Below are 43776 nucleotides of genomic sequence, written 5' to 3'. Positions count from 1 at the left end.
GCTGGCGCAGCGGCTTTTCGCCGCTGCGGTCAGCGCCGCCGACCCGGCGCTGGCGGTGCGCCGGCATTTCCAGCGCCATCCCGACACCGGCGGCACCATCCTGGTCGCCGTCGGCAAGGCCGCGCCCGCATGTTCCATGGTGACGCCAGGAAACCCCTCGACCAGCTCCTGCCGATGATCGAGGGAGGGCAAACAGGGCACCGGCCAACCAATGCGTGTCCGCGAGTCTTGCTCGTTTCGAGGGCCATCTTGCTGTATCACGAAAGGCAGGCGTCCGCAGGGACCGGACAGAACGGGAGGTTGCATTGGAAGCCCAGGCGACGGCGCCCGCCGCCGACAGATCCGACCCGCTGATGCGCCAGGCAAGCGTGCTGGTCGTCGACGACGAACCGGGCATGCGCAATTTCCTGGTCAAGACGCTGCAACCCCATTGCCGCGCGGTGCTGGAGGCGGCGGATGTCGAGACCGCCGGCGCCATGCTGCAACAGCAGCGCTTCGACATCGTGCTGCTGGACAACCGCATGCCCGGCCCGCGCGGCATCGACTGGCTGATGCAGCAGCGCAAGCAGGGCTGGCGGTTCGAGGCCATCATGATCACCGCCTTTCCCGACCTGGATACCGCCGTCGAGGCGATGCGGGCGGGGGCGGCGGATTTCCTGTTCAAGCCATGCCGCGCCAATCAGGTGCTGAACGCGGTGCGGCGCAGCATGGAGCTGGCCTCGCTGCGGCGCGAGAACCTGCTGCTGCGCCATGAGCTGGACCGGGCGCGGCTGAGCCAGCGCAGCCAGCTTCTGGGCAGCTCGCCCGCCATCGAGGAGGTGCGCGACAGGCTGCGCCGCGTGGCGGGCCTGCCGACGCCGGTGCTGATCTCGGGCGGCTCGGGCACCGGCAAGGAAGAGGCGGCGCGCTTCCTGCATGCGCTCTCGGGCCGCGCCGACCGGCCCTTCGTCGCGATCAATTGCGCGACCATCCCCGCCGACATGCTGGAAGCGGAGCTGTTCGGCCATGCGCCCCGTGGCGCGGACCAAGGGCGGGCGGGCCTGTTCGTGTCAGCCGAGGGCGGGACCGTCTTTTTCGACGAGATCGCCGAACTGCCCAGGCCGGCGCAGGCGGCGCTGCTGCGGGTGCTCGACAAGCAGACCATCCGCCTGGTCGGCTCGGAGCGCGAGATCGCGCTGGACCTGCGCTTCGTCTTCGCCACCGGCAAGACGCTCGCGGCCGAGGTCGAGGCCGGCCGGTTCCGCGAGGACCTGTTCTTCCGGGTGAACGTCCTGCAGATCGAGATGCCGCCGTTGAGGCTGCGCGGCACGGATACCATCGACCTGGCCGCCTTCTTCATGGCCGGGCTGGCCGCGGAACTGGGGCTGGAGCCCTTGCCGATCGATTCCCAGGTGCGCGCGGCGCTGCTGCGCCACCCCTGGCCGGGCAATATCCGCGAGCTGCGCAACTTCATCGAACGGTCGCTGATCTTCGGCCGCTTTCCGCTGGAGACGCTGGGGCCGGCCACGCCCCGGGACGTCGAGCCGCTGGATGCGGTGCAGCGCCGGCACATCCTGCAGGCGCTGGAGCTGGCCGGCGGCAACCGCTCGCGCGCCGCGGACTGGCTGGGCGTGTCCCGCAAGACCATCGAGCGGAAATGCGCGCGCTGGGGGTTGTGAACGGCGCCCGCGGCGCGATCACGCCGCAGGCAGCCAGATGCGGAATCGGCTGCCGGTCGCGTCGCTCTCGACCGTGATGCTGCCGCCCTGGCGCTCGACCAGCCGGCGGCAGATCGACAGGCCCAGCCCGGTGCCGCCCTTGCGGCCGCGGCTGGTGACGAAGGGCTCGAAGATCTGCCCCAGGATCTCGGGCGGGATGCCGGTGCCGGTGTCGGAAAGCTCCAGTGTCACGCCCGGCGCGCCGTCGAAAGCCGCGTCGCGGCTGGCGATGCGGATCTCGCCGCCCTCGGGCATGGCGTGGATGGCGTTGGCGATCAGGTTCACCAGCACCTGCTGCAACGCGACCCGGCCGATCCGCACCCTCTGCGTCGAGCGCAGGTCGTGGCGCATGGCGACGGTGCCGCGCGCCAGCATGTGCCGGACCAGCGGCTCGCATTCCGCGACCGCCTGCACCGGATCGGTTGCGGGCTCGCCCTCGCCCGGCTCGTCCATGCGGGCGAAATCCAGAAGCCGCGTCACGATCTGCGAGATGCGGTGGATCTGTTCGTCGATCAGCCGCAGCTCGGTATCGGCCGGCCGGGCCGTCGGGCCCAGGATCTCGCGCAGCACGTCCAGGTTGCCCTGGATCACCGCCAGCGGGTTGTTGATCTCATGCGCGATCCCGGCCGAGATCTCGCCCAGGGCGGCCAGCTTTTCCGATTGCACCAGCTGATGCGTGGCGGCCTCGAGTTCGCGCACCGCCTGGCGCAGGGCGGCGGTGCGCTCCTCGACCCGCAGGTTCAGTGCGTCGTTCCAGGCGCAAAGCTGCCGGTCGCGATCCTGCAGCTGCGCCAGCAGCCTGTCCAGCAGCATGGCAAGGCCGGCGATCTCGTCCGCGCCCCGAGTGACGCCGGTGCGGGCGGACAGGTCGCCGCCGCGCAGCCGGGCGAAGGTCTCGGCGATCTTCTCGAGCGGGCGGAAGATGCTGCCCGCCCAGCGCAGGAACACCGGCACCGTGACCAGCGCCACCAGCAGGAAGGCGGCCAGGACCAGCAGCACCGTGCGGCGCTTGGCCTCGGCGAAGGGGCGCTCGAGGATGCCGACATAGATCATGCCGATGCGCTGGCGCGCGCTGTCCTCGACCGGGGCATAGGCCGAGATATAGCGGTCCTGCAGCACCTGCGCCCGGGCCAGCCAGACCTGGCCCTGGCCGAGCACCCGGTCGCGCACGATGGCCGAGGCCCGGGTCCCCAGCGCCCGCGCCCCGCCCGCCACCGTGACATTGGTCGAAATGCGCATGTCGCCCAGAAACAGCGAGACCGTGGCATGGGCGCCCGGCGGCAGGGTGTCGGGGCGATAGATCAGCTCGTTGATGCGGTCGATGACGGACAGGTTGCGGTTCAGCAGGATGCCGCCGACCATGATCGCCGGCGCGCCGGTACCGGGCTGGCTGGCCGCGACGACCGATTGGACGACCATGCCGCGGGTCTCGGTCTGCTGCGGCTTCTGGCCGGTGGCGTCGACCATGACGATCTCGGCCCGCGCGGCAAGCCCGGGAGAGATGGCGCGAAGCTCGGCCTGGTCCAGGACCTCGATGAGGTTGCGCGCGCCCCGCGCCGGGGCCGCGCCCGGCCCATGCAGCGGGTGCGCCCCCCGCGGGCTGGCCGCGACCATGCCGCCGGCCGGGCTGGCCAGGTAGAGATAGTCGAGCCCCAGCCGCACCCGGTAGACGTCCAGCAAGCCCGGCAGGTCGGCGCTATGGGCGAATTCCTCGGAACGCGCCAGCATCTCGATGCGCTCGCCGGCGGTTTCCAGGATGTTCTGCAGATATTGCTGGGCGATGGTCAGGTCGCTGTTGACCTTGGCGGTCAGCAGCCGGTCGAACTTGAGCGACCATTGATGCATGGTGATGCCCAGGAACACCGGCAGGATCACCAGCACCGGCAAGAGCGCGATGGCGAGCAGGCGGTAGCGCACCGAATGACGCCAGCGGCGGGTCGCCTCAGCCATTCCAGTCCGCCAGGCGCCGGTCGATGGTCTTGCGCGAGATGCCCAGCCGCGCCGCCGCCGCCTCGCGGTCGCCGTCCAGCGCCGCCAGCGTGCCCATGATCGCCCGCCGCTCGATCTCGGCCAGGGTCTGGCCATCGCGGCGGCCCAACGGGGCGGCCAGCGGCGGGAAGCGGCCCAGGATCAGCGCGCGCTCGACGGCATTGCGCAGCTCGCGCACATTGCCGGGCCAGTCGTAGGTGGCGAGGTTCGCCCGCACCTCGGCGGTGATCGGCACGGGCCGCATGCCAAGCTGCCGGGACAGGATGGCCATGAACAGATGCACCAGGTCGAACAGGTCCGGCCCGCGCTCGACCAGCGTCGGCATGGCGATATGCAGCACGTTGATGCGATAGAGCAGATCGGCCCGCAGCCGCCCCTCGGCCACCGCCTTGTCGAGATCGGTATTGGCGGCAAAGATCAGCCGCACATCCACCGGGGTCTCGCGCTCGGACCCCAGCGGGCGGATGCGGCGATCCTCGATGGCGCGCAAAAGCTTGGCCTGGAGCCCGACGGAAAGCTCGGCGATCTCGTCCAGGAACAGCGTGCCGCCGCGCGCGGACATGAACAGCCCCTCGCGGTTCTGCTGGGCGCCGGGAAAGGCGCCGCGGATATGGCCGAAAAGCTCGGTCTCCAGCATGTCCTGCGGGATGGCGGCGCAATTGACCGGCACGAAGGCATGGTCGGCGCGGTCCGACAGCGCATGGATCATCCGCGCCGCCACCTCCTTGCCGGTGCCCGAGGCCCCGGTGATCAGCACCGACGAGGGCGTGGCGGCGACCCGGGCGATCACCTGCCGCACGGCCTCGATGGCCGGAGAACTGCCGATCAGCTCGCTGCGCAGCCGGTCCTGGTCGAGGCTGTTGCGCAGCTCCTGGCGCAGCACCAGGTTTTCCCGCCGCAGCCTCTCGCCTTCAAGGCAGCGGGTGATGCTGTTCAGCAGCTGGTTGGTGCGAAAGGGTTTCAGCAGGAAATCCGAGGCACCGGCCTGCAGCGCCTGGATGGCGGTTTCCATGTCGGCAAAGGCGGTCATCAGGATCGCGGGCGGAAAGAAGCCCAGCCGCCGCTGCTCGGACAGCCAGTCGACGCCGCGCTGGCCCTCCATCAGGTTGTCCAGGATGACCAGGTCGAAGTCGGTCTCGGCGATCAGGGCGCTGGCCTCGGCGGTATTGGCGGCCAGGCGTATGGCGCGGCATTTCGGGGCCAGGATCCGCTCGAGGAAATTCCGCATGCCCGGCTCGTCCTCGACGACCAGGATCGCGGCCTGGGCAATCGCCGCGCCGAACGCGCCTTGCGTGTCGGGCCTTGGGTCGGTTTCTGCCTGCATCACACCCCTTCCCCCCAGGAAAACACAGTCGCATTCCCCCGCCCGGCTTGGCAAGCGTCCGGCTCTTGCCGGATGGACCCGGGCGGGGCGCAGGTCAACGGACAAGCTGTCCGGGTGCCGCGGACAGGTTGTCCGTCGATGCGTCCCGGCGCCACATGCGGGACAGATTGTCCGGGCATGGCGGACATATTGTCAATTGATATCAATAGACTGATCTGGCCTCATCGCTTTTCACGCGCATCCGCGACCGCGAGCCGCACGCCGGAAGAGGAGCCGGCGGCATCGCGCGCCCCAGGTCGCATGCCCAGGGAGGAAAACAACACATGACGGATCTTCAGGAAGGCTGGACAGAGAGCGGCGCTTCCGCCGGCCTGCTGTCCCGAGACCGCACGATCGCCAAGCCCGGCTTCAACCGCTGGCTGGTGCCGCCCGCCGCGCTGGCGATCCACCTGTGCATCGGCATGGCCTATGGCTTCTCGGTGTTCTGGCTGCCGCTGTCGCGCGCCATCGGCGTCAGCGACCCGGTGAGCTGCGAGGGCATGAGCCTGGTCTCGGCGCTGTTCACCACCAGCTGCGACTGGCGCATCGCCGATCTGGGCTGGATCTATACGCTGTTCTTCGTGCTGCTGGGATCTTCGGCCGCGATCTGGGGCGGCTGGCTGGAAACCGCGGGGCCGCGCAAGGCCGGCGTGGTCGCGGCCTGCTGCTGGTGCGGCGGCATGGTCGTCTCGGGCATCGGGGTGATGACGCACCAGCTTTGGCTGATGTGGCTCGGTTCGGGCTTCATCGGCGGCATCGGGCTGGGCCTGGGCTATATCTCGCCGGTCTCGACGCTGATCAAGTGGTTCCCCGACCGGCGCGGGCTGGCGACCGGCATGGCGATCATGGGCTTCGGCGGCGGCGCGATGATCGGCGCGCCGCTGGCCGACCGGCTGATGAACCATTTCCAGTCGGCGCAGGAGGTCGGCGTCTGGCAGACCTTCTTCGTCATGGCGGCGATCTATCTGGTCTTCATGCTTGCCGGCGCCTTCGCCTATCGCGTGCCGCCGGCCGGCTGGAAGCCCGAGGGCTGGCAGCCCAAGACCTCGACGAAACAGGCCGCGATGATCACCCAGCACCACGTCCACCTGCGCGACGCCCACAAGACCCGGCAGTTCTGGCTGATCTGGCTGGTGCTGTGCCTGAACGTCTCGGCCGGGATCGGCGTCATCGGCATGGCCTCGCCCATGCTGCAGGAGATCTTCGCCGGCCATCTGATCGGCCGGCCCGACCTGGACTTCACCCGGCTCGACACCGGGCAGAAGGCCGCCATCGCCGCCATCGCCGCCGGCTTCGCGGGGCTTCTGTCGCTGTTCAACATCGGCGGGCGGCTGGGCTGGGCCTCGGCCTCGGACCGGTTCGGGCGCAAGAACACCTATTTCATCTTCTTCATCCTGGGGATCGCGCTTTACACCCTGGCGCCCAGCGTGGCGCATTCCGGCAACCAGGTGCTGTTCGTGGCGATGATCTGCGTCATCATCTCGATGTATGGCGGCGGCTTCTCGACGGTGCCGGCCTATCTGGCGGATGTGTTCGGCACGCAATTCGTCGGCGCCATCCACGGCCGGCTGCTGACCGCCTGGGCCACCGCCGGCATCGTCGGGCCGGTGGTGGTGAACTATCTGCGCGAGGCGCAGATCGCCGCCGGCGTGCCGCGGGCGCAGGTCTATGACTACACGATGTATATCCTGGCCGGCTTCCTGGCGCTGGGGCTGGTCTGCAACCTGCTGGTGCGGCCCCTGGACGAGAAATGGTTCATGGCGCCCGAGGAACTGGCGGCCCTGCAGGCGCGCGAGCACAAGACGGCCGAGGTGCGGAGCGGCTCCTTCGGCATCGACCGCGGCCGCTTCGACCTGCCGGCGCTGCTGGCCTGGGCTGCGGTCGGGCTGCCGCTGGCCTGGGGCGTCTGGATGACGGCGCAGAAGACCGCGGCGCTGTTTCACTGACGGCCGGGTGGTGCGGCCGGCGGCAGCGCCGGAAGGCCGAGCCGCACCGAAGAACTGCCGAAGCAGCGCCTTCGAACATGAAGAAGCTTGTGCCGCCTTGGTGATTGATCACGGGGGGCTCGAACGCCGAGTTTGACCTGCACGCGGCGCGCCACATCCATGGTCGCCGCCCGGCTGGGCCTTTTCCCGCCCGCCGGTTTGGGCTTTCCTTTCCCTCAAGCCAGCAGGAGATTCGTGATGCCGCCCATCGCCAGCCAGCCCGCGGACGCTTCCTTGACGGCGAATGCGATTTTCCTGACGCTGTCGCTGGACCAGGGCGAGGCGGCGCTGCAGGCCTTTCGCGGCCTCTGCGCCGACCTGGCGGGGCTGGTGCGCGCGGTGGGCTTTCGCAACCCTGCCGCCGGGCTCAACTGCGTGATGGGGATCGGCCATGCGCTGTGGCAGCGCCTCGGGATGGGCGCGACGCCGCAGGGCCTGCACCCGTTCCGCGCCCTCGCGGGCGTGCATCGCGCGCCGGCCACGCCCGGCGACATCCTGCTGCACATCCGCGCCGCGCGGCCGGATTTCTGCTTCGAGCTCGCGCGCCAGCTCATGCTGCGCCTCGGCCCCGTCACCACGCTCGAGGACGAGACCCAGGGCTTCAAGTTCTTCGACAACCGCGACCTGCTGGGCTTCGTCGACGGCACCGAGAACCCCGAGGGCGCCCAGCGGACCGAAGCCGTTCTGGTCGGCGACGAAGACCCCGCCTTCGCCGGCTCAAGCTATGTCATCGTGCAGAAATACCTGCACGACCTCGCGAAATGGGAGGCGATGGGCGTGGCCGCGCAAGAGCGTGTCATCGGCCGCCACAAGCTTTCGGACATCGAATTCCCCGATGCCGAAAAGGCCAGCTCGGCCCATAACGTGCTGACCAACATCAACGACGCGCAGGGCAACCAGCTGCAGATCCTGCGCGACAACATGCCCTTCGGCAGCCCCGGCCGGGCCGAGGCCGGCACCTATTTCATCGGCTACGCCCGCGAGCCGGGCCGCATCGAGACCATGCTGGAGAACATGTTCATCGGCCTGCCGCCGGGGAACTACGACCGCATCCTCGATGTCTCGACGGCGGTGACGGGCGGGCTGTTCTTCGTGCCGACCGTCGATGTGCTGGAGCGCATCGGCGCCGGCCGGCCCGTGGCGCAGGCCGCCGCGCCGGCCCCGGCAGCCGCGGCGGCGCCCGACGGCTCGCTGGGCCTCGGATCCTTGAAACGCGAGACTGGACAGGGGAACTGACATGGACAATCTCTATCGCGAACTGGCCCCGATCAGCAGCGCCGCCTGGGCGCAGATCGAGGAAGAGGCCGCGCGCACGCTGAAACGCTACCTGGGCGCGCGCCGCGTCGTCGACCTGCACGGGCCCGAGGGCTTCGCGCTGTCCGCCGTCGGCACCGGCCACCTGAAGCCCGCGCCGGCGCTGGCCGAGGGCGTCGCCTGTCACCGGCGCGAGGTGAACCCGCTGGTCGAGCTGCGCGTGCCCTTCACCCTGACCCGCGCCGCCGTGGACGACGTGGCGCGCGGCGCCAACGACAGCGACTGGCAGCCGCTGAAGGATGCCGCCCGCCAGCTTGCCCTGGCCGAGGACCGGCTGGTGTTCCATGGCTATCCCGAGGCCGGCATCAAGGGCATCCTGCCCGAGACCAGCAACCCGGCCGTGCCCCTGCCCGAGGATGTCGCCGACTACCCCGAGGCGGTGGCGCGCGCGGTCAGCGCCCTGCGGCTGGCCGGGGTGAACGGGCCCTATGCGCTGGTCCTGGGCACCGCCGGCTTCACGGCGGCAAGCGGCGGGGCCGAGGACGGCTATCCGGTGCTCAAGCACCTCGAAAAGCTGGTCGATGCGCCGGTGACCTGGAGCCAGGCCTTGCAGGGCGGCGCGGTGGTGACGACGCGCGGCGGCGATTTCGACCTGTGGCTGGGCCAGGACATCGCCATCGGCTATCTGTCGCATGACGCGCAGACGGTGACGCTGTATCTTCAGGAAAGCCTGACCTTCCAGATGCAGACCGCCGAGGCGGTCGTGGTGCTGGAGGCCTGAGGCGGCGATGATCCGGCGCTCGCAGCCCAGCCTGCGCGACATCCTGTTCACGGTGCATGGCTCGATCATCCCCTCGATCCTGGGCCGGCTGGCGGCGATCGGGGCGGTGTCGCTGGTGGCGGTGCTGGCGGCCGGGCTGCACCCGGGCATCTTCGCCACGATCAGCGCCTTTCCCTTTACCCTGATCGGCATCGCGCTGTCGGTGTTCATGAGCTTTCGCAACGGCACCTGCTACGCCCGCTGGTGGGAGGGGCGGCAGCTCTGGGGCCAGGTGCTGACCGGCTGCCGCGGCCTGGCGCGGGCCAGCGCCGGCCTGCCGCCCGGCTTGCGCGAGCCGCTGTTGCGCGGGCTTTGCGGCTTTGCCGCCGGGCTGGCGGCGCGGCTGCGCGGCCGGGACGAGCGGGCCGCCATCGCCCGCTGGCAGCCCGACCTGGCGCTGGCCGGCCGGGTCAACCCGACCGACGCGGTGCTGCGCGAGGCCGGGGCGCGGCTGGCGGCGGCGCTGGGACCGGGCGGGCTGGACCCGATCCGCTGGTCGGTGCTCGAGGGTCATCTGCATGCGCTTTCGGCGGCCCAGGCCGGCTGCGAGCGCATCGCCACGACGCCGGTGCCCTTCGCCTATTCGCTGCTGCTGCACCGCACGGCGCTGGTGTTCTGCCTGCTCCTGCCCTTCGCGCTGGCGGGGTCGCTGGGCATCTGGACGCTGCTGCCGGTGCTGCTGGTGGCCTATACCTTCTTCGGCCTCGACGCGCTCGGCCACCAGCTCGAGGATCCGTTCGGCCAGACCCCCTATGCCCTGCCCCTCGACACGCTCGCCCAGACCGTCGAGCGCGAAATGATGGAGGCGATCGGCGCCAGCCCCCTGCCCGAGCCGCTGGCGCCGGACCGGCACCAGCTCATGTAGGGCCGCGCGGCTATTTCACCCGCGTCCAGTGCTGGGTCTTGCAGAACACCGCGATGCAGCCCGACACGTCCAGCGCCTTGCCCTGCAGCTGCATCTTCGACTTGTAGGTCTTGTCGGCGCCCGGATCCCAGATCGTGCCGCCCGAGAACTTGCCGCCGCCGTCGTCGCGCATGCCGGCGACGATGTTCTTGCCGGTATGGGGCGAGGCGATTTCCTTGCCGGCCTTGTCGAAGCTTTTCACCAGCTTGCCGCAATATTTGCCGCCGCAGTCATAGAACTGCACCATGCCGATATTGCCCTGGTCGTTCGCCTGGGTCTGGAAGATGCCGTCGATGCCCTCGGCCTGGGCCGCGCCTGCGGCCAGGGCCAGCGCGGCGGCGATTGCCAGTGTCCTCATGATAATTCCCCCTCCCCGGGGCATGGTTGCGGGGGCCAGCATGACCGGCGCCGCCCGGCCCGATCAAGAATGACGTGAGGTCGGCGATGATCTTCCGCCGAATCCGGCCGGGCCCTTTCGGTTTGCCGCGTCCTGTGGCAAAGGGGCCGCGACCCAACAGGAGAGATGCGATGATCCTCTATCCCGCCATCGACCTCAAGGACGGCAATTGCGTGCGCCTGCTGCGCGGCGACATGGAGGCGGCCACGGTCTTCGGCGCCGATCCGGCGGCGCAGGCCCGGGCCTTCCAGGATGCCGGCGCGGAATGGCTGCATCTGGTGGACCTGAACGGCGCCTTCGCCGGCAAGCCGGTGAACGCGGCGGCGGTCGAGGCGATCCTCTCGGCCATCTCGGTCCCGGCGCAGCTGGGCGGCGGCATCCGCGACATGGCGACCATCGAGGCCTGGATCGAGCGCGGGCTGTCGCGCGTCATCCTGGGCACCGTCGCGGTCGAGAACCCGGCCCTGGTGCGCGAGGCGGCCATGGCCTTTCCGGGCAAGATCGCCGTCGGCATCGACGCCCGCAAGGGCCGCGTCGCGACGCGCGGCTGGGCCGAGGAGACCGACGTGATGGCGACCGATCTTGCCCAGCGGTTCGAGGACGCCGGCGTCGCCGCGATCATCTATACCGACATCGACCGCGACGGCGCCATGCAAGGCCCGAACATCGCCGCGACCGAGGCCCTGGCGCGGGCGGTGAACATCCCGGTCATCGCCTCGGGCGGGGTCAGCTCGATGGCCGATCTGGATGCGCTGCGCGCGACCGGCGTGATTGCGGGTGCGATCTCGGGCCGGGCGCTCTACGATGGCGCCATCGATCTGGCCGAGGCGCTGCGGGCGCTAGCGTAAGGGGGCGGCATGCTGAAGACCCGGGTGATCCCTTGCCTGGACGTGGCCGATGGCCGCGTGGTCAAGGGGGTGAATTTTGTCGATCTGGTCGATGCCGGCGATCCGGTCGAGGCGGCGCGCGCCTATGACGCCGCCGGCGCGGACGAGATCTGTTTTCTCGACATCCACGCCACGCATGAAAACCGCGGCACCATGTTCGACCTGGTGACCCGCACGGCGGAAGCCTGTTTCGTGCCGCTGACCGTGGGCGGCGGCGTGCGCAGCCACCAGGACGTGCGCGCCCTGCTGCTGGCCGGCGCCGACAAGGTCAGCTTCAACTCGGCCGCCGTGGCGAACCCCGACGTGATCGCCGAGGCCGCCGACCGTTTCGGCAGCCAGTGCATCGTCTGCGCCATCGACGCCAAGACCGTGGCGCCCGGCCGGTGGGAGATCTTCACCCACGGCGGCAGGAAGCCCACCGGCATCGACGCGGTGGAATTCGCCATGACCGTCGCCGCCAAGGGCGCGGGCGAGATCCTGCTGACCAGCATGGACCGCGACGGCACGAAATCCGGCTTCAACATCCCGCTGACCCGGGCGGTCGCCGATGCGGTGAACGTGCCGGTCATCGCCTCGGGCGGCGTCGGCGCGCTGGAGCACCTGGCCGAGGGCGTGCTGGAAGGCCATGCCAGCGCCGTGCTGGCGGCCTCGATCTTCCATTTCGGCACCTTCTCGGTGCGCGAGGCCAAGGAACACCTGGCCGCGGCCGGCATCCCCGTGAGGTTGACATGAGCGGCGGATTGCAGCGCCTGGCCGAGACCATCGAGGAGCGCAAGTTCGCCGATCCCGACACCAGCTGGACGGCGAAACTGCTGGCCAAAGGCCCCGAGAAATGCGCCGAGAAATTCGGCGAGGAGGCGGTCGAGGCGATCATCGAGGCGGTCAAGGGCGACCGCGACAAGCTGATCTCGGAGGCCGCCGACACGCTTTATCATCTGCTGGTGATGCTGGCCGCACGCAATGTCACGCTGGCCGAGGTCGAAAATGAACTGGATCGCCGCGAGGGGCGTTCGGGGATCGAGGAAAAAGCGTCAAGAAAGTGACACGCAAATGCTGGACTTGCTGGCCGAGGAATTCCTGCGACCGTCAAGCCTGCCATTTCCGGTCATGGTGCTGCGTCTTCTGATGGCGCTTGGCCTTGGCGGCTGCATCGGCTGGGAACGCGAGGCCCATGCCCGCGCCGCCGGGCTGCGCACCCATATGCTGATCGCGCTGGCCGCCGCCTGCTTCACGCTGGTCGCGGTCGAACTGGCCGAGTTCGGTGCCGCGCATTCCGACCAGCAGCGCACCGACCCGCTGCGGCTGATCGAGGCGGTGACGGCGGGCGTGGCCTTCTTGGCCGCCGGGTCCATCGTCATCAACCGCGGCTCGGTCAAGGGCATCACCACCGGCGCCTCGATGTGGCTCTGCGGCGCCATCGGGCTCAGCTGCGGCATGGGCGACCTGCGGCTGGCGATGCTGGTGACCGGGCTGGCGCTGGTCGTGCTCTACCTGATCCGGCAAATGGTGCCGAGCCCGCCCAAGGACAAGGACGGGGACGAGCCGCGCTAGTCGAACTGCGGCTGGCCGACCGGCGCCGGCTGGGGCGAAACCTGCGGCGCAATCTGCGGCTGGCCCAGCCCGGCCGGCGCGCCCGGGCCCGGGGATTCGCCCAAGCCGGCCGGGGCGCCCAAGCCGCCGGGCTGGCCCAGGTCGCCGAGGCCCCCGGCCGGAAGCTCGATCCTGATGCTGTCCAGGTCCACCGCCGGCCCCTTGTCCAGCATCCCCGTCACCAGCCCGGGCCAGAAGATCACGATCACCACCAGCATCAGCTGCATGACCAGCCACGGGATCGCCCCCATGTAGATGTCGGTGGTCCTGACGTCGCGGCTGGCGATCGAGCGCAGGTAGAACAGCGCGAAGCCGAAGGGCGGGTGCATGAACGAGGTCTGCATGTTGATGCAGAGCAGCACCCCGAACCACACCAGGTCGATGCCGAGCGTTTGCGCCACCGGCACCAGCATCGGCACGACGATGAAGGCGATCTCGAAGAAGTCGAGGAAGAAGGCCAGGAAGAAGATGAAGACGTTGACGAAGATCAGGAAGCCGATCGGCCCGCCCGGCAGGCCCGAGAGCATGTGCTCGATCCACAACCCCCCGTCCATGCCCTGGAACACCAGGCTGAACACGGTCGAGCCGATCAGGATGAACACCACCATCACCGTCAGGTCGGCGGTGGCATAGACCGCCTCGCGCAGGATGGTCAGGCTCATCCGGCCATGCAGCAGCGCCAGCACGAAGGCGCCGACGACGCCGAGCGCGCCCGCCTCGGTCGGCGTGGCCAGGCCGACGAAGATCGTGCCCAGCACCAGGAAGATCAAGAGGATCGAGGGCACGATGCCCATCAGCACCTTCAGCACCAGCTTCAGGTCCAGCTCGCCCCGCACCTCCTTGGGCAGCGGCGGCATGTCCTGCGGCTTCAGGATCGACAGGACCAGGATGAACAGCAGAAAGATCAGCACCTGCGCGGCCGAGGGCCCCATGGCGCCCAGATACATGTCGCCGACCGAGCGGCCGAGCTGGTCGGCCAGCACCACCAGCACCAGCGAGGGCGGAATGAGCTGGGTGATGGTGCCCGAGGCGGCGATGACCCCGGTCGCCAGCCTCGGGTTGTAGCCATAGCGCAGCATCACCGGCAGCGAGATCACCCCCATGGTGATGACCGAGGCCGCGACCGTGCCGGTGATGGCGCCCAGGACCGCGCCCACCACGATCACCGCATAGGCAAGGCCGCCCGGCACGCCGCCGAACAGCTTGCCGGTGCCCTCCAGCAGGTCCTCGGCCAGGCCCGACCGCTCCAGCACCGCGCCCATGAAGGTGAAGAACGGGATCGCCAGCAGCAGGTCGTTCGAGATGATGCCGAAGAAGCGATGCGGCAGCGCCGACAGGAACGAGGGGTGGAAATGCTCGGTCGCGATGCCGATGGCGCCGAACAGCAGCCCGACCGCGCCCAGCGTGAAGGCCACCGGAAAGCCGTAGAGCATGAAGCAGATCATGCACAGGAACATCGCCGGCGGCAGGAAGCCATAATCGAACATGCTCGCAGGCTCCTATTGCAGCGGCTTGGTGTATTTGGTTTCCAGCGTGATCAGCCCGCGCAAGGCGGCGATGCGCTTGACCAGTTCGGACAGGGCCTGCAGGAACAGCAGCCCGAAGCCGACCGGCAAGAGCAGCTTGGCCGGCCAGCGCACCAGCCCGCCGGCATTCGAAGAGCCCTCGTTGATGCGCCAGGATTCGACGAAGACCGGCCAGGTCAGCCAGGCCGCGACGAAGGCAAAGGGCAGCAGCAGGAACAGGATGCCGAACAGGTCGATCCACAGCCGCGTCCGGTCCGAGACCGCGCCATAGATCAGGTCGACCCGGACGTGTTCGTTGCGGTAAAGCGCCGCCGCCGCGCCCAGCAGGACCAGCCCGCCGAACATGTACCACTGCACCTCGAGCCAGGCATTGGACGAGGTGTTGAAGATCTTGCGGATGATGGCATTGCCGGCGCTGACCAGGACGGCGGTCAGGACCAGCCAGGCCACGGCACGACCGATCAGCAGATTGGCGCGGTCGATGCCGCGCGACAGGCCCAGAAGGGCACCCATGGCTGAACTCCTCTCCCTGTCGTTGCGCGGTCCCTTTGCGGGCCGCGCGCCGGTTCGCGCCGGTCGTTCTTTTCGTTTTCTATGCCGGATGGAAAAACCCGGTCAAGCACGGCTCGGTTTACGTGGCGGCAAGCACCAGGAGCACCGCGATCTCGCCGGCCTGCTGCATGGCGCCCAGCACGTCGCCGGTCTGCCCGCCAAGCCGACGCCGCGCGCTGCGGGCGACCCATCCCTGCGCCAGCGCGCAAGCCAGCAGCGCCGCGAGCCACCCCGCCGAAAGCCCCGCCGGCCACAAGAGCACCGCCGCGCCGATCAGCGCCGCCACCCCCGCCTGCCCGGCCGAGATCCGGCCCGCGAGCCGCCCCAAGCCATCGCTGCGCGCGGGCGGCAGCGCCGTAAGCCCCGCCGCCATGCCGGCGCGCGACAGCGCCGCCGCCGCGACCAGCGCAGCAAGGCCCAGCCCCGGCGCCATGGCGGCCAGCGCCGCGGCGCGCAGGCCGAAGCCGAGGATCAGCGCCACCACGCCATAGCTGCCGATGCGGGAATCGCGCATGATCTCCAGCGCGCGGGTGCGATCCGCGCTGCCGCAGCCATCGGCGAAATCGGCCAGCCCGTCCTCGTGCAGCGCCCCGGTCAGCGCCGCCGTGGCGGCCAGCGCCAGCAGCGCCCCGGCCAGCGGCGGCAGGCCCAGTTCTCCGGCCAGCCAGAAAACCCCGCCCGCCGGCAGCGCCACGGCGATTCCGGCCAGTGGAAAGGCCCAGGCGGCCTGCGACAGCGGCACCGGCCGGGCCGGCAGCAGCTTGCCCAGCGGCAGCCGGGTCAGCCAGACCAGCGCGGTCGCGGCCTGCCCCGCCCGGTCAGCCAATCCCCGCCTCGGCAAATGTCGCCATGCCGTTGTGGCATTCCAGCGCCGCGCGCAGGATCAAGAGCGCCACCGCCGCGCCCGAGCCCTCGCCCAGCCGCATGTCGAGCCCCACCACCGGGGTCTTGCCCATGACGGCGATCAGCCGGCGATGGCCCGGCTCGGCGCTTTCATGGCCGATCAGGCAATGGTCCAGCGCGTTGCGGTCGTTGACCAGCAGCACCCCCGCTGCCGCCGAGCAGATGAAACCGTCCAGGATCACCGGGATGCCCAGCTCGCGCGCCCGGATGACGGCGCCGCAGATCGCCGCCTGCTCGCGCCCGCCATAGCTGCCCAGGATCGAGGCCGCCGTCGCCGCGCCCTTGTGACGCTTCAGCCCGGCCTCCACGGCGCGGATCTTGTTGACCATGACCGCGTCGTCGGCGCCGGTGCCGGGGCCGACCCAATCCTCGGCCGTGCCGCCGAAGGTCGCGGCGGCCAGCGCGGCGGCGACGGTGGAATTGCCGATGCCCATCTCGCCCAGCAGGATCACGTCGGCCTCGGGGTCCACCGCATCCTTGCCGGTCTGGATCGAGGCCACCAGATCCGCCACCTCCAGCGCCATGCCGCGGGTGAAATCGGCGGTCGGGCGGTCGAGGTCCAGCGCCAGCACCTGCAGATCGGCGCCCGCCAACCGGCACAGTTGGTTGATCGCCGCGCCGCCGTTGCGGAAATTCTCGACCATCTGGGCGGTGACCTCGGCCGGGAACGGGTTCACGCCCTGCGCCACGATGCCGTGGTTGCCGGCAAAGACCAGCGCCTGCGCGCGGTCGATGCGCGGCCGGTCGCGGCCCTGCCAGCCGGCCATGAACACCGCCAGCTCTTCCAGCCGGCCCAGCGAGCCCGGCGGCTTGGTCAGCTGGTCCTGGCGGTCGCGCGCGGCTGCCGCGGCTGAATCATCATAGTTTTTCAAGGCATTCCTCGTGAAGGTTTCAGCTGCAGGGGCAAGCCGCTGACCGCCATCCAGACCTGGTCGGCCACGGCCGCCACGGCCTGGTTCATCCAGCCATGCTGGTCGCGAAAGCGCCGGGCCAGCGCATTGTCGGGCACGATGCCCAGGCCCAGCTCGTTCGTCACCAGCACCACCGGGCTTTTCTGCGCGCCGAGCGTGGCGCAAAGCGCCTCGACCCGGGGGCCGGGATCGCTGTCAAGGATATTGGCCAGCCACAGCGTCAGGCAATCGACCAGCCGCACCCCCTGCCCGTCCGTATCCGCCAGCGCGCGACACAGCTCGCGCGGCGCCTCGATGGTGCGCCATTCCGGGCCGCGGCGGTCCCGGTGCAGCGCGATCCGCTGCGTCATTTCGTCGTCCCGCGCCTCGGCCGTGGCGATATAGATCGCCGGCCCCGGCGCGCGCGCCGCCAGCTTTTCGGCCAGCGCGGACTTGCCGGAACGGGCGCCCCCGGTCACCATGGTAATGCGCGAAACCTTGTTCATGCTGATCTTGTTTCACAGGACAAGGGCGTGCGAAAGCCGGAAATCGCTCTTGCTATCTTACAGCTTTTCAGGTCAATTTCGATCCATCGCGCGGCAAATCCCCAGAAAAGAACCGCGCCCGCAACATTCGAGAGAGGTGCCTTCATGACCCGCCTGTTCCTGACCACCGCACTGGCCTGCGCCATCGCCCTGCCCGCCTTTGCCGTCCAGCCCGCCGAGGGCGAGAAGCTGGCCGAGAACCAGAGCTATACCTTCTGGCTGCTCGATGCGATCAAGACCGCCGATCCGCAGAAGAACACCGATGTCGAGGGTTCGGACATCATCCGCCAGCTGTTCGAGGGCCTGTTGAACGAGGATCCCAAGGGCGCGCCGATCCCCGGGGTCGCGACCGGCTTCGACCTCTCGGACGACAAGCTGACCTATACCTTCCACCTGCGACCCGAGGCGAAATGGTCGAACGGCGAGCCGGTCACCGCGGGCGATTTCGTCTATAGCTGGCGCCGCCTGGCCGATCCGGCCACCGCCAGCGAATATGCCTGGTTCATCGAGCTGATGAACGTCGAGAATGCCACGGCCGTGGTCAAGGGCGAGAAGAAGCCCGAGGAGCTGGGCGTCAAAGCCGTGGACGAGCACACGCTGGAAGTGAAGCTGACCGCGCCGACGCCCTATTTCCCCAAGATGGTCACCCATGCCTCGACCTTCCCGGTGAACCAGAAGGTCGTCGAGGCCGAGGGCGACGCCTGGACCCAGCCCGGCAAGCTGGTCGGCAACGGCGCCTATGTGCTGAAAAGCCACGACCTGGGCGTGCAGATCAGCATGGACAAGAACCCGGAATATTGGGACGCCGCCAATGTGGTGATGGAGCATATCAAGGGCCTGACGGTGAACGACAACAACATCGCCCTGACCCGCTATCAGGCCGGAGAGCTGGACCGGGTGCAGATCCCCGCCGGGCAGTATCCGCGGCTCAAGGAGCAGTTCCCGGATCAGGCCATCTCGATCCCCTATTCCTGCACCTATGCCTATCTGTTCAACGTCGGCGACAAGGCCCCCGAGGCGCTGAAGGACGTGCGCGTGCGCAAGGCGCTCAGCTATGCCATGCAGCGCGACGTGGTGGTGAACCAGATCCTGCAGGGCGGCCAGAAGCCGGCCTACAACTGGACGCATTGGGCCATCGAGGGCTTCCAGATGCCCGAGATCGACTATGCGGGCTGGACCCAGGCCGAGCGGCTGGAAAAGGCCAAGGCGCTGCTGGCCGAGGCCGGCTATGGCCCCGACAAGCCGCTGAAGCTGACGCTGCAATACAACACCGACGAGAACCACAAGAAGATCGCCGTCGCCGCGCAGCAGTTCTACAAGCAGATCGGCGTGCAGATCGAGCTGAACAACGTCGAGTGGAAGGTGCATACCGACCGCATGCAGTCGCAGGATTTCCAGATGGCCCGCTATGCCTGGTGCGCGGACTATAACGAGGCCTCGACCTTCCTCGACTATTTCCGCACCACGGGCATGAACTACGGCAAGTATTCCAACCCGGAATTCGACAAGCTGATGGACCAGTCGAAGACCTCGGCCGATCCGAACCAGCAATATACCGCGGCCGAGAAGATCCTGGCCGAGGACATGCCGCTGGTGCCGATCTATCAATACGCCAAGGTCGATATGATCCGCGACGACATCAAGGGCCTGCCGACCGAGAACGTGATGAACGACTGGTATGCCAAGGACATCTACCGCATCCAGAAATGACGATCGGGGGGCGGCCCGGCGCCGCCCCTGAACACGTCCGGCACCTGTCCTTGGGAACCTGCGCATGTTCGGCTTCATCCTTCGGCGCCTCGCCGTCGCCATCCCGACGCTGCTTCTGCTGATCGTCGTCTCGTTCCTCTTGATGCATGCCGCGCCCGGCGGGCCCTTCACGCAGGAACGCGCCTTGCCGCCGCAGGTGCTGGCCAACCTGAACGCCAAATACGGGCTCGACGATCCGCTGTGGCGGCAGATCGTCAACTATGTCTGGGGCATCGTCGCGCATTTCGACTTCGGCCCCAGCTTCGTCTATCCCGACCGCTCGGTGAACCAGATCATCGCCGCCGGCTTCCCGGTGACGCTGACCTATGGCGGCATCGCCTTCGTCGTGGCGGTGGCGGTCGGCGTCAGCTTGGGCGTCGCGGCGGCGATCCGGCAGAACAGCTGGCTCGACTACCTCGCCGTCGGCGTCTCGATCGGGGCGCAGGTGCTGCCGAACTTCGTCATGGCGCCGATCCTGGTCCTGGTGTTCACGCTGTGGCTGGGCTGGCTGCCGGGCGGCGGCTGGGGTGGGCCGATCTACTGGATCATGCCGGTGGTGGCGCTCTCGACCAGCTTCATGGCCTCGATCGCGCGCATCACCCGGTCCTCGATGCTGGAAGTGCTGGGCTCGAACCACATCCGCACCGCCCGCGCCAAGGGCCTGCCCGAGTCGCGCGTCATCCTGCGCCATGCGCTGAAGCCGGCGCTCTTGCCGGTCATCAGCTATCTGGGGCCGGCCTTCGTGACCATGATCACCGGCTCGGTGGTGGTGGACATGTATTTCTCGACTGGCGGCATCGGCCGCAGCTTCGTCGATTCAGCGCTGAACCGCGACTATGCGGTGATGATGGGCATCACCATCCTGGTCGGCGCGCTGACCATCTTCTTCAACCTGGTGGTGGACGTGCTTTACGCATGGATCGACCCGAAGATCCGGTACTGAGCCATGATCGAGACGCAAAAGATGCAGTCGCTGGCCGCCCGCCTGTCGCAACCCGAGGTCAAGGGCCGCAGCCCCTGGGCCGACGCCCGCCGCCGCTTTCGCCGCAACAGGGCCGCCATGGTCAGCCTGGCCGTGCTGATCCTGGTCGGGCTGTTCGCGATCTTCGGCAACCAGATCGCCGCCTGGCCGAATGACGAGATGGATTTCTCGGTCATGGGCCAGGCCGCGCAGCTGGGCGCGCCGAGCTGGACGAACGGGCATTACTTCGGCACCGACGACCTGGGCCGCGACCTGTTCTCGCGCACCGTGCAGGGCACGCAGGTCTCGCTGATGGTCGGGCTGATCGGCGCCGGCATCGCGGTGATCGTCGGTACGCTTTACGGCGCCACGGCGGGCTATGTCGGCGGCCGCACCGATGCGGTGATGATGCGCGCGGTCGATGTGCTGATGTCGATTCCCTATATGTTCGTGCTGATCCTGCTCCTGGTGATCTTCGGCCGCTCGATGTCCATGCTGTTTCTGGGCATCGGCCTGATCTCCTGGCTGGACATGAGCCGGATCGTGCGCGGCCAGACCCTCAGCCTGAAACACCGCGAATTCATCGAGGCCGCCCGCGCCGCCGGCGTCCCGGCCTGGCGCATCGTGCTGCGTCATATCGTGCCGAACCTGCTGGGCGTGGTCGCGGTCTATGCCACGCTGCTGGTGCCGCTGATGATCCTGTCGGAAAGCTTCATCAGCTTCCTCGGCCTCGGCGTGCAGGAGCCCTTGACCTCCTGGGGCGCGCTGATCTCCGAGGGCGCGGGGACGATGAACTACGGCACGCTCTGGCAGCTGATGTTCCCGCTGTTTTTCTTCTGCATCACGCTGTTCGCCTTCTTCTTCGTCGGCGACGGGCTGCGCGATGCGCTGGACCCGAAGGATCGCTGACATGGCGCTGCTGGAAATCCGCGACCTGGCCGTGCGCTTCGCCACCACCGATGGCGCGGTCTCGGCCGTCAATGGCATCGACCTGGACGTCGCCAAGGGCCAGACCCTGGGCATCGTCGGCGAAAGCGGCTCGGGCAAGTCGCAGTTGGCGTTCTCGATCATGGGGCTGCTGGCGCGCAACGGCCGCGCCACGGGCTCGGTCCGCTTCGACGGCGCCGAGATCCTGAACGCCCCGCCCAGGGTGCTGAACCGCATCCGCGCCCGCGGCATCGCCATGGTGTTCCAGGACCCGATGACCAGCCTGAACCCCTATATGCGCGTCTCGGATCAGATGGCCGAGGTCCTGATGCTGCACAAGGGCCTGGGCAAGGCGGCTGCCGTGGCAGAGGCGGCGCGCATGCTCGACGCGGTCAGGATCCCCGACGCGCGCGGGCGCATCCGGCTTTATCCGCACGAGTTCTCCGGCGGCATGCGCCAGCGGGTGATGATCGCCATGGCGCTGCTCTGCCGGCCCGAGCTGCTGATCGCGGACGAGCCGACGACGGCGCTGGACGTGACCGTGCAGGCGCAGATCATGCAGCTGCTGGCCGATCTGCAACGCGAATTCGGCATGGCGATGATCCTGATCACCCATGATCTTGGCGTGGTGGCGGGATCATGCGAGCGGGTCATGGTCATGTATGGCGGCCGGATCATGGAGCGGGCGCCGGTCGCGCCGATCTTTGCCGATCCGGCGCACCCCTATACCCAAGGGCTGCTCGCCGCGATCCCGCGCGTGGACCAGCAGGGCGAGCGGCTGATGGCGATCCCCGGCAGCCCGCCCAACATGACCGCGCCGCCGCCCGGCTGCCCCTTCGCGCCGCGCTGTGCCTATGAGCGGCCGGCCTGCGCGGCGATGCCGCCGCTGGAAACCTTTGCCGCCGGGCGCGAGCGCGCCTGCCACGCCCCGGTCGCCGAGGTGCGCGCCGGCCCGCCCCCGCTGCCCGACCAGCCCGAAGCCGCCGCCATCGAGGAGCTTCAGCCATGACCCCGCTCATTTCCGCGCGCGAGTTGCGCGTGACCTTCGATGTGCCGCAGCCCGGCGCCCTGCCCTGGTCGAAGCCGCGCCAGCTGCATGCCGTGGGCGGCGTCAGCTTCGACCTGATGCCGGGCGAGACGCTGGGCGTGGTCGGCGAATCCGGCTCGGGCAAGTCGACGCTGGCCCGGGCGCTGATCGGGCTGGTGCCGGCCACGGGGCGCGCGGTCTGGCAGGACGGCACCGACCTGATCGGGCTCTCGCCGCGCAAGATGCTGAAATATCGCAGCGAAATCCAGATGGTGTTCCAGGATCCGCTGGCGAGCCTCGACCCGCGCATGACGGTGGGCCAGATCATCGCCGAGCCGCTGGTCACCCATCGCAAGGGCCTGTCGCGGGCCGAGGTCAAGACCCGCGTCAAGGACATGATGGACCGCGTCGGCCTGCTGCCGAACCAGATCAACCGCTATCCGCATGAATTCTCGGGCGGGCAATGCCAGCGCATCGGCATCGCCCGCGCCCTGATCGTCGAGCCCAGGCTGGTGATCTGCGACGAGCCGGTCTCGGCGCTGGATGTCTCGATCCAGGCCCAGGTCATCAACCTGATGGGCGACCTGCAACGCGACCTGGGCCTGGCGCTGATCTTCATCGCGCACGACCTCTCGGTGGTGAAGCATATCAGCGACCGGGTGCTGGTGATGTATCTGGGCCGGGTCATGGAACTGGCCGAGGCGCAGGCGCTTTATGCCGAGCCGCGCCACCCCTATACCCAGGCGCTGCTCTCGGCGGTGCCGATCCCGGACCCAGGCCGCGAGCGCGCCAAGCGCATGATCCCGCTGGGCGGCGAGTTGCCCAGCCCGATGAACCCGCCCTCGGGCTGCGTCTTCCGCACCCGCTGCCCGCGCGCGCAAGCGGTCTGCGCCAGCGAACGGCCGGCGCTGGAGGGTGGCGCGCATCTGACCGCCTGCCATTTCCCCGGCGCGCTGACGCCGCAGGAACTGGCCGCGGCCGGTTGAACGCAACGGTGGCGCCGCGCATGCTCCGGCCATGACACAGGATCCGATTCGCCAGACCACCGACGACGCCCGCGCCATGGCCCGCGATTTGCTGGCGCAGGCGCGCCACGCCAGCCTCGGCACGCTCGACCCCGAAACCGGCGCGCCGCTGGTCACGCGCATCGCGCTGCAGACCGATGCCGACGGCGCGCCGCTGGCGCTGCTCTCGGGCCTCGCGGCGCATAGCCGCGCGATCGCCGCCGACCCGCGCGTCGGCCTGATGCTGGTGGCCGAGGCGCCCAAGGGCGACGCCATGACCCATGCCCGGCTGTCGATCCTGGGCCGCGCCCTGCCTGCCCCGGCGGATCAGGCGCGCCGGGCGCTGTGGCTGGCGCGCGACCCCAAGGCCAAGGTCTATCTCGACCTGCCCGACTTCCGCTTCTGGCGCATCGAGCCGGTCTCGGGGCTCTTGAACGCCGGCTTCGGCCAGGCCTTCCACCTGGGCCCCGCCGACATGCTGAAACCCCCGGCAGAGTGATCCGCCGGAGGCCTCGGGAGAACCCTTTCAGAAACCCCTAGTCCGGGTTGTCCATCCGCGCCCGGATGCTGACCGAGCCCCGCGCCGCCGCGTTCCAGTTCAGCGCGATCTGCCGCTGGTTCGCCGACAGCTGCGTCTGCACCCAGGGCATCTCGCTGATGCGGGCATTGGCGGCATTGGTGATGGCGCTGGTCGCGACCACGGATTGCACGTTGCGCACCCAGCCGTTGAACGGCAGCGCCTTGTCCACCGTGATCACCCAGCGGTTCGAGGCCGTGGCCTGGCTATGGCTGATGTCCACCGGATTGGCGACATAGACGTTCACGCCGTTGAACATGTTGCCCTGGAACTGGATATTGCGCATGCGCTGGTAATTCAGGTCGGCAAAGGTGGTGTCGACCTTGTCGATGCGGGTGATCTTGTTGTTCAGCGACTTGAACACATTGCCCATCACCGCCAGCCCGTGGATGAAATGCCCGCTGCCATAGGGCTTCACCACCAGCCAGTTGAAACCCAGCGTCGTGTTCGAGGCCAGGAAAGTGTTGCCGGTGATGGTCAGCCCGCCGAAGGAATACTCGTCGCCCTCGAAATTCGGCAGCGGGTCGTGCTCGTTGGTCCATTCGATCGAGCAATTGTCGATGTAATTGCCGGTGATCGTCGCCTGCACGTTGGTCTGGGTCAGGATCAGCCCGCCGAAGCGCACGCCGTTCTGGGCATTGTCGCCCTGGAACCAGTGGTTGCCCTCGATCATGTGGCCGCCGCCGTTCATCACCGCGAAATGCGCGAAGCGGATGAAGCGGCTGTGGCGGATCTTGGTGTCGTTGTTGTTGATGTTGATGGCGACGGTCTTGCGGTTCTGCGCCAGGTCGCCCATCTCGTTCGACAGGAATTCGCAGCGGTCGACCAGCATGCCCTGGCAGCCGGTGCCGATCGAGGTAATGCCGCGATCCCGGGGCCGGGTGAAATAGCAGTCGCGGATGCAGTTCATCGTGCCGGTCTTGGCCAGCATGATGCCGCTGGCATTGCCCTCCAGCAGGAACTCGATGTCGTCGAAGTTGAAGCGGCTGAGCTGCTCCATGCCCGAGAAATCCAGCGCATAGCGATAACGCTCGAAAGTATAGGTCCGGGTGCCCGCGCCGCCGTAAAGCGGATTGGACAGCGTCAGCGTGCCCTGGGCCACATTCTTCTCGCGCACATAGACCTCGCGTCCGACGCCGTTGCCGACCACGCGCGAGCCGATCTCGATATTGGCGACATTGGCGACGCCCGACAGCGTCAGCGACTGGTTCACGGCATAGGTCGCGACCGAGGTCACGGTGCGCGTGTCCCAGGCCGGGCCCGCCACGATGGCGATCTGGCCGTTCGCGATCACCCGGCGGTTGGCAAAGCTGGTCATGCCCGGCACGGCATCGGTGATGACCAGCGGCTCGGTCAGGTGGACGACGCGGCCGCACAGGTTCAGGACCGCATGGTCGGTAAAGCCCAGCAGCGCCTGGAGCCCGCGCTTCAACCCCTCGGTCTCGTCGCCGAAGGCCGAGGCATAACTCGGATAGTCGAAGCTGCGCGTCAGAGCCAGCCGGGCCGCGCGCGGCATCTTCAGCGTGCCGGTGAAGCGGATCGGCGAGGCGATGCTCAGGTCCGAGCCGATGTAGAACACGCCCGCCGGCACCAGGATGCCGCGCCCGGCCGCGGCCTGGTCGGCGGCGACAAAGGCGGCGCGGTCGTCCGCCGTGCCGTTGCCGATGGCGCCGAAGTCGCGCACGTCGACCCAGTCCAGCATGTCGGGCACGAAGGCCGCCGTCACGTCCTCGATGACGATGCTCTCGATGCGGATCGAGCCGTTGTTGTCGCCGATCAGGTCCAGGCCGAAATGGCCAAAGACCGCATTGCGCCCCCAGGCCATGTCGACCCCGTCGCGCCGCCCGGTGCCGACCACGGCGGCGACCTCGACCACCTGGCCATAGCCCGGCAGCGTCACCGCCGGCCCGGTCTGGATCACGCCCGCGACATTGGTGCCGGCGGCATTGCCGGCAAAGCCCGCGATCCGCACCTGCGGCAGGTTGCCGGCCAGCGCCTTGACGCGGGCCGAGACGCGCAGATAGCTGCCGGGGTTGATCGGCGTGCGCTGCATGTAGCGCAGCGATGTCACCGTCTCCTGCTTCAGGATCTCGAGACAGCTGCCGAAATCCTCGTCCGCCGGGACCAGCGCGGCATTGGCCGCCCCCGCCCAGGTCGGAGAGCCCGCCCGCCCGTCGGTCTGGGACCACTGATTCAGTCCCAGCCGGAAGGCGCGCGGCATCAGCGACTGGTTCCCGATAATCGCAATGGTCATGCCAATTCTCCCTAATCCAGATCAAGCGAGGCGGATGCCCGCGCGGTCTGTTCAGAATTTGGCAATCCCGCGTTAACCAGTCGTTAACCCGCCGCGCGCGGCAACGCCGCCGCACGCAACGGGCATTTTCAAAGCCGGATCAGGCGTTTGCCGGGGCGGCAAGTTCTCCGGCCAGCGCCCGCTCGATCAGGGCGCGGGTTTCCGCGACGCCGTAAAGCGCGATGAAGCCGCCGAAGCGCGGCCCCTGGTCGGCGCCCAAGAGCACCTGGTAAAGCGCCTGGAACCAGTCCTTCATCGGCTCGAAGCCATGCTCGCGGCCGATGGCGAAGACCATGGTCTGCAGCGCCTCGGCATCGGCGGGCTGGTCCCAGGCCGCCAGCCGGCCGGCCAGATCCTCCAGCGCCCGGCGCTCGATTTCCGTCGGGGCGCGGAACACCCGCGTCGGCGCCACGAAATCGTTGAAGTAACGCACCGCGAATTCCGCCGCCGCATCCAGCGTCGGATTGGTCTCGGGGCTGGCCTCGGGCGCATAGCGGCGGATGAAGCCCCACAGTCCCGATTTGTCCTTCGCCCCGGCGACCGAGGCGAGGTTCAAGAGCATCTGGAACGGCACCACCATGTCGCTGGCCGGCACATCGCCGCCATGGATATGCCAGACCGGGTTCGCCAGCTGCTGCTCTGGCGTCTGGTCGGGCCAGGCGCGCAGCTGCTGGTGGTATTCGTCCACCGCCTTGGGGATGACGTCGAAATACATCCGCTTGGCGGTCTTGGGCTTCTGGAACATGAAATAGCTCAGGCTCTCGGTCGCCGCATAGGTCAGCCATTCGTCGATGGACAGGCCGTTGCCCTTGGACTTGCTGATCTTCTGCCCGTGCTGGTCCAGGAACAGCTCATAGGTGAAATGCTCGGGCGGCCGCCCGCCCAGGATCTTGCAGATGCCGTCATAGATCGGGGTATTGGTGGAGTGATCCTTGCCATACATCTCGAAATCGACGTCCAGCGCCGCCCAGCGGGCACCGAAATCGGGCTTCCATTGCAGCTTCACATGGCCGCCGGTGACAGGCAGGGTCAGCTCCTGCCCGTCCTCGTCGTCGAAGGTGATGGTGCCGGATTTCGCATCGACATGCTTGATCGGCACATAGAGCACCTTGCCGGTCTTGGGGCTGATCGGCAGGAAGCAGGAATAGGTCTGCTGCCGCTCCTCGCGCAAGGACGCCAGCATGACCTCCATGATGGCGTCGTATTTCTCGGCCGCCTTCAGCAGCGTCGCATCGAACTGGCCCGATTTGTAGAATTCGGTCGCGCTGATGAATTCATACTCGAAGCCAAAGGTGTCGAGGAACCGGCGCAGCATGGCGTTGTTGTGGCCGCCGAAGCTGTCGTATTCGCCGAACGGGTCCGGCACCGTGGTCAGCGGCTCCTGCAGGTGCTGGCGCAGCATCTCCTGCTGCGGCACGTTCTCGGGCACCTTGCGCATGCCGTCCATGTCGTCCGAGAAACAGAAAAGCCGCGTCGGAATGTCCGAGATCATCTCGAACGCACGGCGGATCATCGTCGTGCGCGCGACCTCGCCGAAGGTGCCGATATGGGGCAGGCCCGAGGGGCCGTAGCCGGTCTCGAACAGCACAAAGCCCTTTTCCGGGTCCTTCTTCTCATAGCGCTTCAGCACGCGGCGGGCCTCCTCGAAGGGCCAGGCCTTGGATTTCATCGCGGCGTCACGCAGGGCGGTCATGGTCGGTCTCCGTTGGCTAGGCTTTCCCCCGTATTGAAACGGGCCGGAATGGTCAATAATTTCGCCGGGCAGCCACGGAGATTTGCCATGACCGACAATGTTCCCTCGTTCTCGCCCTGCGACGCACTGGTCGCGGTGATGGTGGGGGTCTCGGCCTCGGACCAGAACCCGCGCACCGCCGAGCTTCTGGCCATCGAGCGGGCGGTGAACCACACGCCGGTCTTCGCCAATTACGACATCGACCGCATCCGCGCCGTGTCGCAGACCGTGCTGAGCCTGTTCGAGGAAGAGGACGGGCTGGACGCGCTTTTCGGCCTGGTGCGCGAGGCGCTGCCGCAAAAGATGTTCGACACCGCCTATGTGCTGGCCTGCGACGTGGCGGCATCCGACGGCCGGCTGGGCGAGATCGAGGCCGAGATGCTGGCCGAGATCCGCGACCAGCTGGAAATCGACCGGCTGCATGCCGCCGCCATCGAACTGGCGGCCCGGGCGCGGCATCGCCTGCTGTGAAGCGCCCCGGCTAGTGGCGCGGTCGGCATGGGTATTTGCAGAACGAAGAAGATCAGGCGCCGGCGCACCAATGCTCGATCAGCGCTTGTTGCAGGCGTTTGGCGCGTTTGGTCCAGGCCATGACGCCCTCGGGCAGTTCCTGGCCCTCGGTGGCGGCGCGGCGCGCCTCGTCGCCGGCCAGGATGGCGAAGGCCAGTTCGCGCCCGCCCGTGCGCTGCGCGTAGCCGGCGAGGTTCGAGACGAAGTTCAGCGTGCCGGTCTTGGCCGCGATGGCGATGTCGCTTGGCTGCTTCCTGCCCTTGGCGTCGCGCAGCGGGATGGGCTTCATCAGCGGCTTGAGCCCGCCCGCGGCGCCGGGGCCGGCGATCAGCCGGGCCATGGTCCGCGCCGTGACCCGGTTGCGGGGCGACAGGCCGGAATGGTCGTGGAAGCTGAAGCCGGTCTCGATCCCCTGCCCGCGCAGCCAGTCCGCCATGGCCGCGGCCGAGGCCGGGATGTCGCCGGCGCCGCTGGCGGCCAGGCCGATGGTCTCGGCGGTCAGGTTGGTCGAATATTCCATCATGTCGTGGATGATGTCCCGCAGCGGCTGGCTCTCGTGCCAGGCGAGCTCGGCGCCCTCGGGCAGAAGCTCGATCACCTCGGGCGTCGGCAGCACCAGCCCGCGCGCCCGGCACAGCGTCTGGAACACGTCGCCGGCGTAAAGCTCGGGGCGGCGCACCGGCAGCCAGCGGCTGCCCGACTTGCCGAGGCTGGCGCGGGCGATGGTCCAGCTTTCCAGCTTGCCGGATTCATAGGTGAAGAGCGGCAGCTTGCGTTCGACCGCCGCGATGGAGGCGGTATAGGCACGCGGCGACAGCCGCCGCCCGCGCGCCTGCAACGACAGCCGATAGCCCTGGTCGCCGCGCCGCCAGTCCAGGTGCACGCGGTTGAAGTTCAGGATCATGCCCGAGACCGAGGGGTTGTAGGGCAGATGCGCGTCCTGCGCCGGGTCCAGCCGGTCGATGCGCGGCAGCGCCCCGCCCCAGACCGCGAAATGCTGCGGCGCGCCGCCCGCCGCCGTTTCGGCCGCGACGGTGGCGGCGGCAAGCTCGTCCAGCGCGTCGGTGTCGAGCACCGGGTCGCCGCCGCCGGCCAGGATCAGCATCTCGCCCGCCCGGATCACGCGGGTGGCGAAGCGATGCGCCGGCCCCAGCCGGTCCAGCGCATAAAGCGCGGTAACGGATTTCAGCGTGCTGGCCGGCGCCATCGCCAGGTCGGCCTGCCGCTCGGCCAGCAGCGCGCCGGTCGCGGTGTCGATCACCGCGAAACCAACCGCGCCGCCGAGTTGCGCCGCGGCGATCAGCGCCTCGACGGGGTCGGCGGCGGCTTGCGCCCGCGCCAGGCGCGGCGCCAGCGCCATGAGGCCGAGCCCGGCGAGGACCTGGCGTCTGGGCAATGCGGTCATGCCGCCTCCTTCAGCTTGCGGGCCCGGATCGCCGAGGAGCTGAGCTTGCTCAGCGGCACGTTGATCATCGCCCAAGCCGGCGGGGCGGCGTCGGCCAGGTGGCCCGCTTGGCTCTCGGGCAGGCGGGCGCGCCACAGCATCCGCGCCGCGCGCGAGAACCGCGCCGGCATGCGCCAGCCCGGCCGGGCGATCACCCCGATCGGCACCCGCGCGGCGATGTCCTGCCACTGGTCCCAGCGGTCGAACTGCGCCAGGTTGTCGGCGCCCATCAGCCAGACGAAGCGCACGCCCGGGTAAAGCCGCTGCAGACCCGCGATGGTGTCGCGGGTCATGCGGGTGCCGAGCCGCGCCTCGATGTCGGTGATCGCGACCCGCGGATGGGCCATGATGCCCCGCGCCGCCGCGATGCGGCTCGCCAGCGGCGCCGGGCCATGGGCTTTCAGCGGATTGCCGGGGCTGACCAGCCACCAGATCCGGTCGAGGCCGAAGCGGCGCAGCGCCGCCTCGGTGATATGGACATGCCCCTCATGCGCCGGGTCGAAGGATCCGCCCAGAAGGCCGATCCGCATGCCGGCGCGTGCGAGGGGCAGTCCGGCCCGCATCAGAACAGGCCCTGCACCTGGCGCTGGGCATCGAGGCCGATGCGCAGCGCCGCCGGCTCGCGCGGCAGGCCGGGCATGGTCATGATGTCGCCGCAGATCGCCACGACGAAGCCCGCGCCGGCCGCCAGCCGCACCTCGCGCACCGGGATGGTGAAGCCCTCGGGCGCGCCGCGCGCCGTCGGATCGGCGGAAAAGGAATATTGCGTCTTGGCCATGCAGACCGGCAGATGGCCGTGGCCGGCCGCCTGCCATTCGTTCAGCCGCTCGATGATATGCGGCAGGAACTCGACCGCCTCGGCGCGGTAGATGCGCTTGCAGATCGTCTCGATCTTGTCGCGCAGCGGCATGGCGTCGGGATAGAGCGGCGCGAAAGCGGCGCCGGCCTCGGCCATCTCGACCACGGCGCGGGCCAGGTCCTCGGCGCCGGCGCCGCCCTCGGCCCAATGCTTGCACAGCACCGCCCGCACGCCATGCTCGGCGCAATAGTCCTGCAGCGCGCCGACCTCGGCCTCGGTGTCGGTGGTGAAGTGGTTGATCGCCACCACCACCGGCAGGCCGTAGCCGCGCAGGTTCTCGATATGGCGGCCGAGGTTCGCGCAGCCCTCGCGCAGCGCCGCGACATTTTCGGCGCCCAGCTCGGCGCGGGTGACGCCGCCGTTCATCTTCAGCGCCCGCACCGTCGCGACCAGCACCACCGCGTCGGGCTCGAGCCCGGCCAGCCGGCACTTGATGTCGAGGAACTTCTCGGCCCCCAGGTCGGCGCCGAAACCGGCCTCGGTCACCACGTAATCCGACAGCGCCAGCGCCGTGCGGGTGGCCATGACCGAATTGCAGCCATGGGCGATATTGGCGAAGGGGCCGCCATGGACGAAGGCCGGGTTGTTCTCCAGCGTCTGCACCAGGTTCGGTTGCAGCGCGTCGCGCAACAGCACCGTCATGGCGCCGTCGGCGCCGATGTCGCGGGCGGTGATCGGCTGGCGCTCGATGGTATAGCCGATGACGATGCGGCCCAGCCGTTCCTGCAGATCCTCGAGATCGCGCGAAAGGCACAGGATCGCCATCACCTCGGAGGCGACGGTGATGTCGAAGCCGGTCTCGCGCGGATAGCCGTTCGCCGGGCCGCCAAGCGCGATGACCATCTGCCGCAGCACCCGGTCGTTCATGTCCATGACCCGGCGCCAGGTGATGCGGCGCGGGTCGATGTGCAGCGCATTGCCCCAATAGATATGATTGTCGATCATCGCCGACAGCAGGTTGTGGGCGCTGGTGATGGCGTGGAAATCGCCGGTGAAATGCAGGTTCATGTCCTCCATCGGCACGATCTGGGCCATGCCGCCGCCGGCGGCCCCGCCTTTCATGCCGAAGTTCGGACCCAGGCTCGCCTCGCGGATGCAGACGGTGGCGCTCTGGCCGATGCGGTTCAGCGCGTCGCCCAGACCGACCGTGGTCGTGGTCTTGCCCTCGCCCGCAGGGGTCGGGTTGATCGCCGTCACCAGCACCAGCCGGCCCAGCGGCCGGTCGGCCAGCCCGCGGATGCAGTCATGGCTGATCTTGGCCTTGTCGTGACCATAGGGCAGGATGTCCCGCTCGCCCAGTCCAAGCCGGGCTGCGATCTTGCCGATAGGCTGCTTCTTCGCCGCGCGTGCGATCTCGATATCCGATTTCATCTTTTTCCTCCATGACCCCCGCGCGCCAAATTGAGGGGCGAAGGGCCATGCGTCAATCCAACCGAAGTCGCGCCCGCAGCGGCGGCACCCAGGCCGCGCGCCGCATCCAGACCGCCGCGATGGCCCAGAAGGCGACGATCAGCCACAGGTCGATCGCGAGCCGCAGCCAGAACCAGGCCGCGCCGCCCTGCGCCACGGTCATGTCCAGCGCGTCGCCCCAGATCGACAGCAGCACGCAGACGATGAACGAGTAAAGCCCGCCGCGGCCGATCTCGGCCAGCGCCTCGCCCGGGGCGGTGCCGGCCATCCAGGCAAAAGGCCGCGCCAGCGGCACCGCCACCAGCCAGCTGGCGGCCAGGATCGCGATCAGCCGCGCGAAATCCAGCGACCATTTGTCGATGCCGCCGGTCAACGAACGGATGAAATCCGTCACCGGCTTGGCCGGAGGTCCGATGCGCCAGGCCAGGACCGTGGTCAGGCTGAACAGCATCACCGCGACCGACAGCACGGTCAGCAGCGCCGCATGCCGGCGCAGCACCGGCATGATGCGGTCGCGGAAGGCGCCCATGGCGACGCCGGCAAAGAACAAGAGCTGCCAGCCGAAGGGGTTGAACAGCAGGCCCGGCCCGGGGCGCTGGTTCGGGATCAGCGCGTTCAGCGGCTCGGCGAACCACCAGACCGCGACCGAGACGGCCAGCGCGGCCCAGGGCATGCGCAGCATGAAAGGCACCGTCAGCGGCACGGTGGCGATCAGCAGCACGTAAAGCGCCAGCACGTCCAGCAGGTTCGGCTGCATCCACATCAGCGCCACGGTGGCGACATAGCCGATGGGATGCTCGAAGATCCAGCGCGCGTATTGGAACCAGACCGCCGTGTGGTTCATGTGCAGCTTGAACAGCAGCGCCGAGAACAGCGCCAAGAGCACCGCCCCGGCGATCAGCGCCAGCCAGACCTGCGCCGCCCGGCGCAGGAAGCGCAGCTGCGCCACGCGCCGGCCCTGCCGCGCCTCGACCTTGACCCAGACCATGCCGACCAGAAAGCCCGACAGCAGCACGAAAAGCTCGGCCGCGTCGAAGACGGCGAAATTCGTCAGCGTGACATTGCGCAGCAGCCCGATGGGCATGTGGTCCAGCATGATGCAGACCAGCGCATAGCCGCGCAGCATGTCGAGAGCCGCGATGCGTTTCATTCTGCGGGCAGGCTCGCGAAGGCTTCGATCAGGGCGCGGTTCTCGACCAGCGCCAGGGTCTCGGCCGGGCTCAGGAAGCGCAGCGCCTGCGCCTGGCTGGCGGCATGGCCGATCTTGGCCTCGGCCGCGATCGCGTCCAGCCGCTCGGCCGCCGGGCCGCGCGGGGCCTCGGGCAGCAGCGCCAGCATCCGCGCCCGCAGCGCCGGGTCGTCGCCCAGGGCGGCGATGCCCCGCGTCGGCAGCCTGGCGGCGATGCGGAAGTCCAGCGCATTGGCGGCGGTCAGCAGTTCGGGCGGCTCGCGTTCCTCGGGGGTGACCAGCAGGCCCTGGCGCCGGGCCCAGCGGCCGAAGACCGGGCTTGCCGACCAGCGCGAGGTCAGCGGCGACAGGATCAGCCCGGCCAGGATCGGCGACAGCCACACCAGCTGCCAGGGCGACAGGATCGCCAGCACCACCAGCGTGCCGACGCCCGCCACGACATGGATGGCATGGCGGCGCAGCACCACGTGCCAGGGCGGCATCTGCCCGGCGCGGACCTGCGCCTCCCAGCCGGAATCGCGGCCGCGCAGGATCTCGAAGATCTGCCGGGTCTGGATCAGCATCTGCACCGGCGCGATCAGCGCCGAAAGCACCATCTCGAACAGCCCCGAGCCCAAGAGCCGCACGCTGCCGCCCGAGTTGCGGGCCAAGGGCCGCAGCCAGGCGCGGAAGATGGCGATGAACTTCGGCACCAGCAGGAAGGACATGGCGGCGATGAACAGCCAAAGCATGCGCACCGGGTCGAAGGTCGGCCAGGTCGGGAACAGCTGATAGGTCTGCGGGAAATAATCCGGCCGCGACAGCAGCACATTGGCCGACAGCGCCAGCCCGACCAGGATCATCGCCAGCCAGATCGGCGACATCAGGAAGCCCAGGATGCCGATGGTGAAATGCACCCGGCTGATCCAGGCGAAGCCGCGCGAGAAGATGATGCGCGCATGCTGCAGGTTGCCCTGCGCCCAGCGGCGCTCGCGCACGGCCATGTCCAGCAGCGTGGGCGGGCTGCCCTCGAAGCTTTGGCGCAGGTCGTGGTCCAGCCGCACCTTCCAGCCGGCGCGGCGCAGCAGCGCGGCCTCGACGAAATCATGCGACAGGACATGGCCGCCGAAGGGCGGCTTGCCCGGCAGCTCCGGCAGGCCGCAGCATTGCGCGAAGGCGGGCACGCGGATGATGGCGTTATGGCCCCAGAAATTGCCGCTGTCGCCCGACCAGGCCGAGACGCCGCGCGCGATGGCCGGGCCATAGATGCGGCCGGCGAACTGGGTCAGCCGGGCAAAGATGGTCTGGCCGCCGACCAGCATCGGCATGGTCTGGATCAGCCCCACCGCGGGATCGGCATTCATCCGCGCCGACAGCGCCTTGATGGTCGCAGCGCCGACCACGCTGTCGGCGTCCAGCACCACCATCTGGTCATAGCGCCCGCCCCAGCGGCGCACGAATTCGCCGACGTTGCCGGCCTTGCGGCCCTTGTTGTCGCGCCGGCGCCGATACCAGACCGGCACCGGCGAGATGTCGCGCAACCGGCTGACGGCGGCCATCTCGGCCAGCACCGCATCCGGGTCGCGGCTGTCGGACAGCACGAAGATCTCGGCGCGCTGGCCCAGGCCCACGCGGTAGAGGTCGCGCGCCAGCGCCGCGAGCAGCCCGGCGGTGGCCGCCGCGTCCTCGTTATAGACCGGCATGACCACGGCGATGCGGGCCTCGTTCGGGCCGTCGGGCGTGCGCGGCCGGCGCGCGAAGACGCCGGCGATCATCGAGGTCAAGAAGAAGCCGACCCAGGTGAAGGTGATCGCGAACAGCACCAGCAGCACCGATTGCAGGAAGGTCATCGAGGTGCCAAAGGCCAGCACCATCTGCTTCCAGCCATACCAGGCGATGGCCGCGGCGCCGCCAAAGGCCACGATCCGCGCCGCGATGGTGCCGAGCCCGGGCCAGCGGCTGTCCGGCCCCAGCGGCGGGCGGCCGCGGAAATCCTGCTCGGGCATGTCCAGCGGCGCCTCGGGCGGCGTCGCCGGGCCGTCGGCCTGCGGCAGGTCCAGCGCCTCCCAGCGTTCCTCGGCCGCAAGCGGCAGGGTTTCTGGCGGGCTGGCCGGCGCGGCGGCCGGCTGGCTGCGGGTATCGGTCACGTCGGTCACTCGCGGGTCCAGCGCGCAATCCAGGTTTCGCTGAGCGGCCCCTCGGGCCCGTTCAGCACCGCCGAGAGATCGGCCAGCTTGGCGCCCTCGGGCACGTATTCGAACGCCAGCCGCATCCGGCGCTGTTCCGGCAGCCGCAGCAGATAGCTGTGCCCGATCCGCCCGGCCGAGGCGCGCACCGCCGGCACCGGATCCTCGGCACCGAACAGGCCCAGGTCGAAATCGACGATATAGGTGCGGGCGTTCGGATCGTTGATCGCCTTGCCCGACATGGTCTCGACCACGCGAGAAATCGGTGCGCTGTCAGGCACTTCCGAGGCAAAGCTCAGAATGTAGTTGAAGTCGTAGCGGTTGCCGGTGACCAGGGTGTCCGCCGGCTGCCAGAAGCTGACGATATTGTCGTTGAACTCGTTCTCGACCGGGATCTCGATCAGGTTGACGGTGCCCTTGCCCCAGCCGTCCTGCGGCGCGATCCAGCCCGAGGGCCGGCGCTCATAGCGCGCCTCGGCGTCCTTGTAGCTTTCGAAGTCGCGCGCCCGCTGCGCCAGGCCGAAGCCCAGCGGGTTGTTGTCCATGAAGGCTGAGGTCTGCAGCGTCGAATGCCCCGACAGCACCCGCCACAGCCGCTGCTCGTCGCCGGTCAGCATCTGCAAGCCGTCGCTGTCATGCACCGCCGGGCGATAGTCGTCCACGCGCGAGCGGTCGGTCGGCCCGAACCAGTACATCGAGGTCAGGGGCGCGATGCCGATGTTCCTCATGTCGCTTCTGGGGAACAGCGAGACGCGGGTGTCGAAGACCGTCTCGGCGCCCGGGGTGATGCGGAACTCGAAGGCGCCCGAGACCGACTTGCTGTCCAGAAGCGCATGGATCAGCACCGAGCGGTCCTGGTCGCCCGGCTTGTGGATCCAGTAGCCGCGGAACAGCGGGAATTCCTCGCCCTCGGGGCTGCCGGTGCCGATGGCCAGGCCGCGCGCCGAAAGCCCGTAAAGCGTGCCGCGCGCCACGGCGCGGAAATAGCTCGCGCCCTGGAAGACCGCGACCTCGTCCATGACGTCGGGCCGGTTCAGCGGCGTGCGAATGCGAAAGCCCGACCAGCCCATGTCGCCCAGCGTCTCGTAATCCACCCCGTCCGGGAACTGCGCCGGGTCGAAGTCGAACATATGCGGGTCGAACTTGACCGGGATCACCACGCCATTGTCGACCAGGCTGATGTCCACCGGCTCGTGGAAGATCGAGCCGGGCGGCAGCAGGTCCAGTGCGAAATCGCGGCTGCCGACCCAGGGATCGCGGTCGCGGCGGAAGCGGATGCCGCGATACTGGTCATAGGTCAGGTTGGCGAAGGTGCCGATCAGCTCGGCATCGCGGTATTCATAGGGCTTGCTGGCCAGGTCCTTGGCCATGGCCGCCACGTCCTCGAAACCGAAGGGCTTGGGCGGCGCGGCATCGGTCGGTTCGGTCTGCGGTTCGGGCGTGGCCGTCTCGGGGCTTTCCTGCGCCAGCGCCGCGCCCAGCGAGGACGACAGCGCGCCCACCGCCGTCATGGCGGCCCCGGCAGAGATGACAAAATCGCGACGACGCATCGACCAACCTCATTCTTCGGGCGCGAAGGCCCAGAAATTCCGAGCGGATTTCGCATTGCCGCGCGGATCAGGCAAGCCTTTTCGCGTCAGGTGGCAACCACTTGCCGAGAGTTGCGGGAAAATCGTCGCAGAAAGGGCCGCGCAGGTCAAATGCCCGCGCGGCCCCTTGGATTTCCTGGCCCCCGATCAGCGCGCGATCTCGCGCACCACTCGCCCCTGCGGGTTCAGTTCCAGCAGCACCGGCTCGCCCTCGGGGTTGTTGGCCTGGGCGGTGACGCGGGGGCCGTCCTGGGTGATCTCGCCCAGTTGCGTATAGCCGGCCGCGGTCAGCGCCTGGCGCAGCACCTCGGGCGCGATCGCCGCGCGCTCGGGCGCGTCGCCGGTCGGCCGAGGCGCGTCAGGCCCCCGCCCCTCGCGGCGGTCGTGGTCGCGCTTGTCGCCCCAGTGGTGGTCGCGGTCGCCGCGCCGGTCGTCATGGCGCTTGCCGTGGTCGCGGCCGCGGTCCTTGCGGTCGTGGTCGTCATCGCCCCGGGCAAAGCGCAGCAGCGTGCCATCCTCGGCAAAGGCGGCGCGGATGCGGTTCTTCTCGGCGTCCTGGCCGGCCAGCATCACGCCGCGCTCGCCGGTGAAGACCGCGCGCAGGCTGCCCAGTTCGGCAAAGACCGCGTTGTCGCGCACCACCTGCGGCACCAGCTGCTCGACCAGCGCCTGCGGCAGCGCCGCATCGCCCTGGGCCTTGATGCCGCGCAGCGCACCCTCGGCGGTCAGCATGGCCTGGATCCGGTTGCCGTCGGGCAGCTTGCCCTCGACGCTGCTGCCGCCGCGCGCGCGCTTGGTCGTGACATCGGTCAGGCCGGCGTCCTGCAACACCTTCGGCAGGGCGGGAGCCTGCGCCTCGGCCGCCGGCGCCGCGGCCGCCGGAGGCACCGGCGCGGCCGGCGCGGCATCCTGCGCCAGCACCGGGCCGGCCAGCAGCGCCAGCACGGCGGTCAGCGCGAGGGGGGTGCGGAAAGTTCTGCTCATTTTCTGGTTCCTTGCGTGTCGGGGCGACGGCGCCCCATGCGAATCAGCGATACCCCGCCCCTTGCCAACGAAACGCCAACAGCCCGTTTGGCTTTCGTTTGGTTTTGTCGCATTACAGGGGACAGATGGTCCATGCCCGCATCCTTGCCCTGCCGCTGATCGCCGCGCTGGCCCTGCCCGCCGCGGCCGACGACCACGACCACGACCGCGGCCCCCGGCCCGAGGACCTGGCGCCCGAGTTCCACGATATGGAATTGCCGGAAAGCCACGTCCTGCCGCTGAAACAGGCGTTCCGCATCGTGGCCAAGCGCTTTCGCGGCCGGCTGATCGCCGCGCGCATCGCCCTGCCCACGCCCGAGGAAAGCGCCCGCGGCGTGGTGCTGGTGCATCAGCTGCGGCTGCTGACCCCGGCGCGCGACGTGCTGGTGATCCGGCTCGACGCGCAGAGCGGCGCCTTCCTCGAGGTCGCGGGCGCCGGGCTGGCCGAGGCGCGCCGCAGGGAGGGCGAGCGATGAAATGCCTGATCGTCGAGGATGACCCGACCCTGTCCGCGCAGCTGGCGCAGGCGATGCGCGACGGCGGCTTCGCCTGCGACCTGGCCGCCGACGGCACGCAGGGCGAATTCCTGGGCGCGACCGAAAGCTATGACCTCGCCATCCTCGACCTCGGCCTGCCCGGCCTGCCGGGGATCGAGGTGCTGACCCGCTGGCGCGAGGGCGGCGTGACCATGCCGGTGCTGATCCTGACCGCGCGCGGCGACTGGACCGACAAGGTCGCGGGTTTTCGCGCCGGCGCCGACGATTACGCCGTCAAGCCATTTCGGCTGGAAGAGGTGGTGATCCGCGCCCAGACCCTGGTGCGCCGTGCTGCCGGCCATGCCCAGGCCGTCATCAAGGCCGGGCCGCTGCGGCTGGACAGCCAGCTGGGCGTCATCACCAGGAACGGCATGGCGCTGAAGCTGACCGCCTTCGAGACCCGCATCCTGTCCTATCTCATCCACCACCAGAACCGCGTCGTCAGCCGCAGCGAGCTGTCCGACCACCTCTATGATTCCGCCGCCGACCGCGACTTCAAGTCGATCGAGGTCGTCATCGGCCGGCTGCGCCGCAAGATCGGCGAGGGTCTGATCGAGACCCGGCGCGGCGAGGGCTACGTCCTGCAGGCCGCGCCGTGATCTGGCCGCGCGATTCCATCCGCGCCCGGCTGATCGGCCTTGGCGCGGCGCTGACGCTGGCGGCGCTGGTCGCGGGCTATCTGGCCATCGCCGCCATTCTCGAGGATTTCGTCGCCGGCCGCTTCGATGCCGAGACCGAGGCGGTGGCCGATGCGCTGATCGCCGGCGCCAGCATCGATGCCGGCGGCCGGCTGCTGGCTGGCCCCGAGCCGACCGACCCGCGCTTCCAGATCCCGCTCTCGGGCTGGTTCTGGCAATTGTCGCAGGACGGCCGGGTGACGGCCAAGTCGCATTCGCTCTTCGACAATGTGCTGCAGCCCCCCGATGCCGAGTTGCAGGGCGGCCCCGGCCTCGGCCCCGATGGCGAGGCGCTGCGCGTGACCCGCCATGGCTTCACCCTGCCCGGCAGCGATTCGGCGCTGGCGGTGACGGTGACCGCGCCCCGGGCCGAGATCGACGCGAGCCTTGCGCGGCTGCGCCGGCCGCTGGCGGTGTCGCTGGCGGTGCTGGGGCTGGCGCTGACCGCGGCGAGCCTGCTCCAGGTCGCGGCGGGGCTGCGCAGCCTGGACCGGCTGGGCCGCGACCTGCGCCGCATCCGCGCCGGCCGGGCCGAAAGCCTGCCCCTGCCCGCCGTGGCCGAGCTGCGCCCTGTCGCGGCCGAGATCAACGCGCTTCTGGAACAGAACCGCAGCGTGCTGGCCCGCGCGCGCGAGCATCTGGGCAATCTGGCGCATTCGCTGAAGACGCCGCTGGCGGCGCTGGACAATGCCCTGCCGCCGGACCATCCCGGCCATGCGCTGGTGGCGCGCATGGACCGCCAGATCGGCTGGCACCTGCGCCGGGCGCGCTCCTCGGCCGCGCCGCGGCTCCTGGGCCACAGCACCGCCGTCCTGCCGGTGATCGAGGATATCCTGCTGGTGCTGCGCGGTCCGATCCGCGAGTCGGGCTTGGCCGTCGAGGTCGCGGCCCCCGGGCACCCCGCCTTCGCCGGCGAGCGCCAGGATCTCGAGGAGATGGTCGGCAACCTGGTCGAGAACGCGGTGAAATGGTCCTCGGGCCGGATCCGCATCAGCGCCGCGGTCCAGGGCGACCGGCTGCGCATCGCCATCGAGGACGACGGCCCCGGCCTGCCGGACGCCGATCACGCGCTGGCTCTGACCCGCGGCGCGCGCCTGGACGAGGCCGGCCCGCCCGGCACCGGCCTGGGCCTGGGCATCGTCGCCGATCTCGCGGCGCTGCACGGCGGCGCGCTGGCGCTGGAGCGGTCCGACCTGGGGGGCTTGCGCGCCGTGCTGAGCCTGCCGGCGATCGCCCCGGGCGGCTGGCAAGCGACGTCTTGACTTGTTGCCGCCGGGGCTGCGAAAGGAGGGGCCAAGGAAGTGTGGCCGAGTGGTTTAAGGCTCTGGTCTTGAAAACCAGCGTGGGGGAGACCCCACCGTGGGTTCGAATCCCACCGCTTCCGCCACTTGCCCTCGCGAAAGCGTTCTCCCCATCCGGCTGCGGCCGGATTTTTGCGTTGTTTTAGAGGGTTATGCGGGTGGGGCTGTTGACCTTTTCGCGCAGAGTCGCAACGGAAACACTCTCTCCCGCGCTGAATTCTCTGTACCTGTTGACTAGACGCGCCAAGGTTCAGTCGGCGCAACCTGTTGAAATCGTACGGTTTCGTTCGATGCAAAGCTATTGACTTCGACGACAGGGGCAGCCTGCCGAGTTGGAACGGAGATCGAACCTTCGCCAGAGAAGCGACGCGTTCAGAAGTTCAGCCAAGGTTGCTTGCAGCGCTACTCCAGTCATACGGTGCGGCAAGGTCGACTTGGCCGATCTCGATACTGGGCGAGCCATTTTTCAGCCATGAGACAAGCACAGCGCAGGTCGCCATGACCTGTTCCGGCTTGCGCAGCGCACATTCCCAAATGGTGGCGACGCGCCAGCCATCTGCCAGAAGCGCATCCCGTACTGAACGATCCCGGAGAACATTCGCTGCGAACTTCTCTGCCCAGAACTCAGGGCGGGTCGCGGGCGTGGTCGCATAGCGGCAGCCTTGGTGACGGTGCCAGAAGCAGCCATGCACGAAGATGACGGCCCGGTGCTTCGCGAGGATCAGGTCCGGCCGACCGGGGACACCCTTTCCATGCAGCCGATACCGGAAGCCGCGCGCGTGAAGCGCCCGCCTCAGCACCATTTCCGGCTTGGTGTCCTTGCCCCGGATCCCGGACATCATGCGGGAGCGGGTCTGCCTGTCGACGATATCCGCCATTTGCCTCCTGGCCTCTGCGTCCGGACCTGGTATACAGCCTGTAATCCGGATTCGAGAGGCCCCTGATTTGCCAGCCACTTTCGGCATCGTCGATCTGTTTGCCGGCCCAGGCGGGCTGGGCGAGGGATTTGCGGCCCTCGATGTCGGCGGCCACGCGCCCTTCCGGATCGGCATCTCGGTCGAGAAGGAGGCCTCGGCGCATCGCACGCTGACCTTGCGCGCCTTCCTGCGGGCGTATCAGGCGCGTCACGGATTGTTGCCACAGGCCTTCATCGACTTCCACGCCGGGCTAATTCCGGAGCCCGACTGGGGCGCGGTGGATGCGGCTGCGTGGCAGCATGCGATGGCGGAGGCGCAATGCCTCGAGCTTGGAACGGAACACGCCACCGCTGCCATCGATCACACGATCGGCGCGCTGCGCCAAGATTTCGATGACACCATCCTGATCGGCGGTCCGCCCTGCCAAGCCTATTCGCTTGTAGGGCGCGCTCGGGCGAAGGGGAAGGTCGGATACGTCCCCGAGGAGGACGAGCGGCACTATCTCTTCCGCGAATACATCCGCGTGCTTGACCGCCTGCGCCCCGCAGCCTTCGTCATGGAAAACGTGAAGGGCATGCTGTCCTCGACGATCGAGAGCCGCCTCGTCTTCGAGATGCTGATGGAGGACCTCGCCTCGCTCGGCACCGGTCGGGAGCATCACTACGAGATGCGGGCGATCCGGGTGGCGGACGGCAGAGCCAGCTTGCAGGAAGCCGCGCAGCCCTCCGATTTCATCGTCCGCGCCGAGGAGTTCGGGGTTCCGCAGCGACGTCACCGCGTGATCATTATCGGCATCCGCTCTGACCTGGCGGACAGGGCCACAGGGACGAGCATACCGATTTCGGGTGTGACACGGACCGTCGATGACGCCATCGGCGTGATGCCGAACCTGCGCAGTGGCCTGAGCCGTGGTCGCGACGACCCGGCGAGCTGGCGGCGCGAGGTAGTCGAGGCCGCCCGGTTTCTGGCAGGCATCCACCGGGGCAATGGGGATGGCCCGCTGCGCGATGTCTTCTCCGCTGTTGCCAGGGGCCTGAAGAACGGACTGCTGGCACCACGCCTGTCGGCACGGCGCCCCGAGGGCTACGGCACCTCGAACGACGAGCTCCTTGCCTGGCTGGAACGCCCTGCACTGCGCGGTATTGCGCAGCACGAAACACGCGGGCACATGCCATCGGATCTCGGGCGCTATCTCTTCGCTGCCGTCTTCGGCGAGGTGCGCAGATACAGCCCCAAGGCCTCCGATTTCCCGCTGTCGCTCAGCCCCGACCACCGCAACTGGCACAGTGGCGTCTTCAATGACCGTTTCCGGGTCCAGCTGGCCCGTGAACCGTCCACGACGGTGACGAGCCACATCTCCAAGGATGGGCACTACTTCATCCATCCTGACCCGTTCCAGTGCCGGAGCCTGACGGTGCGCGAGGCCGCCCGCCTCCAGAGCTTTCCGGACGACTACCTTTTCCTTGGCAACCGGACAGAGCAGTATGTGCAGGTCGGCAACGCCGTTCCGCCCTACCTAGCCCGCCAGATCGCCCAATTGCTCTTGCGCGTTCTTACCGGACCGCTGCCCGACGAGGCGGTGGTTGGAAGGTCCGCAGACCATGCTGCTCGCAGCTCAGAGATTTCCTGCGCAAGCACACCTGCATCCGAAAGTCTGCCGAGTAGATAGTCCAGCGCGTTCCGTTCACTCCGCTCGAGTGCAGCGTGACCTGCAGCGAAATTTTCCAAGGCGGACTGTGACTTCGGGGAGAGCCAGCCGCGCCGTCTGGCCTCCTGCGTCACATTACGGGCCGCTTCTGCGAGGGACACTCCAGACAGCGGAGGCTCTGCCTCGCCGACGGAAGCTTCCGGCACGCCGAAAACCCCATTGAGGAAGCTGGCGAGATCGCCGGGCGGTATGTCCGCAAGGGACCTTATCTCGTTGCGGACCCGGATGCGTAGGATCGCGCGACGCATGATGTCTTCCATGGACGCCTTGCCATGATGGCGCGCGGCGCGGAGCCAGGCCTCGGCGACTGCCAGGGCGAGGATCCGGTCCCCACCGATGCTCGGCCTCTCGGTGATCTGCACGAGGGCATCCTCGGTCAACTCCGCCAGAAGTCGCCAGCGCTCGGGGTGCGCCCCCCCCCGGTCGAGCGCACGACCACGCATCCAGAGCCTCTGGAAGGTGTTTCGGACGCCGCCGCCATATCGCTCCGCCGAACTGCCGAACCGCCAGTGCACGATGTCGGGGGCCACAACCGAGGCGACGAAAGCCCAGACGTCATCCCTTAGTGCCTCACCGCCGACGAATAGGCCCGATTGTGCAAGCCAGGCGGCAGTCTCGGCATCAAAGTCAGCATGGGACTGCCGGGCACCTTGCTGTCCAAACCCATGTTTCTGGGCAATTGCGACGAGATCCTGCCTCAGCGATGCGAGGGACGCCGCTGGGACTGGCGCACCGCCGGTCGCGGCATAGCGCACCTGATCAGGAAGGTCGTCGGAACAGAACCTGGCCCAGCCAGACGGGCCTTGCTCAAGGAACCTGCGGACGATGCCGTCGCAAGCGGGACCGGGTAGTCTTGGAAGCAGAATCGTCATTGGC

General features: G+C 68.8%; 39 protein-coding genes and 1 tRNA gene (1 of these 40 running past the window's edge). 21 read left to right on the top strand and 19 right to left on the bottom strand.

All coding sequences use genetic code 11. From position 1 onward, the window contains the following. Positions 1–305 precede the first annotated feature (305 nt). Positions 306–1658, top strand: coding sequence for a sigma-54-dependent transcriptional regulator (locus ASV56_RS17865; RefSeq protein ID WP_082724903.1), 1353 nt, complete (start codon positions 306–308; stop codon positions 1656–1658). 18 nt (positions 1659–1676) lie between these two features. On the opposite strand, the gene ASV56_RS17860 is transcribed toward ASV56_RS17865, so the two are convergent. After that, positions 1677–3647, bottom strand: coding sequence for a sensor histidine kinase (locus ASV56_RS17860; RefSeq protein ID WP_062563294.1), 1971 nt, complete (start codon positions 3645–3647; stop codon positions 1677–1679). Beyond that, positions 3640–5010 (bottom strand): sigma-54-dependent transcriptional regulator, encoded by a 1371-nt coding sequence (locus ASV56_RS17855; RefSeq protein WP_062563293.1) that lies wholly within the window; start codon positions 5008–5010, stop codon positions 3640–3642. Before ASV56_RS17855 ends, ASV56_RS17860 begins: the two co-directional genes overlap by 8 nt. Positions 5011–5333: 323 nt before the next feature. Between ASV56_RS17855 and ASV56_RS17850 the strand changes: the two genes are divergently transcribed. From ASV56_RS17850 to ASV56_RS17835, 4 genes are all read left to right on the top strand, one after another. Next, entirely contained in the window at positions 5334–6995 is a 1662-nt protein-coding gene (locus tag ASV56_RS17850; RefSeq protein WP_062563292.1) for an OFA family MFS transporter, read from the top strand. Between the two features lie 237 nt (positions 6996–7232). Further along, positions 7233–8270 (top strand): Dyp-type peroxidase, encoded by a 1038-nt coding sequence (locus ASV56_RS17845; RefSeq protein ID WP_172823790.1) that lies wholly within the window; start codon positions 7233–7235, stop codon positions 8268–8270. 1 nt (position 8271) lies between these two features. Further along, positions 8272–9069, top strand: a complete 798-nt coding sequence (locus tag ASV56_RS17840; protein ID WP_062563291.1) for a family 1 encapsulin nanocompartment shell protein — start codon at positions 8272–8274, stop codon at positions 9067–9069. 7 nt (positions 9070–9076) lie between these two features. Further along, positions 9077–9973 (top strand): bestrophin family protein, encoded by an 897-nt coding sequence (locus ASV56_RS17835; protein ID WP_062563290.1) that lies wholly within the window; start codon positions 9077–9079, stop codon positions 9971–9973. A 10-nt stretch (positions 9974–9983) separates the two neighbouring features. Here the strand turns inward: ASV56_RS17835 and ASV56_RS17830 are convergent, their stop codons facing one another. After that, complete coding sequence (locus ASV56_RS17830) at positions 9984–10370, bottom strand: DUF2147 domain-containing protein (protein WP_062563289.1); 387 nt, start codon at positions 10368–10370, stop codon at positions 9984–9986. A gap of 170 nt (positions 10371–10540) precedes the next feature. Here ASV56_RS17830 and hisA point away from each other — a divergent pair, with 170 nt between their 5' ends. The 4 genes from hisA to ASV56_RS17810 are packed head-to-tail and all read left to right on the top strand — an operon-like array spanning position 10541 to position 12847. After that, positions 10541–11257 (top strand): 1-(5-phosphoribosyl)-5-[(5-phosphoribosylamino)methylideneamino]imidazole-4-carboxamide isomerase, encoded by a 717-nt coding sequence (gene hisA, locus ASV56_RS17825; protein ID WP_062563288.1) that lies wholly within the window; start codon positions 10541–10543, stop codon positions 11255–11257. A gap of 9 nt (positions 11258–11266) precedes the next feature. Further along, positions 11267–12028 (top strand): imidazole glycerol phosphate synthase subunit HisF, encoded by a 762-nt coding sequence (gene hisF / locus ASV56_RS17820; RefSeq protein WP_062563287.1) that lies wholly within the window; start codon positions 11267–11269, stop codon positions 12026–12028. Then, complete coding sequence (locus ASV56_RS17815; RefSeq protein ID WP_062563286.1) at positions 12025–12339, top strand: phosphoribosyl-ATP diphosphatase; 315 nt, start codon at positions 12025–12027, stop codon at positions 12337–12339. Before hisF ends, ASV56_RS17815 begins: the two co-directional genes overlap by 4 nt. Positions 12340–12346: 7 nt before the next feature. Continuing rightward, positions 12347–12847 carry an MgtC/SapB family protein gene (locus ASV56_RS17810; protein WP_062563285.1) on the top strand — a complete coding sequence of 167 codons (501 nt, stop codon included), beginning with the start codon at positions 12347–12349 and terminating at the stop codon, positions 12845–12847. Here the strand turns inward: ASV56_RS17810 and ASV56_RS17805 are convergent. The 5 genes from ASV56_RS17805 to cobU form a co-directional block, all read right to left on the bottom strand. Further along, positions 12844–14373 (bottom strand): TRAP transporter large permease, encoded by a 1530-nt coding sequence (locus ASV56_RS17805; protein WP_062563284.1) that lies wholly within the window; start codon positions 14371–14373, stop codon positions 12844–12846. The genes ASV56_RS17810 and ASV56_RS17805 overlap by 4 nt on opposite strands. 12 nt (positions 14374–14385) lie before the next feature. Further along, positions 14386–14925: a TRAP transporter small permease subunit gene (locus tag ASV56_RS17800; protein ID WP_018001212.1), complete on the bottom strand. Its 540-nt coding sequence runs from the start codon at positions 14923–14925 to the stop codon at positions 14386–14388. A 118-nt stretch (positions 14926–15043) separates the two neighbouring features. Continuing rightward, a complete protein-coding gene (cobS, locus tag ASV56_RS17795; RefSeq protein ID WP_062563283.1) occupies positions 15044–15790 on the bottom strand; it encodes an adenosylcobinamide-GDP ribazoletransferase in 747 nt (248 codons plus the stop codon). Then, complete coding sequence (gene cobT, locus ASV56_RS17790; RefSeq protein ID WP_062563282.1) at positions 15783–16739, bottom strand: nicotinate-nucleotide--dimethylbenzimidazole phosphoribosyltransferase; 957 nt, start codon at positions 16737–16739, stop codon at positions 15783–15785. The genes cobS and cobT overlap by 8 nt, the downstream gene beginning before the upstream one ends. Next, the gene (gene cobU, locus ASV56_RS17785; RefSeq protein ID WP_062563281.1) at positions 16736–17263 is read right to left on the bottom strand and encodes a bifunctional adenosylcobinamide kinase/adenosylcobinamide-phosphate guanylyltransferase; all 528 of its coding nucleotides are present in this window, start codon (positions 17261–17263) and stop codon (positions 16736–16738) included. Before cobU ends, cobT begins: the two co-directional genes overlap by 4 nt. A gap of 144 nt (positions 17264–17407) precedes the next feature. Between cobU and ASV56_RS17780 the strand changes: the two genes are divergently transcribed. From ASV56_RS17780 to ASV56_RS17755, 6 genes are all read left to right on the top strand, one after another. Next, entirely contained in the window at positions 17408–19012 is a 1605-nt protein-coding gene (locus ASV56_RS17780) for a peptide ABC transporter substrate-binding protein (protein ID WP_062563280.1), read from the top strand. Between the two features lie 64 nt (positions 19013–19076). Next, positions 19077–19994, top strand: a complete 918-nt coding sequence (gene oppB / locus ASV56_RS17775) for an oligopeptide ABC transporter permease OppB (RefSeq protein ID WP_018001217.1) — start codon at positions 19077–19079, stop codon at positions 19992–19994. Positions 19995–19997: 3 nt separating this feature from the next. Beyond that, positions 19998–20921 (top strand): ABC transporter permease subunit, encoded by a 924-nt coding sequence (locus ASV56_RS17770; protein ID WP_062563279.1) that lies wholly within the window; start codon positions 19998–20000, stop codon positions 20919–20921. Between the two features lies 1 nt (position 20922). Continuing rightward, positions 20923–21948, top strand: coding sequence for an oligopeptide/dipeptide ABC transporter ATP-binding protein (locus ASV56_RS17765; RefSeq protein WP_062563278.1), 1026 nt, complete (start codon positions 20923–20925; stop codon positions 21946–21948). Further along, positions 21945–22952: an ABC transporter ATP-binding protein gene (locus ASV56_RS17760; RefSeq protein WP_062563277.1), complete on the top strand. Its 1008-nt coding sequence runs from the start codon at positions 21945–21947 to the stop codon at positions 22950–22952. The genes ASV56_RS17765 and ASV56_RS17760 overlap by 4 nt, the downstream gene beginning before the upstream one ends. A gap of 31 nt (positions 22953–22983) precedes the next feature. After that, entirely contained in the window at positions 22984–23469 is a 486-nt protein-coding gene (locus ASV56_RS17755) for a HugZ family pyridoxamine 5'-phosphate oxidase (RefSeq protein ID WP_062563276.1), read from the top strand. A 37-nt stretch (positions 23470–23506) separates the two neighbouring features. On the opposite strand, the gene ASV56_RS17750 is transcribed toward ASV56_RS17755, so the two are convergent. Continuing rightward, positions 23507–25801, bottom strand: coding sequence for a hypothetical protein (locus tag ASV56_RS17750; RefSeq protein WP_062563275.1), 2295 nt, complete (start codon positions 25799–25801; stop codon positions 23507–23509). Between the two features lie 139 nt (positions 25802–25940). Continuing rightward, a complete protein-coding gene (locus ASV56_RS17745; RefSeq protein ID WP_062563274.1) occupies positions 25941–27533 on the bottom strand; it encodes a lysine--tRNA ligase in 1593 nt (530 codons plus the stop codon). Between the two features lie 87 nt (positions 27534–27620). Between ASV56_RS17745 and ASV56_RS17740 the strand changes: the two genes are divergently transcribed. Next, positions 27621–28043: a tellurite resistance TerB family protein gene (locus tag ASV56_RS17740; RefSeq protein ID WP_062563273.1), complete on the top strand. Its 423-nt coding sequence runs from the start codon at positions 27621–27623 to the stop codon at positions 28041–28043. Positions 28044–28095: 52 nt separating this feature from the next. On the opposite strand, the gene ASV56_RS17735 is transcribed toward ASV56_RS17740, so the two are convergent. The 7 genes from ASV56_RS17735 to ASV56_RS17705 all read right to left on the bottom strand — a co-directional run bounded on the left by ASV56_RS17735 (position 28096) and on the right by ASV56_RS17705 (position 37722). Then, the gene (locus ASV56_RS17735) at positions 28096–29487 is read right to left on the bottom strand and encodes a D-alanyl-D-alanine carboxypeptidase/D-alanyl-D-alanine-endopeptidase (protein ID WP_062563272.1); all 1392 of its coding nucleotides are present in this window, start codon (positions 29485–29487) and stop codon (positions 28096–28098) included. Beyond that, the gene (locus ASV56_RS17730) at positions 29484–30089 is read right to left on the bottom strand and encodes a nicotinate-nucleotide adenylyltransferase (protein WP_062563271.1); all 606 of its coding nucleotides are present in this window, start codon (positions 30087–30089) and stop codon (positions 29484–29486) included. Before ASV56_RS17730 ends, ASV56_RS17735 begins: the two co-directional genes overlap by 4 nt. Continuing rightward, positions 30089–31756 carry a formate--tetrahydrofolate ligase gene (locus ASV56_RS17725; protein WP_062563270.1) on the bottom strand — a complete coding sequence of 556 codons (1668 nt, stop codon included), beginning with the start codon at positions 31754–31756 and terminating at the stop codon, positions 30089–30091. The genes ASV56_RS17730 and ASV56_RS17725 overlap by 1 nt, the downstream gene beginning before the upstream one ends. Before the next feature lie 52 nt (positions 31757–31808). Continuing rightward, positions 31809–32945, bottom strand: a complete 1137-nt coding sequence (locus ASV56_RS17720; RefSeq protein ID WP_062563269.1) for an OpgC domain-containing protein — start codon at positions 32943–32945, stop codon at positions 31809–31811. Next, positions 32942–35119, bottom strand: coding sequence for a glucans biosynthesis glucosyltransferase MdoH (mdoH, locus tag ASV56_RS17715; RefSeq protein ID WP_062563268.1), 2178 nt, complete (start codon positions 35117–35119; stop codon positions 32942–32944). Before mdoH ends, ASV56_RS17720 begins: the two co-directional genes overlap by 4 nt. Further along, on the bottom strand, positions 35116–36699 hold the full coding sequence (locus ASV56_RS17710; protein ID WP_062563267.1) for an OpgD/OpgG family glucan biosynthesis protein: 1584 nt from the start codon (positions 36697–36699) through the stop codon (positions 35116–35118). Before ASV56_RS17710 ends, mdoH begins: the two co-directional genes overlap by 4 nt. A gap of 186 nt (positions 36700–36885) precedes the next feature. Then, on the bottom strand, positions 36886–37722 hold the full coding sequence (locus ASV56_RS17705) for a hypothetical protein (RefSeq protein WP_062563266.1): 837 nt from the start codon (positions 37720–37722) through the stop codon (positions 36886–36888). A gap of 125 nt (positions 37723–37847) precedes the next feature. Here ASV56_RS17705 and ASV56_RS17700 point away from each other — a divergent pair, with 125 nt between their 5' ends. The 4 genes from ASV56_RS17700 to ASV56_RS17685 all read left to right on the top strand — a co-directional run bounded on the left by ASV56_RS17700 (position 37848) and on the right by ASV56_RS17685 (position 40361). Continuing rightward, positions 37848–38237, top strand: a complete 390-nt coding sequence (locus tag ASV56_RS17700; RefSeq protein ID WP_062563265.1) for a hypothetical protein — start codon at positions 37848–37850, stop codon at positions 38235–38237. Then, the gene (locus ASV56_RS17695) at positions 38234–38896 is read left to right on the top strand and encodes a response regulator transcription factor (protein ID WP_062563264.1); all 663 of its coding nucleotides are present in this window, start codon (positions 38234–38236) and stop codon (positions 38894–38896) included. Before ASV56_RS17700 ends, ASV56_RS17695 begins: the two co-directional genes overlap by 4 nt. Beyond that, a complete protein-coding gene (locus tag ASV56_RS17690) occupies positions 38893–40236 on the top strand; it encodes a sensor histidine kinase (RefSeq protein WP_062563263.1) in 1344 nt (447 codons plus the stop codon). Before ASV56_RS17695 ends, ASV56_RS17690 begins: the two co-directional genes overlap by 4 nt. Positions 40237–40271: 35 nt before the next feature. After that, a tRNA-Ser gene (locus ASV56_RS17685) sits at positions 40272–40361 on the top strand. A 294-nt stretch (positions 40362–40655) separates the two neighbouring features. Here ASV56_RS17685 and ASV56_RS17680 read toward each other — a convergent pair. Beyond that, positions 40656–41153 carry a very short patch repair endonuclease gene (locus ASV56_RS17680; protein ID WP_062563262.1) on the bottom strand — a complete coding sequence of 166 codons (498 nt, stop codon included), beginning with the start codon at positions 41151–41153 and terminating at the stop codon, positions 40656–40658. Positions 41154–41220: 67 nt separating this feature from the next. Between ASV56_RS17680 and ASV56_RS17675 the strand changes: the two genes are divergently transcribed. Then, positions 41221–42861: a DNA cytosine methyltransferase gene (locus ASV56_RS17675; protein WP_062563261.1), complete on the top strand. Its 1641-nt coding sequence runs from the start codon at positions 41221–41223 to the stop codon at positions 42859–42861. Between the two features lie 907 nt (positions 42862–43768). Here ASV56_RS17675 and ASV56_RS17670 read toward each other — a convergent pair. Further along, on the bottom strand, positions 43769–43776 hold the end of the coding sequence (locus ASV56_RS17670; protein ID WP_062563260.1) for a hypothetical protein. It continues 901 nt past the right edge of the window; 8 of the gene's 909 nt are visible here — the last part of the coding sequence; the start codon falls outside the window, past its right edge; the stop codon is at positions 43769–43771.

Source organism: Paracoccus aminovorans (assembly GCF_001546115.1).
Classification (GTDB): Bacteria; Pseudomonadota; Alphaproteobacteria; order Rhodobacterales; family Rhodobacteraceae; genus Paracoccus; species Paracoccus aminovorans_B.
This window is presented reverse-complemented; position numbering and strand designations above follow the sequence as displayed.

Bases quoted from the DNA above. Each gene is read 5' to 3' on its own strand.
- ASV56_RS17860 (WP_062563294.1), bottom strand. From the start codon at position 3,647: ATGGCTGAGGCGACCCGCCGCTGGCGTCATTCGGTGCGCTACCGCCTG.
- ASV56_RS17855 (WP_062563293.1), bottom strand. From the start codon at position 5,010: ATGCAGGCAGAAACCGACCCAAGGCCCGACACGCAAGGCGCGTTCGGC.
- ASV56_RS17850 (WP_062563292.1), top strand. From the start codon at position 5,334: ATGACGGATCTTCAGGAAGGCTGGACAGAGAGCGGCGCTTCCGCCGGC.
- ASV56_RS17845 (WP_172823790.1), top strand. From the start codon at position 7,233: ATGCCGCCCATCGCCAGCCAGCCCGCGGACGCTTCCTTGACGGCGAAT.
- ASV56_RS17840 (WP_062563291.1), top strand. From the start codon at position 8,272: ATGGACAATCTCTATCGCGAACTGGCCCCGATCAGCAGCGCCGCCTGG.
- ASV56_RS17835 (WP_062563290.1), top strand. From the start codon at position 9,077: ATGATCCGGCGCTCGCAGCCCAGCCTGCGCGACATCCTGTTCACGGTG.
- ASV56_RS17830 (WP_062563289.1), bottom strand. From the start codon at position 10,370: ATGAGGACACTGGCAATCGCCGCCGCGCTGGCCCTGGCCGCAGGCGCG.
- hisA (WP_062563288.1), top strand. From the start codon at position 10,541: ATGATCCTCTATCCCGCCATCGACCTCAAGGACGGCAATTGCGTGCGC.
- hisF (WP_062563287.1), top strand. From the start codon at position 11,267: ATGCTGAAGACCCGGGTGATCCCTTGCCTGGACGTGGCCGATGGCCGC.
- ASV56_RS17815 (WP_062563286.1), top strand. From the start codon at position 12,025: ATGAGCGGCGGATTGCAGCGCCTGGCCGAGACCATCGAGGAGCGCAAG.
- ASV56_RS17810 (WP_062563285.1), top strand. From the start codon at position 12,347: ATGCTGGACTTGCTGGCCGAGGAATTCCTGCGACCGTCAAGCCTGCCA.
- ASV56_RS17805 (WP_062563284.1), bottom strand. From the start codon at position 14,373: ATGTTCGATTATGGCTTCCTGCCGCCGGCGATGTTCCTGTGCATGATC.
- ASV56_RS17800 (WP_018001212.1), bottom strand. From the start codon at position 14,925: ATGGGTGCCCTTCTGGGCCTGTCGCGCGGCATCGACCGCGCCAATCTG.
- cobU (WP_062563281.1), bottom strand. From the start codon at position 17,263: ATGAACAAGGTTTCGCGCATTACCATGGTGACCGGGGGCGCCCGTTCC.
- ASV56_RS17780 (WP_062563280.1), top strand. From the start codon at position 17,408: ATGACCCGCCTGTTCCTGACCACCGCACTGGCCTGCGCCATCGCCCTG.
- oppB (WP_018001217.1), top strand. From the start codon at position 19,077: ATGTTCGGCTTCATCCTTCGGCGCCTCGCCGTCGCCATCCCGACGCTG.
- ASV56_RS17770 (WP_062563279.1), top strand. From the start codon at position 19,998: ATGATCGAGACGCAAAAGATGCAGTCGCTGGCCGCCCGCCTGTCGCAA.
- ASV56_RS17765 (WP_062563278.1), top strand. From the start codon at position 20,923: ATGGCGCTGCTGGAAATCCGCGACCTGGCCGTGCGCTTCGCCACCACC.
- ASV56_RS17760 (WP_062563277.1), top strand. From the start codon at position 21,945: ATGACCCCGCTCATTTCCGCGCGCGAGTTGCGCGTGACCTTCGATGTG.
- ASV56_RS17755 (WP_062563276.1), top strand. From the start codon at position 22,984: ATGACACAGGATCCGATTCGCCAGACCACCGACGACGCCCGCGCCATG.
- ASV56_RS17750 (WP_062563275.1), bottom strand. From the start codon at position 25,801: ATGACCATTGCGATTATCGGGAACCAGTCGCTGATGCCGCGCGCCTTC.
- ASV56_RS17745 (WP_062563274.1), bottom strand. From the start codon at position 27,533: ATGACCGCCCTGCGTGACGCCGCGATGAAATCCAAGGCCTGGCCCTTC.
- ASV56_RS17740 (WP_062563273.1), top strand. From the start codon at position 27,621: ATGACCGACAATGTTCCCTCGTTCTCGCCCTGCGACGCACTGGTCGCG.
- ASV56_RS17735 (WP_062563272.1), bottom strand. From the start codon at position 29,487: ATGACCGCATTGCCCAGACGCCAGGTCCTCGCCGGGCTCGGCCTCATG.
- ASV56_RS17730 (WP_062563271.1), bottom strand. From the start codon at position 30,089: ATGCGGGCCGGACTGCCCCTCGCACGCGCCGGCATGCGGATCGGCCTT.
- ASV56_RS17725 (WP_062563270.1), bottom strand. From the start codon at position 31,756: ATGAAATCGGATATCGAGATCGCACGCGCGGCGAAGAAGCAGCCTATC.
- ASV56_RS17720 (WP_062563269.1), bottom strand. From the start codon at position 32,945: ATGAAACGCATCGCGGCTCTCGACATGCTGCGCGGCTATGCGCTGGTC.
- ASV56_RS17710 (WP_062563267.1), bottom strand. From the start codon at position 36,699: ATGCGTCGTCGCGATTTTGTCATCTCTGCCGGGGCCGCCATGACGGCG.
- ASV56_RS17705 (WP_062563266.1), bottom strand. From the start codon at position 37,722: ATGAGCAGAACTTTCCGCACCCCCCTCGCGCTGACCGCCGTGCTGGCG.
- ASV56_RS17700 (WP_062563265.1), top strand. From the start codon at position 37,848: ATGGTCCATGCCCGCATCCTTGCCCTGCCGCTGATCGCCGCGCTGGCC.
- ASV56_RS17695 (WP_062563264.1), top strand. From the start codon at position 38,234: ATGAAATGCCTGATCGTCGAGGATGACCCGACCCTGTCCGCGCAGCTG.
- ASV56_RS17680 (WP_062563262.1), bottom strand. From the start codon at position 41,153: ATGGCGGATATCGTCGACAGGCAGACCCGCTCCCGCATGATGTCCGGG.